This is a genomic window from Erythrobacter crassostreae (assembly GCF_019204045.1).
GTDB lineage: Bacteria > Pseudomonadota > Alphaproteobacteria > Sphingomonadales > Sphingomonadaceae > Erythrobacter > Erythrobacter crassostreae.
On the sequence record NZ_JAGSPC010000002.1, the window covers coordinates 1 to 57671 of the forward strand.

General features: G+C 57.0%; 57 protein-coding genes (1 of these 57 running past the window's edge). 19 read left to right on the forward strand and 38 right to left on the reverse strand.

The features are described from left to right. Positions 1–23 precede the first annotated feature (23 nt). The 3 genes from KCG46_RS10675 to KCG46_RS10685 are packed head-to-tail and all read left to right on the forward strand — an operon-like array spanning position 24 to position 1765. Positions 24–290, forward strand: a complete 267-nt coding sequence (locus KCG46_RS10675; protein ID WP_218405548.1) for an acyl carrier protein — start codon at positions 24–26, stop codon at positions 288–290. 9 nt (positions 291–299) lie between these two features. Further along, a complete protein-coding gene (locus KCG46_RS10680; RefSeq protein WP_218405423.1) occupies positions 300–983 on the forward strand; it encodes a hypothetical protein in 684 nt (227 codons plus the stop codon). After that, positions 980–1765 (forward strand): hydrolase 1, exosortase A system-associated, encoded by a 786-nt coding sequence (locus KCG46_RS10685; RefSeq protein WP_218405424.1) that lies wholly within the window; start codon positions 980–982, stop codon positions 1763–1765. The genes KCG46_RS10680 and KCG46_RS10685 overlap by 4 nt, the downstream gene beginning before the upstream one ends. 3 nt (positions 1766–1768) lie before the next feature. Here the strand turns inward: KCG46_RS10685 and KCG46_RS10690 are convergent, their stop codons facing one another. The 8 genes from KCG46_RS10690 to KCG46_RS10725 form a co-directional block, all read right to left on the reverse strand. Continuing rightward, positions 1769–2968: a class I SAM-dependent RNA methyltransferase gene (locus tag KCG46_RS10690; protein ID WP_369410204.1), complete on the reverse strand. Its 1200-nt coding sequence runs from the start codon at positions 2966–2968 to the stop codon at positions 1769–1771. Then, on the reverse strand, positions 2965–4353 hold the full coding sequence (locus KCG46_RS10695; RefSeq protein ID WP_369410205.1) for an NAD(P)H-hydrate dehydratase: 1389 nt from the start codon (positions 4351–4353) through the stop codon (positions 2965–2967). The genes KCG46_RS10690 and KCG46_RS10695 overlap by 4 nt, the downstream gene beginning before the upstream one ends. Next, positions 4350–4718, reverse strand: coding sequence for a hypothetical protein (locus KCG46_RS10700; protein WP_218405426.1), 369 nt, complete (start codon positions 4716–4718; stop codon positions 4350–4352). Before KCG46_RS10700 ends, KCG46_RS10695 begins: the two co-directional genes overlap by 4 nt. Continuing rightward, the gene (gene ilvD, locus KCG46_RS10705) at positions 4690–6405 is read right to left on the reverse strand and encodes a dihydroxy-acid dehydratase (RefSeq protein ID WP_218405427.1); all 1716 of its coding nucleotides are present in this window, start codon (positions 6403–6405) and stop codon (positions 4690–4692) included. Before ilvD ends, KCG46_RS10700 begins: the two co-directional genes overlap by 29 nt. A 41-nt stretch (positions 6406–6446) precedes the next feature. Next, positions 6447–7169 (reverse strand): N-formylglutamate amidohydrolase, encoded by a 723-nt coding sequence (locus tag KCG46_RS10710; protein WP_218405428.1) that lies wholly within the window; start codon positions 7167–7169, stop codon positions 6447–6449. After that, the gene (locus tag KCG46_RS10715; RefSeq protein ID WP_218405429.1) at positions 7166–7978 is read right to left on the reverse strand and encodes a 4-(cytidine 5'-diphospho)-2-C-methyl-D-erythritol kinase; all 813 of its coding nucleotides are present in this window, start codon (positions 7976–7978) and stop codon (positions 7166–7168) included. The genes KCG46_RS10710 and KCG46_RS10715 overlap by 4 nt, the downstream gene beginning before the upstream one ends. Before the next feature lie 15 nt (positions 7979–7993). Then, complete coding sequence (locus KCG46_RS10720) at positions 7994–8368, reverse strand: hypothetical protein (protein WP_218405430.1); 375 nt, start codon at positions 8366–8368, stop codon at positions 7994–7996. Between the two features lie 88 nt (positions 8369–8456). Beyond that, on the reverse strand, positions 8457–10103 hold the full coding sequence (locus tag KCG46_RS10725; protein WP_218405431.1) for an electron transfer flavoprotein-ubiquinone oxidoreductase: 1647 nt from the start codon (positions 10101–10103) through the stop codon (positions 8457–8459). Between the two features lie 104 nt (positions 10104–10207). Here KCG46_RS10725 and KCG46_RS10730 point away from each other — a divergent pair, with 104 nt between their 5' ends. Genes KCG46_RS10730 through KCG46_RS10745 form a run of 4 tightly spaced genes read left to right on the forward strand, consistent with a single transcriptional unit; the run spans position 10208 to position 14427 of the window. Then, on the forward strand, positions 10208–10993 hold the full coding sequence (locus KCG46_RS10730; RefSeq protein ID WP_218405432.1) for a uracil-DNA glycosylase family protein: 786 nt from the start codon (positions 10208–10210) through the stop codon (positions 10991–10993). After that, complete coding sequence (locus tag KCG46_RS10735; RefSeq protein ID WP_255551964.1) at positions 10975–12756, forward strand: lytic transglycosylase domain-containing protein; 1782 nt, start codon at positions 10975–10977, stop codon at positions 12754–12756. Before KCG46_RS10730 ends, KCG46_RS10735 begins: the two co-directional genes overlap by 19 nt. A gap of 12 nt (positions 12757–12768) precedes the next feature. Beyond that, complete coding sequence (moaB, locus tag KCG46_RS10740) at positions 12769–13299, forward strand: molybdenum cofactor biosynthesis protein B (protein ID WP_218405433.1); 531 nt, start codon at positions 12769–12771, stop codon at positions 13297–13299. Between the two features lie 39 nt (positions 13300–13338). Further along, positions 13339–14427, forward strand: coding sequence for a PA0069 family radical SAM protein (locus tag KCG46_RS10745; RefSeq protein ID WP_218405434.1), 1089 nt, complete (start codon positions 13339–13341; stop codon positions 14425–14427). A 5-nt stretch (positions 14428–14432) separates the two neighbouring features. Here the strand turns inward: KCG46_RS10745 and KCG46_RS10750 are convergent, their stop codons facing one another. The 5 genes from KCG46_RS10750 to dnaE form a co-directional block, all read right to left on the reverse strand. Next, positions 14433–15644 (reverse strand): pyrophosphate--fructose-6-phosphate 1-phosphotransferase, encoded by a 1212-nt coding sequence (locus tag KCG46_RS10750; protein WP_218405435.1) that lies wholly within the window; start codon positions 15642–15644, stop codon positions 14433–14435. 430 nt (positions 15645–16074) lie between these two features. Continuing rightward, the gene (locus KCG46_RS10755) at positions 16075–16509 is read right to left on the reverse strand and encodes a DUF1330 domain-containing protein (protein ID WP_218405436.1); all 435 of its coding nucleotides are present in this window, start codon (positions 16507–16509) and stop codon (positions 16075–16077) included. Positions 16510–16512: 3 nt separating this feature from the next. Next, positions 16513–18123: a long-chain fatty acid--CoA ligase gene (locus KCG46_RS10760; RefSeq protein WP_255551965.1), complete on the reverse strand. Its 1611-nt coding sequence runs from the start codon at positions 18121–18123 to the stop codon at positions 16513–16515. 164 nt (positions 18124–18287) lie between these two features. Continuing rightward, the gene (locus KCG46_RS10765; RefSeq protein WP_218405437.1) at positions 18288–19109 is read right to left on the reverse strand and encodes a helix-turn-helix domain-containing protein; all 822 of its coding nucleotides are present in this window, start codon (positions 19107–19109) and stop codon (positions 18288–18290) included. Next, complete coding sequence (gene dnaE / locus KCG46_RS10770) at positions 19109–22597, reverse strand: DNA polymerase III subunit alpha (RefSeq protein WP_218405438.1); 3489 nt, start codon at positions 22595–22597, stop codon at positions 19109–19111. The genes KCG46_RS10765 and dnaE overlap by 1 nt, the downstream gene beginning before the upstream one ends. A gap of 102 nt (positions 22598–22699) precedes the next feature. Here dnaE and KCG46_RS10775 point away from each other — a divergent pair, with 102 nt between their 5' ends. Beyond that, entirely contained in the window at positions 22700–22990 is a 291-nt protein-coding gene (locus KCG46_RS10775; protein ID WP_218405439.1) for a DUF6958 family protein, read from the forward strand. Between the two features lie 9 nt (positions 22991–22999). On the opposite strand, the gene KCG46_RS10780 is transcribed toward KCG46_RS10775, so the two are convergent. The 3 genes from KCG46_RS10780 to KCG46_RS10790 all read right to left on the reverse strand — a co-directional run bounded on the left by KCG46_RS10780 (position 23000) and on the right by KCG46_RS10790 (position 25462). After that, complete coding sequence (locus KCG46_RS10780; protein WP_218405440.1) at positions 23000–23479, reverse strand: glutathione peroxidase; 480 nt, start codon at positions 23477–23479, stop codon at positions 23000–23002. 77 nt (positions 23480–23556) lie between these two features. Beyond that, complete coding sequence (locus tag KCG46_RS10785) at positions 23557–24231, reverse strand: ABC transporter ATP-binding protein (protein ID WP_218405441.1); 675 nt, start codon at positions 24229–24231, stop codon at positions 23557–23559. Beyond that, positions 24224–25462 (reverse strand): lipoprotein-releasing ABC transporter permease subunit, encoded by a 1239-nt coding sequence (locus KCG46_RS10790; protein WP_218405442.1) that lies wholly within the window; start codon positions 25460–25462, stop codon positions 24224–24226. Before KCG46_RS10790 ends, KCG46_RS10785 begins: the two co-directional genes overlap by 8 nt. 231 nt (positions 25463–25693) lie before the next feature. Here KCG46_RS10790 and purF point away from each other — a divergent pair, with 231 nt between their 5' ends. From purF to KCG46_RS10805, 3 genes are all read left to right on the forward strand, one after another. Next, on the forward strand, positions 25694–27181 hold the full coding sequence (gene purF, locus KCG46_RS10795; protein WP_218405552.1) for an amidophosphoribosyltransferase: 1488 nt from the start codon (positions 25694–25696) through the stop codon (positions 27179–27181). 3 nt (positions 27182–27184) lie between these two features. Then, positions 27185–27901: an SDR family NAD(P)-dependent oxidoreductase gene (locus KCG46_RS10800; RefSeq protein WP_218405443.1), complete on the forward strand. Its 717-nt coding sequence runs from the start codon at positions 27185–27187 to the stop codon at positions 27899–27901. A 163-nt stretch (positions 27902–28064) separates the two neighbouring features. Further along, complete coding sequence (locus tag KCG46_RS10805) at positions 28065–28418, forward strand: PilZ domain-containing protein (protein ID WP_255551966.1); 354 nt, start codon at positions 28065–28067, stop codon at positions 28416–28418. Between the two features lie 8 nt (positions 28419–28426). Here KCG46_RS10805 and KCG46_RS10810 read toward each other — a convergent pair whose 3' ends face one another. From KCG46_RS10810 to KCG46_RS10825, 4 genes are read right to left on the reverse strand one after another with little or no spacing between them, the layout of a single operon-like run. Next, the gene (locus KCG46_RS10810; RefSeq protein ID WP_218405444.1) at positions 28427–29656 is read right to left on the reverse strand and encodes a serine hydrolase domain-containing protein; all 1230 of its coding nucleotides are present in this window, start codon (positions 29654–29656) and stop codon (positions 28427–28429) included. A gap of 30 nt (positions 29657–29686) precedes the next feature. Then, a complete protein-coding gene (locus tag KCG46_RS10815; protein ID WP_218405445.1) occupies positions 29687–30922 on the reverse strand; it encodes an SAM-dependent methyltransferase in 1236 nt (411 codons plus the stop codon). 52 nt (positions 30923–30974) lie between these two features. Next, positions 30975–32366, reverse strand: coding sequence for a cryptochrome/photolyase family protein (locus KCG46_RS10820; protein ID WP_218405446.1), 1392 nt, complete (start codon positions 32364–32366; stop codon positions 30975–30977). Between the two features lie 15 nt (positions 32367–32381). Then, a complete protein-coding gene (locus KCG46_RS10825) occupies positions 32382–33335 on the reverse strand; it encodes a metal-dependent hydrolase (protein WP_218405447.1) in 954 nt (317 codons plus the stop codon). A 94-nt stretch (positions 33336–33429) separates the two neighbouring features. Between KCG46_RS10825 and KCG46_RS10830 the strand changes: the two genes are divergently transcribed. Both KCG46_RS10830 and KCG46_RS10835 read left to right on the forward strand, forming a co-directional pair. Next, complete coding sequence (locus tag KCG46_RS10830) at positions 33430–34377, forward strand: alpha/beta hydrolase (protein ID WP_218405448.1); 948 nt, start codon at positions 33430–33432, stop codon at positions 34375–34377. Further along, entirely contained in the window at positions 34378–34875 is a 498-nt protein-coding gene (locus KCG46_RS10835; protein WP_369410206.1) for an RNA pyrophosphohydrolase, read from the forward strand. Here KCG46_RS10835 and KCG46_RS10840 read toward each other — a convergent pair. The 7 genes from KCG46_RS10840 to KCG46_RS10870 form a co-directional block, all read right to left on the reverse strand. Continuing rightward, complete coding sequence (locus KCG46_RS10840; protein ID WP_218405449.1) at positions 34859–35533, reverse strand: glutathione S-transferase family protein; 675 nt, start codon at positions 35531–35533, stop codon at positions 34859–34861. The genes KCG46_RS10835 and KCG46_RS10840 overlap by 17 nt on opposite strands. An 18-nt stretch (positions 35534–35551) precedes the next feature. Then, positions 35552–36097, reverse strand: a complete 546-nt coding sequence (locus KCG46_RS10845) for a tetratricopeptide repeat protein (RefSeq protein ID WP_218405450.1) — start codon at positions 36095–36097, stop codon at positions 35552–35554. A 14-nt stretch (positions 36098–36111) separates the two neighbouring features. After that, positions 36112–37290 carry an RsmB/NOP family class I SAM-dependent RNA methyltransferase gene (locus KCG46_RS10850; RefSeq protein ID WP_218405451.1) on the reverse strand — a complete coding sequence of 393 codons (1179 nt, stop codon included), beginning with the start codon at positions 37288–37290 and terminating at the stop codon, positions 36112–36114. After that, positions 37287–37544: a hypothetical protein gene (locus KCG46_RS10855; RefSeq protein ID WP_218405452.1), complete on the reverse strand. Its 258-nt coding sequence runs from the start codon at positions 37542–37544 to the stop codon at positions 37287–37289. The genes KCG46_RS10850 and KCG46_RS10855 overlap by 4 nt, the downstream gene beginning before the upstream one ends. 9 nt (positions 37545–37553) lie before the next feature. Next, positions 37554–39008 carry an IMP dehydrogenase gene (guaB, locus tag KCG46_RS10860; protein ID WP_218405453.1) on the reverse strand — a complete coding sequence of 485 codons (1455 nt, stop codon included), beginning with the start codon at positions 39006–39008 and terminating at the stop codon, positions 37554–37556. Between the two features lie 132 nt (positions 39009–39140). Next, positions 39141–40631 carry a M28 family metallopeptidase gene (locus KCG46_RS10865; protein ID WP_218405454.1) on the reverse strand — a complete coding sequence of 497 codons (1491 nt, stop codon included), beginning with the start codon at positions 40629–40631 and terminating at the stop codon, positions 39141–39143. Beyond that, positions 40628–41383 carry a 3-hydroxybutyrate dehydrogenase gene (locus tag KCG46_RS10870; RefSeq protein WP_218405455.1) on the reverse strand — a complete coding sequence of 252 codons (756 nt, stop codon included), beginning with the start codon at positions 41381–41383 and terminating at the stop codon, positions 40628–40630. Before KCG46_RS10870 ends, KCG46_RS10865 begins: the two co-directional genes overlap by 4 nt. A 116-nt stretch (positions 41384–41499) precedes the next feature. Between KCG46_RS10870 and ypfJ the strand changes: the two genes are divergently transcribed. Beyond that, positions 41500–42360 (forward strand): KPN_02809 family neutral zinc metallopeptidase, encoded by an 861-nt coding sequence (ypfJ, locus tag KCG46_RS10875; RefSeq protein ID WP_218405456.1) that lies wholly within the window; start codon positions 41500–41502, stop codon positions 42358–42360. A 76-nt stretch (positions 42361–42436) separates the two neighbouring features. Here ypfJ and creD read toward each other — a convergent pair whose 3' ends face one another. The 3 genes from creD to KCG46_RS10890 form a co-directional block, all read right to left on the reverse strand. Then, on the reverse strand, positions 42437–43846 hold the full coding sequence (gene creD / locus KCG46_RS10880; RefSeq protein WP_218405457.1) for a cell envelope integrity protein CreD: 1410 nt from the start codon (positions 43844–43846) through the stop codon (positions 42437–42439). Positions 43847–43990: 144 nt separating this feature from the next. Continuing rightward, positions 43991–45667 carry a M56 family metallopeptidase gene (locus tag KCG46_RS10885; RefSeq protein WP_218405458.1) on the reverse strand — a complete coding sequence of 559 codons (1677 nt, stop codon included), beginning with the start codon at positions 45665–45667 and terminating at the stop codon, positions 43991–43993. Beyond that, the gene (locus KCG46_RS10890; RefSeq protein ID WP_218405459.1) at positions 45664–46053 is read right to left on the reverse strand and encodes a BlaI/MecI/CopY family transcriptional regulator; all 390 of its coding nucleotides are present in this window, start codon (positions 46051–46053) and stop codon (positions 45664–45666) included. Before KCG46_RS10890 ends, KCG46_RS10885 begins: the two co-directional genes overlap by 4 nt. Before the next feature lie 137 nt (positions 46054–46190). Here KCG46_RS10890 and KCG46_RS10895 point away from each other — a divergent pair, with 137 nt between their 5' ends. Further along, positions 46191–47783, forward strand: coding sequence for an esterase-like activity of phytase family protein (locus KCG46_RS10895; RefSeq protein ID WP_218405460.1), 1593 nt, complete (start codon positions 46191–46193; stop codon positions 47781–47783). A gap of 1 nt (position 47784) precedes the next feature. Here KCG46_RS10895 and KCG46_RS10900 read toward each other — a convergent pair whose 3' ends face one another. The 7 genes from KCG46_RS10900 to sdhC form a co-directional block, all read right to left on the reverse strand. Then, positions 47785–48765, reverse strand: coding sequence for a C13 family peptidase (locus tag KCG46_RS10900; protein ID WP_218405461.1), 981 nt, complete (start codon positions 48763–48765; stop codon positions 47785–47787). Positions 48766–48816: 51 nt separating this feature from the next. Beyond that, positions 48817–50055, reverse strand: coding sequence for an adenylate/guanylate cyclase domain-containing protein (locus KCG46_RS10905; RefSeq protein ID WP_218405462.1), 1239 nt, complete (start codon positions 50053–50055; stop codon positions 48817–48819). 121 nt (positions 50056–50176) lie between these two features. After that, positions 50177–50590, reverse strand: coding sequence for a VCBS domain-containing protein (locus KCG46_RS10910; protein ID WP_218405463.1), 414 nt, complete (start codon positions 50588–50590; stop codon positions 50177–50179). Positions 50591–50684: 94 nt separating this feature from the next. Next, the gene (locus tag KCG46_RS10915; protein ID WP_218405464.1) at positions 50685–51182 is read right to left on the reverse strand and encodes an STM3941 family protein; all 498 of its coding nucleotides are present in this window, start codon (positions 51180–51182) and stop codon (positions 50685–50687) included. Positions 51183–51224: 42 nt separating this feature from the next. Next, positions 51225–53075, reverse strand: coding sequence for a succinate dehydrogenase flavoprotein subunit (gene sdhA, locus KCG46_RS10920; protein ID WP_439648836.1), 1851 nt, complete (start codon positions 53073–53075; stop codon positions 51225–51227). After that, positions 53075–53461 (reverse strand): succinate dehydrogenase, hydrophobic membrane anchor protein, encoded by a 387-nt coding sequence (gene sdhD / locus KCG46_RS10925; protein WP_218405465.1) that lies wholly within the window; start codon positions 53459–53461, stop codon positions 53075–53077. Before sdhD ends, sdhA begins: the two co-directional genes overlap by 1 nt. Continuing rightward, complete coding sequence (sdhC, locus tag KCG46_RS10930) at positions 53461–53853, reverse strand: succinate dehydrogenase, cytochrome b556 subunit (protein WP_218405466.1); 393 nt, start codon at positions 53851–53853, stop codon at positions 53461–53463. The genes sdhD and sdhC overlap by 1 nt, the downstream gene beginning before the upstream one ends. A 119-nt stretch (positions 53854–53972) precedes the next feature. Between sdhC and KCG46_RS10935 the strand changes: the two genes are divergently transcribed. The 4 genes from KCG46_RS10935 to KCG46_RS10950 are packed head-to-tail and all read left to right on the forward strand — an operon-like array spanning position 53973 to position 57201. Continuing rightward, the gene (locus tag KCG46_RS10935; RefSeq protein ID WP_218405467.1) at positions 53973–54683 is read left to right on the forward strand and encodes an SDR family NAD(P)-dependent oxidoreductase; all 711 of its coding nucleotides are present in this window, start codon (positions 53973–53975) and stop codon (positions 54681–54683) included. Beyond that, positions 54673–55620, forward strand: a complete 948-nt coding sequence (gene bla, locus KCG46_RS10940) for a subclass B3 metallo-beta-lactamase (protein WP_218405468.1) — start codon at positions 54673–54675, stop codon at positions 55618–55620. Before KCG46_RS10935 ends, bla begins: the two co-directional genes overlap by 11 nt. Further along, a complete protein-coding gene (locus tag KCG46_RS10945; protein WP_218405469.1) occupies positions 55617–56525 on the forward strand; it encodes a 50S ribosomal protein L11 methyltransferase in 909 nt (302 codons plus the stop codon). The genes bla and KCG46_RS10945 overlap by 4 nt, the downstream gene beginning before the upstream one ends. Beyond that, the gene (locus KCG46_RS10950) at positions 56515–57201 is read left to right on the forward strand and encodes a TIGR02117 family protein (RefSeq protein WP_369410207.1); all 687 of its coding nucleotides are present in this window, start codon (positions 56515–56517) and stop codon (positions 57199–57201) included. Before KCG46_RS10945 ends, KCG46_RS10950 begins: the two co-directional genes overlap by 11 nt. Here KCG46_RS10950 and KCG46_RS10955 read toward each other — a convergent pair. Next, positions 57187–57671, reverse strand: the 3' end of a protein-coding gene (locus KCG46_RS10955; RefSeq protein ID WP_218405470.1) for an RNA polymerase sigma factor. It continues 709 nt past the right edge of the window; only the last 485 of its 1194 coding nucleotides appear in the window; the start codon falls outside the window, past its right edge; it ends in the stop codon at positions 57187–57189. The two genes, KCG46_RS10950 and KCG46_RS10955, sit on opposite strands and share 15 nt — an antisense overlap.

Consider the following 57671-nt stretch of genomic DNA (forward strand, 5'->3'; position numbering starts at 1 on the left):
CCTCCGACACCGATGCTCTCGGTATAAGCCGTTCGGCTATCGACACCCAGCTTAAAGACATCCTCGTTGCCGTCTTGGGTATCGACCCGGAACTTGCTGATGAACTCGATGATGATTCCGGCCTGTTCGGCCACCTTCCCGAGCTCGATTCGATGGCGGTCGCCGGATTGCTGACGGAAATGGAAGACAGGCTCGACATCGTTATCGAAGATGATGACGTCGACGGTGAAATGCTTGAAACCTATGGCGGATTGCTTGCATTTGCTGAAGCGAAGATCATTGCAGGCTGAAACCAGCCAATGATCGCGGATTGGCCTTGCCCCCTGCCCGATGGCGGGGTTGCGGATGAACTGGCGGTCCATATCGGCGATGGAACCAATGGGCGGATTCTAGTAATCCCGCCGTTATTTGACGAACATAACAAGATGCGTCGTCACCTTATTGAAGTGATGCGCAGGCTTGGCGAAGCGGATTTCGCGTGTTTCCTGCCCGATTTACCCGGCTGGAATGAGAGTTCTAGCCCCCTTGAAAAACAGACGCTCGGTCACTGGCAGACATGCATCATCAGCGCAGTGCAGCATTTTGAGATTTCCCATGTCCTCGCCGTTCGAAGTGGCGCTCTCTTGCTTCCCGAAACCGCATCGGGATGGACGTATGCCCCGCAAGCTGGCTCGAAATTGCTGCGAAGCATGCTCCGTGCGCGCACCATTGCGAGCAAAGAGGCTGGAAAGAACGAAACCCTCGATGAACTCGCCGCGCTTGGCCGATCCCAAGGGATTGTTCTGGCTGGTTGGCGGCTCAGCGCCAGTCTGTTTCAACAACTTGAGAATGCCGAGCCGGTCAAAGCGGAGAATGTGACGGCAATTGATCAATCACTTGTGGGTCGTTCGGGCTTATGGCTGCGCGCCGAGCCTGATGAAGACCCTGCACAAGCTGATGCACTGGCCACCGCAATACTCGAAGACTTAGGCAAGCCGGAATGAGCCGGCTCGCGCTCGACTTTGGCTGCGGCAGCCTCAAACTGGCCGGCTCACTGGATACTGCACCAAGCACGACCGGATTGCTCATCGTTAGCGGCGGCAATGAAATTCGCTCCGGCGCATTTTCGGGGCAAGCATGCTTGGCCGCTCGGATCGCGAAGAAGGGATTTCCTGTCTTCCGCTTTGATAGGCGCGGTGTGGGTGACAGCGAAGGCGAGAACCGCGGTTTCAGAAGTTCCGCCGGCGATATCGAAGCTGCGCTAAAAGCATTCCGCGCCATGGCACCGCAAGTCGAGCGCGTGATTGGCTTTGGCAATTGCGATGCGGCCTCGGCTTTAATGCTATCAAACGGCGCAGGCTTTGACGGTTTGATCCTATCCAATCCTTGGACCATCGAAGACGATGATGGCGAAGAAGATGATACGCCCCCAGCAGCAGCCATTCGGGCGCGCTATGCCGAGAAACTGAAGAACCCGCGTGAGCTGATACGGCTCGCAAAAGGCGGCGTGAACCTTGGCAAACTTGTTCAAGGAATCGCCAAATCGTTTAAGGGTGAAGGTTCGCCATCCTCACTTGCCAATGAAATGCGCAGCGGTCTTGAGGCATTTGGCGGGCATGTGAGTATCTTGCTTGCCACCGCAGATCGCACGGCACAGGTTTTCGAAAGCAATTGGCACAAAGACGACCCGCGCATTTCCCGCTGCGAAAGCGGGACCCACGCTTACGTTGAACCAAAGCACCGCGAATGGCTCGACAAACAGATTTTGTCTGCATTGCGCGCCTGATAGCTACCTCTCGAAAAGGCTCACCAGCTCGACATGGGTGGACCAGCGAAACTGTCCAATTGGGCGCAGTTTCGCGAGGCTAAAACCTGCATTTGCCAAAGTCGCAGCATCTCGGGCCCAACTGGATGGATTGCAGCTGACATAGATCACTTTGGAAACAGCACTGTCCGCAAGCTGATCAATCTGGGACTTTGCGCCAGCCCGAGGCGGATCGAGAATGACGGCATCAAACCGATCAATCTCGTCTGGCATTAATGGGCTGCGGAACAGATCACGGTGCACTGGGAAGACCGCCCCGCCCGATCGCGCAGATCCAGCTTTCGAAGCAAGAAACGCCGCCTGATCGGCTTCTGCAGCCAAGACCTTACGCCCGTCTCTAAGCGCGAATGCAAATGTGCCCAACCCCGCAAACAAATCCGCGATCAGTTTGGCATCGCCAAGCCATTCCCGCACGTCTGCGATCATGCGATCTTCTGCATCCCGTGTCGCTTGCAAAAATGCCCCTGTTGGCATCGGTACCGCCGCTCCGGACAGCGTTATCGTCACAGGTTCCGGCTCCCACTGGCTTTCAGGACCATAACCCTGATCCAGCGTCAATCGCGCCAGACCGTGATCACGTGAAAAATCAGTCGCGGCTTCAATTGCTTCGAGGCCTTCAAGTGCGAAGTTTGTCAGGCCAAGGTCAACGCCCTGATCGCACAGCGACATTTGCACATCGATGCCGCCTTTGCGCGGACCATGTTTGCCAATGAATGTCCGCAACGGCGCGATCATTCTGCCCAGTTCAGGCGCAATGACGTGGCATTCCTGCAGGTTCACAATTTTGTGCGAACCTGTTTCTTTGTAGCCGAGCAAGGCACCCTTCTGCGTTCGCATTGCGTGCAGCGTGGCGCGCCGCCGCGCGCGTGGTGGTGAGAGGTGGACTTTGAGCAATTCACCGATGTCCAGCCCCTGACTTGTCGCTGCATTCACGACGCGACCACGGACAAATTCCGCCAGCGCCAATTCATCGGCGTGTTGCAGCAAGCAGCCGCCACAAAGGCCAAAATGCTGGCATGGCGGCGTTACGTGATGCGGCCCTTTAGCTGTAATCCCACTTTCATCCACTTCATCACCGGGCAAGCCGCCCGCGACGTGGTGACCCGCTGCAGTCAACCCGTCACCTTTGGCTGCTATTCGAATTATGGTTCTATCTGTACTCACAGGCACGCCCGATAGGCGCTTCCTACGCGGTTGGCGAGGCCTTCTGCCGTAAACATTGCGCCGCATTGCCGCGCTGCTTCACCATGCAGCCAAACGGCCTCACAAGCGGCCCCGAACGCGTCCGAGCCAGTAGCCATCCGGCTTGCGGCAATCCCGGCAAGAACATCGCCAGTGCCCGCGACGGAAAGCCAGCTTGGCGCGGGCGCTGCCAAAGCAATTCTCCCATCAGGTGCGGCAATGATCGTGTCTGGACCCTTGGCACAGATGACCATATCGCTCACGGCAGCAACCGCCTTGGCCCGAGCCATTCGCCCCTCTGTAATGACCGAGAAACTCTTGCAGAGATGCTCAAGCTCCCCATCATGCGGCGTCGCCAGAATTTGAGTACCTTTGCTCAGCATGTATGGTTGGAGCAGGACGAGTGCATCAGCATCCAGAACCAGATTGTGACCCTGGGAAAGCGCCGTTTCAAGCGCCTTTCCCGCGCCTTCATGGCGGGCAAGGCCCGGCCCGATCAGCATGGACCGGATACGATGATCCTCGCCTGCGACCTTAAGCGGAGATGGATCGACCACCAATCCCGCAGGCGCATCTGCGCATTCGTGCCTGATCAGTTTTACATACCCCGCCCCTGCCCGCATTGCAGCCTGAGAGGCCAAGAGAGCGGCACCCGGCATATCCCCGCCGACAACCGCACAAAGACCGCGAGTGTATTTGTGCGCGTTCTCAGCCGGCGTTTCCAAGGATGGCCTCTCAACAAGCCGGGCTGCACCGTCCACACTGCTCGCGCCAATCGGAACGAGGCGCTTTGTGCCCGTCGCTGCGCGCGCAGGAAGACACCAATGCGCGAATTTCCAAGCGCCCAGTGCTAGAGTCACATCGTAGTGCGGCAATTGATCGTTGAGCTGGGCGCCCGTGTCACTATCCACACCGGACGGCACATCAATAGCGATCCGGCACGCATGCCGCCCGGCTAAATCGCGGAGGAGTAAGACATGCTCCGCTGTTAGAGGCCGCGACAGTCCAGAGCCAAACAGGCAATCGACAAGCACTTCTCCAATGACATCGCCGCCTGAGGTGGCGGGTTTTCCACTCCAAGCCTCGCAGGCTTTGACGGCAGCTTCGGTCTTCGGCGGTACGGGAGCGACGACTCGCACCGAGTTGCCAAACTCACGCATTTTGCGCGCGATCACATAACCGTCACCGCCATTATTGCCGGGCCCGCAAAGCACCGTGACAGAACGACCTGCAGCAATCCTGCGGATCCATTCCGCCGCACCGCCAGCGGCGATCTCCATCAACTCCTCAACCGAGCTGCCTCTGTCCATAATCGCCTGCTCGGCGGCCAGCATTTGGGCAACGGTGAGGATTTGCGCATCACTCACTGCGCAGGCGATCTCAGCATGTTCGAAGGGATACGGTAGCGATCATCGCCAATCGCGAACTCTGCGATTTCATCTGTGCTTGCACCGCTTACTTTCAGAGGATCGGCACCGTCGCCAACGCCAATTTGATCAGTTTCTGCATCATATTCGACCCGGCGAAACCCGCCATCAGGGTGATGGATCAGGAAAGACACCGTTCCGGTATCGGCTGACCGTTCCAACGTGCAAACTGGCGCGAAATCCGATCCAGCACCAATTGCACAATCGATATCGGTCCCTTGCGGCTCAGGGCTTTCCGGCCCGCATGACGCGAGCAGAATCGCAGCGAGTCCGGCGCTAAATGTCCGCAAAAACATGGGTTTCATTCTTTGCTCCGGGATGGGTCAATGCGCCTTCGCGCGCGGCTCCCACTGTTTGGGAATAGCGCCACAAGGCGCCTGACTGGTAATCATTCGTTCGCGGCTGCCAGCTTTTATGGCGCTCTTCCAAAACGGTCGGATCGACATCTAGATCAATCGTTCCGGCTTCGGCATCGATACTGATCATATCGCCATCTTCAACGAGGGCGATTGGCCCGCCTTCCGCGGCTTCCGGCCCGACATGGCCGATGCAGAAACCCCGTGTCGCGCCTGAGAACCGGCCATCGGTGATCAGCGCGACCTTCTCACCCATGCCCTGCCCGTAAAGCGCAGCCGTGGTGGAAAGCATTTCGCGCATGCCGGGGCCGCCTTTTGGACCTTCGTAACGGATGATGATCACACAGCCTTCGGCGATATCGCGCTTTTCAACCGCGGCGAAGGCGTCTTCCTCGCAATCAAACACCCGTGCAGGGCCGGTGAATTGCAAGCGGTCCATGCCCGCGACCTTCACGATGGCTCCGTCTGGCGCCAGCGAGCCTTTCAGGCCCACCACGCCGCCAGTGGGAGTGATCGGCAATCTGACATCGTAGAACACCTTTTGATCGGGGTTCCACGTAATCTCTTCGATATTCTCACCCAGCGTTTTCCCAGTCACCGTCATCGGGCTTGGGTCGAGAAAACCGCCATCAAGCAGCGTCTTCATGCCCATGTAGACGCCGCCGGCCTCGTGCATGTCCTTCGCAACATATTTTCCGCCCGGCTTCAGATCGGCGATGTAGGGTGTCGATTTGAAGATCTCCGCAACATCGAACAGGTCAAAATCAATGCCCGCCTCGCTTGCCATCGCCGGCAAATGGAGCGCCGCATTCGTTGATCCGCCGGTCGCCGCAACGACGCGCGCCGCGTTTTCAAACGCCGCGAGGGTGCAAATATCGCGAGGGCGCAGATTTAACTCGAGCAGCTTCATCACTTGCCGTCCCGCACCCCGCGCGATCTCCTCACGCGATTTATACGGTGCCGGTGACATGTTGCTGTTTGGAAGCGACAATCCGATTGCCTCACCCACACATGCCATCGTGTTCGCCGTGAACTGACCGCCACATGCGCCGTGGCCGGGGCAAGCAACTTTTTCGAGCGCGATCAGTTCTTGCAGCGGACAGTTTCCGGCGGCGTGCTGGCCGACTTTCTCGAATACGTCGACGACCGTTACGTCTTCGCCTTTGTAAGTGCCCGGCAGTATCGATCCGCCATAAACGAAGATCGAGGGCACATTCAGGCGCAGCATCGACATCATCATTCCGGGCAGGCTTTTGTCGCAGCCCGCAAAGCCGACCAGCGCATCGTAGCAATGACCGCGAACCGAAACCTCAACAGAATCAGCGATAATCTCGCGGCTGATCAGGGAGCTTTTCATGCCCTGATGCCCCATCGCGATGCCATCAGTCACCGTGATCGTATTGAAACGGCGCGGAGTTCCCCCGCCCTCGATCACACCTTCGCGGCAAATGTTCGCTTGGGGATCGAGCGTCGTATTGCACGGTGCGCTGTCATTGCCTGCGCTCGCCACAGCCACGAATGGACGCGCGATCTCTTCCTCTGTCATGCCCATCGCATAGTAGTAGGAACGGTGCGGCGCGCGCTCCGGTCCGACGGAGACGTGGCGGCTAGGCAATTTCGATTTATCGAACGACATTTTGTTTCCCGTAAGGCTCTATCTGGGAAACAGCACTGCCGTTAGTCGAGCGCTAGCGCAACCCTTCCGCATACGTCTGCGATCATTGCTGCGAAACGCGCTTGCTCTGCGCGGGTCGCAATCAAGTCCTGACGCACCTCGATTGCGCAATAATAGCGACCCTTTGCCTCCGCGTGCCGGTTCATCGTCGCGTTGAGCTGCGTGCCAGAATATGGCTCATTATCGCCGACATTCAGGCCGAGTTCTCCGAACAGACGGATCGCGTGGCGGGCGGCGCGGTCATCTGTGTTGTAAAGCAGCGCGATTTCCCACGGGCGTTGTTCGTTGCTCGTCTCCAGCTTCGGCGTGAAGCTGTGCAGCGAAATAATGAGTTCTGGCGCGGCTTCATCCAGCCATTTTTCCAACGCGGCGTGATAGGGGCGGTAATAGGACTTAAGCCGCCCTTCGACATCCGCACCGATATTGCCAGGGATCAGGTGCCCATCGCTTGTCGTCGGCACGACGGCCGCATGATCTTCCTCGCGGTGGAGATCGACGACCAGACGGCTGACCAGCGCCAGATGCGCCGGAATGCCGTGTCGCCGCGCCATGCGCTCTGCGACGCCGTTTACGCCAATATCGACGGCGATATGGCTGTCGATCAGACCTTTGGCGAGGCCTAACGAGACATCTTCCGGCACAAAATTGGACGCGTGATCAGCTACACAGACAAGTCCCCCGCGCTTTGTTTCGCCGACTTGTTTGTACGGTAGGCCATCAATCATCTAAGTTTCCCTGTCATGTGCCACCAATCCGGATGCGCCCCCGCAATCCGGCGCGCGGCTTCATCGCGCGCTGTGGTTTGTTCATACAACGCAAAACAGGTGGCACCTGATCCCGACATTTCAAATTTCCATGGATGGTCGGTTTTAAGTTCGGCAAGCACATCGGCGATTTGCGGACATATTGCGATGGCTGGCTCGCGCAGGTCATTGCGGCCTGTTTGCGCAATTGCGCGGGCGTTTCCTTGCGGTAGAGCGCCGCGATCCTGCCCGTCCCATGCCTTGAACACCGGCCCGGTTGAAACAGGCACGCGCGGATTGACGAGCAACACGGCCATCCCGCCCAGATCGCTCTCAATCGGTTCAAGCTGTGTGCCCGTGCCCCGCCCGACAACGGTTTCGCTGCGCACACAGCACGGCACATCCGCGCCCAGCTTTGCCGCGCGTTCCTGCCAATCATCGGGAAGGCCATAGGTTTGTTCGACCATGCGGAACAGCGCGCCAGCATCGGCTGACCCGCCGCCAAGACCAGCGGCAACAGGAAGCTTCTTTTCGAGTGTGATGTCGAGACCGCCCGAACGAGGCAGCAGGCCAAGCGCCTTTGAGACCAGATTATCGAACGGATTGTCGAGCCCGCCCGCAAATTCGCCGAGTGTGGTCACGCGGTCCTCGTTAGCAGGTTTGGCGACCAGCGTATCGCCAGCATCGACAAAAGCGAACAGCGTCTCAAGCTCATGGTAGCCATCATCCCGCCGTCTGCGGACGTGCAGCGCGAGGTTGATCTTGGCATAGGCGGTTTGGGTGATGGTCAAGGCCTGGTCATCCAATTAATCAGGTCGCTGTACTGCTTCATAGAGCCGACCAAAATGGCTCTCAGGGCCGATACTGTCCTCGTTTTTCCAGTCAGATTCCCGGGAGATAATCGACGGCGAAAGCAACATTTGGCCTTCGCCAAAAATTATACGCCCCTGAACCCGAAAATCGGCTACGACCATGTAACCATCGAACGGGTCACCGTCCGTAAAGAGCTGTCCAACTTTGTCCTTATCGATCCCGATCATGTTTCCGCAGTCATATTCTGAAAATGCGACAAACCCTCCGTGGTGTCCGGACTCGACTTCAATGATTTGGCTCTGCCAATCGACAACTTTACCCTGCCAAAACTGACGGTTTTCCGGCAGGTCACAAATGGACGAAGACACGCTTCCGCAAGATGGAAGGCAGGCCAAGGCTAAAAGCAGGAAGCGCTTCCTTCCAGTCCAACCGTGTGCAGCTTTCAAATCTTGTGCCTCACATATTCGGATAGTTAGGTCCGCCGCCACCTTCTGGGGTTACCCAGTTGATGTTCTGGTTCGGGTCTTTGATATCGCATGTCTTGCAATGGACGCAGTTTTGCGAGTTGATCACGAATTTCGGCTCTGCGCCCTCTTCCTGAACCCACTCGTAAACGCCCGCCGGGCAATACCGCGCTGATGGGCCGCCAAAGACTTCGAGTTCGCTGTTTTCCTGAAGGCCGATATCCTGCACCTGCAAGTGGACCGGTTGGTCCTCTGCATGGTTGGTGTAGCTGAACGCGACGTTCGTCAGACGATCAAAGCTGATCTCGCCATCGGGTTTCGGATAATCGATCTTTGGATACAGATCAGCGCGGCCTGTCATGGTGTAGTCCGCGTGGTGCTTCATCGAGATTGGCAGGCCAATCTTGAGCGTGCGCATCCACATATCGACACCCGCCAGCATTGTGCCGATGTCACCGCCATATTTCGCAACCGCAGGCTCCGCATTCTGAACCAGTTTAAGCTCGTCCGCGATCCAGCTCGAGCGTACGGCTGTATCGTAATCGGAAATCTCGGTTTTCTCATGACCCGCCGCGACCGCCGCCGCGATGCTTTCGGCCGCCAGCATTCCGCTCTTCATAGCGGTGTGGCTGCCTTTGATGCGCGGGACGTTTACGAAACCGGCTGCGCAGCCGATCAGCGCGCCGCCCGGGAACGCGAGCTTCGGCACGGACTGCCACCCGCCTTCGTTGATCGCGCGTGCGCCATACGCGACGCGCTTACCGCCTTCGAGATATTCGCGGATCGCGGGGTGCTGCTTCCAACGCTGGAATTCCTGATAGGGCGAAACCCACGGGTTTTTGTAATCAAGCGCCGTGACAAAGCCCAATGCAACTTGTCCGTTTGCCTGATGGTAGAGGAAGCCCCCGCCCCAGCTATCGCTTTCGGTCAGCGGCCAGCCCTGCGTGTGGATCACCCGGCCCGGGACATGCTTGGATGGATCAATATCCCAAAGCTCTTTGATGCCGAGGCCGTAAACCTGAGGCTCGCAATTCGCCTCAAGGTCGAACTTGGCCTTCATTTCTTTGGTCAGTGAACCGCGCGCGCCCTCGGCGAACAACGTGTATTTCGCTTCGATTTCCATACCAGGCTGAAAGTCAGGCTTTTGCGAGCCATCCGCCGCGATGCCCATGTCCTGCGTGATAACGCCGCGAACATTGCCATCGTCATCGAACATAACCTCATTCGCCGGGAAGCCCGGGAACACCATCACGCCCAGCCCTTCGGCTTGTTCACCCAGCCAACGGGTCATGCTGCCCAGCGATCCGGTGTAGCAGCCATCATTGCTCATGAGAGGCGGCATAATGATGTGGGGAATCGAACTTTTGCCGCCCTTAGACAGGTTCCAATGCCAGTTATCGGTCACCGGCGTTTCCGCCATCGGGCAATCCATATCGCGCCATTCGGGGAACAGCTCGTCCATGGCTTTCGGATCGACGACCGCACCTGAAAGAATATGCGCCCCGATTTCGGAGCCTTTTTCAAGGACTACGACTTCAAGCTCTTCATTGATTTGTTTCAACCGGATCGCCGCAGAAAGGCCAGCTGGGCCGCCGCCGACGATAACGACATCACAAGGCATTGATTCACGTTCGGACATACGCTCTCATATTCCCACAGTTCGGGCGCAAAGCCTGCGCCGTTTTATCTCTACGTTCCACTTGCTAACTGGGGTTTGCGCAGTCAAGACCTGCCTTTGATCCGATGAACGCCTTAACAACCCCCAATGCCCTCGATTTGGCCGCTGCGATGGAATGGTGGCGCGATGCGGGCGTGGATATGGATTTCACCGATGACGCTACGGTTTGGTTGAGCGATGAAGACGCTGCTGCGCCTCCTGCTAATGCGCCAACTGGCCACGCGAACGGTTCGGACAGCAAACCAACACAGCATTCGGAAAAAGCGCCGGAACAGATACCGGACGTGGCGCGAGTTGACCTGATTGGCGATTCGCCGCCGGCCACTCTGGCAGAATTTCATACGTTCTGGCTCGAAGCATCAGGTCTTGATGCAATTGGACCAAGAGGTCGAATCGCTCCGCGTGGCACGGCGGGAGCAGAAACGATGGTTCTGGTTTGCGATCCTGAAGAGCGCGACCGCGATACGCTTTTGAGCGGCCAGCAGGGCGAATTGTTGGGCCGTATGTTCGCCGCGATGGGTATCGCCGAGGATACGGCCTATTTCGCTTCTGCCCTGCCGCGCCACACGCCCATGGCCGACACGGCTGCAATAGCCAAAGGCGGCATGGATGCAGTCACCGCTCTGCACATTCAGCTCGTCGCGCCCAAGCGCGTGATCGCACTTGGCACAAACATCTTGCCGTTTCTTGGCCACGATCGAACGCAAGATTTTACTTCTTTACGTGAAATCAACCATAGGTCCGTAAACACGCCGCTTCTGATAAGCGAAGGCTTGGATGCCATGATGTCCATGCCCCGCCTTAAAGCCAGATTTTGGCGGAGATGGATTGAATGGTCGGCCGGGAAATGACGATGAAAATGCTGCGATCGGGAATGATCGCAATTGGACTGGCCTCTGCCACCCTTACCAGCGGAACAGCATTAGCGCAGAGCCAAAGCATGGCTGCGCATTACGGCGATGGTGCGCGCCATAGCGATTCCATTCCTCAAGTTCTTTCGAACAATGAGCGCAAGCACTTCGTCGCCCTTTTCGCAGCGCTAGACCGTCAGGATTGGAATGAAGTTCGCGAGCGTCTCCGCAAAAACCGCGACTCGGTTCTATATCAGACTGCGCTCGCTGAATTCTATGTCCACGCAAGCAGTCCGGCCGTAACCGCCGATCAGATCGCTGATTGGTTTGAGCTCGGCATTCACCTGCCGCAGGCACAGCAACTTGGCCGCTTGGGCGCCAAACGCGGTTTGTCTAACCTGCCGCAGTTTCCCCGTGCGCAAAGCTTTAGACGTCAGCCATACGCGCCTAAGCGTATTCGCCCCCGCTCGATAGTCGATGGTTCGATGCCTAGCTCGACCCGTTCGGCTATTCTTGGCGCGATTAAGAACGATGATCCAGCGGGCGCTCATGCGATCTTGATGGAGATTGATGACCGCCTTAGCTCGGCATCGCGCGCAGAATGGCGGCAAAAAGTAGCCTGGAGCTACTACATCGAGAACAACGACACCGCCGCCTTGCAACTCGCCGAAACCGTCAGCCAAGGCAGCGGCGCGTGGGTTGCAGAGGGCGAATGGGTTGCAGGCCTTGCCGCTTGGCGTTTGGGCTATTGCTCACTCGCCGGAGAGGCCTTCGCCCGCGCGGCTGTGCGATCCACGAATGTTGAGCTAACGTCGGCCGCACACTATTGGGCGCATCGCTCACTGGTGCGCTGCCGCGAGCCAGGCCAAGCGCAAGGGCATCTGGAAGCAGCGGCCGGTTTTGATGAGACGCTTTACGGCATGCTCGCCTCGGACCAGCTGGGCATTGAGTTCAAACAATCGGCAACACCGCAGCCATTCACCCAGAACGACTGGGATGCTCTGGAAAGCACATTCAACGTGCAGGTTGCAGCGGCGCTGGTAGAAATCGGACGCCCTGCACTGGCCGACGAGGTTCTTCGTCATCAGGCACGCGTCGGCGATCCGAGTGACTTTGAAGCGCTTTCAAAGTTTGCGCGCGAACTAGGGATGCCATCAACGCAGCTTTTTATGGCGCACAACGCCCCGCGCGGTCAGCGTAGCGATGGCGCATTGCGCTTTCCTGTTGCGCGCTGGCAGCCTCGCAATGGTTGGCGTGTCGACCCGTCACTCGCCTTCGCTCACGCGCTTCAGGAATCAAACTTCCGCGCTGGCGCTGTGAGCCCCGCGAACGCACGCGGCCTGATGCAGATCATGCCAGGCACAGCGCGCGACCATAATCGCAACCTGAACCTTGGAGCGAGCTATGCGGACCTCAATGATCCCGAAGTGAACCTTGCATATGGCCAACAGCACCTTGAAATGCTGCGCGATAGTTCGGCGACTGGAGGAAAACTGCCCAAGATCATGGCTGCCTATAATGCTGGCCTGACCCCGATCACGCGCTGGAACACAGAGATAAACGATCAGAACGATCCGCTGCTCTGGATGGAATCGATCCCCTATTGGGAAACACGCGGTTATGTTGCCATCGTGATGCGCAACTACTGGATGTATGAGCGCGCCGCAGGCGTGCCGAGCCCGAGCCGCCGCGCTCTTGCCCAAGGCCAGTGGCCAAGCTTTCCGCAACCGGTTAGGACGCGATCAGCCTATCTCGACCGGTAAAGGAAAGCGCACATGGCGATCGACGAGACCAAGACATTCACGCCGATCAATATTGCAGTCCTGACCGTTTCGGACACGCGTACAGCAGAAGACGACACGTCCGGCGATATTCTCGCCGCGCGGATCACTGGCGCAGGGCATAGTGTAGCGGCGCGTATGATCGTGAAAGACGATGCGACGCTGCTGGCAAAGCAGATTGAGACGTGGGTGGACGATCCGCAAATCGACGCAATTATCAGCACTGGCGGCACAGGCCTGACAGGCCGCGATGTAACGCCGGAGGCGCTGTCTCGCATGGAAGACGCTCGCGACATTCCCGGCTTTGGTGAGCTGTTCCGCTGGCTAAGCTTCAAAACCATCGGCACCAGCACCATCCAGTCGCGCGCCTGCGCCATTGTTGCGCGCGGCACCTATATCTTCGCCCTGCCCGGATCGAATGGCGCGGTTAAGGATGGATGGGACGGAATCCTTGCTGAGCAACTCGACAGCCGTAACCGGCCTTGTAACTTTATCGAGCTCATGCCGAGACTTCGCGAGAAATAGAGCTTCTCAAAAAACGTTGTTCTATATATGTTCTTCCTCATGGCGAACAAGGAACATCCCGATTTTGTAAGCGGACGCGGTGCGGCTTCTGCCAATGTCTGCACCCGATTTGGATTGGCGACGCGCGAGGCAGATGGCGACTGGCGTGATCATGTCGAAACCCTCGATGGGCCGTCGGTCAAATTGCGCACGACCGTTACCGAAGAACTCCCGCGGACAATTCTGAGTTTCAACCAGTCGCCAGATATCCCGTTTGACCGTAGCATCAACGCCTATCGCGGGTGCGAGCATGGCTGCGTCTATTGCTTTGCCCGCCCTACCCATGCCTATCACGACCTGTCACCCGGTCTCGACTTTGAGACAAAATTGTTCGCGAAGCCAAACGCGGCGCAATTGCTGCGCGAAACGCTGGCTAAACCGAAATACCGCCCTCGCCCGATTGCAATGGGCACGAACACCGATCCGTATCAGCCAATAGAGCGCGATTACACGATCACGCGCCAGCTGTTGAAAGTCTGTCTTGATGCGCGTCATCCCGTGACTATCACGACCAAATCAGACCGCGTGCTCCGCGATATTGATCTGCTTGAGGAAATGGCGAGGCAGAACCTTGTTGCGGTTGCCATTTCCGTCACCAGCATGGACGCTGCGCTATCAGCAAAGCTGGAGCCGCGCTGTGCTGCTCCGGCAAAACGGCTCGCGGCGCTCAGCGAGTTGGTGCGCGCCGGTGTGCCTGTGCATTGCTCGGTGTCCCCAGTCATCCCCGCGATCACGGATGAATTTATGGAAGAGATTGTCGCGCGCGCAGGCAAGATTCGCGTGCAAAGCGCAGGCTGGATCCCGCTGCGCCTACCCCACGAAGTCGCGCCGCTGTTCCGCGAATGGCTAAATATCCATTACCCCGATCGCGCGGGCAAAGTGATGAGCATCGTCCGCTCGATACGCGGAGGGCGTGACAATGACCCGGACTTTTTCACGCGCATGCGCCCAAGAGGCGTTTGGGCTGACCTATTCCGTGCGCGTTTCAATCTTGCTCGGAAGAAAGCGGACATTGGAAATACGAAATTCGAACTGGATTTCTCTCGCTTCAGGCGGCCGGAACTCGGTGGACAGATGCGCCTAATTTAACCGCCTCAGCCCTGCTCCAATTCGGCGAGCAATTCGGTGAACCATGCCACGTTTGGATTAAATGCCTTGCCGCCCTTGATCCGCTCAAACTCGATGGTGCGAAGCACATCGCCGCGCTCCTCGTCCTGACCCGCCACACCGGATTCACCCTTTATTGCGGCATCTACGGCGTGTTCCGTGCATTTCTGGATGAGAGCCTGATCGGCTTCGTTGGCGGGTGCTGAACGCGCAAAGTATCCGCTTTTCTGGACGAGCACTTTTTCCGCGCCAATCTGCGCAGCGAACTGTTTCGCAAACCATTGACCAGGATTGACCTTGTCGAGTTGCACATGGCCAAAGGGGTCGCGCGGAACAGTCTCCCCAGCGGCCTCCATCGCGGCGACAATCTCGCTTAAACCTGCACCTTCCGAAATGAACAAATTTACTCCGTCGTTCTGATCCATGATCTCACGCAGCCGGGATGCTTCCTGTGCGATGTCGAATGATCGTTCCGGAACGTAAACACCGTGCACGTCCCAGCGAGCAGCCGCATTCTCCTCCCATTCCGCAAACTGCGCGTTCTTCACCCATTGGTGATGTTCACGCGCGGTCGCAGCGGTCAGCCATCCGCAATTGCGGCCCATCACCTCATGGACGATCAGCATCCGGGGGTTAGCAGTGTGCTCAGCAATAACGTTGCGCGCGAAAACAGCACCCTGCTCCGCCGCGGTCCATGCACCGAGCGACTGGGTAATCGGGATCACGTCGTTGTCGATGGTTTTAGGCAAGCCGACCACAGTCAGCGGATAACCATTTTCGTCGAGATACTTCGCAAGATCGGCGGCGGCGGTGTTAGTATCATCCCCGCCGATTGTGTGGAGGATATCCACCCCGTCACGCGTCAATTGCTCGGCTGCAACATGGAGCGGGTTTTGCCCTTCCCCAACCAATCCGCGCTTTACGCAATCCTCAACATTGGTCAGCTTTACCCGGCTGTTTCCAATCGGACTTCCGCCAAATGCATGAAGCCGTCCGGCATTGTTACGGACGTGATCCGGAACCTCGGCCCTGTCGCCAGTCAGCAATCCGGCATAGCCATTGCGATAGGCAATGATGCGAATGTCCGGCGCGACTTCAGTGTAGCGCTCGATCAACCCGCCCACGGCAGACGAAAGGCACGGCGCAAGACCGCCGGCGGTGAGCAGTGCGACTGTCTTGGGTTTTTCGTTGGCCATCATCGCATTCTGCCAAGGAGCGGGCGTTTAGGCTAGAGGAATGGCGGGCAGGATACGTATGCCTCACCTGGACAACCGAAACTTTAGACCGTTGAAGCGACTACTTTTGCCTCGCCAATTATCCTGCCATCCCAAAGGTAAAACCTGTCTGCCGCTTGAAATTTTTCGGTAACATCGCTGCCAAAGAGAAAGAAGAACTTGGTCATCGAGGTTTCACCTGGTGCCAGCCAAGGCGATGAAAACACCATACATGCGTCATTCGCCTCGCGCGACGATCGTTCAAGAACGCAGGGACAGCCAAATCCGGATGGCGCTGGTCCGTTGCGTCCCCCAGCATCAGTACGGTATAGCTTCAATTCCGCAATCAAATCAGGTTCTTTTGATGCAAGGTGGATCACCCGTTGCAACGCCCACTTCGGGAGCTCAAGGAGCCTCACCCAAAGCCCCCGCCAGACTCACCCGGCGAAAACCGCATCAAACGGCTGTCCAACAAAGCCGCCGTGCGGTTTACCACCGCCAACTGGTAGTCAGGGTCTTTGATCATCGCGAAAAATGCGCCTGAATTGGGATATTGCGCAACAAAGCCATCGTGCCAGTCTTTGCCATCAGGCCCAGTCACCATTGTCTGAAACGCACCGCGCCACACGATCTCACCGCCGACGCGAGAGAAAATCGGGCCGCTCGTCTTGCCATACTCTTCGTAAGCGCGCCGCCCGCTCCAGCCATTGCCATGATGCTCGTGGCCCTCTGGATACTCAGCCAGCTCGCGGTATTGCAGTAGGTTGAGCATATGGATCGGCTCGTCACGCGGCAGGTCCTTGAACGCCTGAAAATTGGATGCCGAGGGATCGATGTAGAATTGAGCCATGGCTTAAACCTCCAGCTTGTAATCGGCGAAACGATCACGCAGGTCTTTCTTGCTGATCTTGCCCGTTGCCGTGTGAGGAATGTCGTCCACGAACTCCACTGCATCGGGCAACCACCACTTCGCAATCAACGGCTTAAGATGATCGACAATCTCTTCGCCAGTAACCTGCGATCCTTCGGCGCGGACCACGAAAAGCACAGGCCGCTCATCCCATTTTGGGTGATACATGCCCACGCACGCTGCCTCGGCCACTCCGTCATGCCCTACAGCGGCGTTCTCCAGCTCGACCGAACTGATCCACTCGCCGCCAGATTTGATCACGTCTTTCGTGCGGTCGGTCAGCTGAAGAGTGCCATCGGGGTGGATGATGCCGACATCGCCGGTGTCGAACCAGCCATCGGCGTCCACCGCGTCTTCCTTGGCCTTGAAGTAGCGCTTGATGATCCACGGCCCGCGAATTTGCAGCGCGCCCGATGTCTCGCCATCGCGAGGCAGCTCTGTCGCCATATCGTCGAGATCGACCGTGCGCAGTTCCACGCCAAAGATCGGGCGGCCCTGCATTGCTGTCTTATCAACGCGCTGTTCGAATGTGAGTTCTTCCCAGTCCCATGTCGGCCCGCCAACTGTGCCGATGGGCGACGTTTCCGTCATGCCCCATGCGTGCTGAACGCGGGTGCGGTTTTTCATGAGACGCTCGATCATGAAGCGCGGGCAGGCAGAGCCGCCAATAGTCGCGGCTTTAAGCGGCGGCAGGTCGATGCCTTCTTTGTCGCAATATTGGAAATGCGCCAGCCAAACGGTCGGAACGCCTGCGCTGTCGGTCACTTTCTCGCGCAGCATCAATTCGTGCAGTACAGCTGGATCATTGACGCAGGAGAACACGAACTTGATCCCCGCCATCGCGCCTGCATAGGGAAGCCCCCAGCTCGCCGCATGGAACATTGGCACAACGGGCAGCATTACCGAAGCGCTTGAGAAGTTAAACGCCGCCGGTTGAAGACCAGCGATCGCATGCATCAACGTAGAGCGGTGCTCATACTGCACGCCTTTGGGATTGCCCGTTGTACCCGACGTGTAGCAAATCATGCAGGGGTCGGTCTCTTCACCGGTGACCCATTCAAAATCGCCGTTTTGCTCGCCGATCCAGTCCTCGAATGCTGGTGAGCTGTCGCCGCTGTCGTAGCAAATGTAGTGTTCAACCGTGGTCCAACGGTCTTTCATGCGGTCCACAATCGGTTGGAACATCGCGTCGTAACACAGCACCTTATCCTCGGCGTGGTTGACGATATATTCGAGCTGATCATCGAACAGGCGCGGGTTCACGGTGTGCAGCACCCCGCCCATTCCCGCGACGCCGTACCAGCTGACGAGGTGGCGTGAATGGTTCATCGCGAGGCTGGCGACGCGGTCACCCTTTTTGATGCCGAGGGCTTGCAGAGCCTGCGCCATTTTCAGCGCATCGGTGCGAATGCCAGCCCAATCGGTGCGGGTTTCACTGCCATCGGCCCAGCGCGTTACGATTTCGCGGGTTCCAGATTCCCGCGCGGCGTGGTCGATCACGCTGGTGATGCGCATAGTGAATTCTTGCATAGCGCCGAGCTTGCCTGCGATCATGGTCGTCTCTCTCCAAATGACTGATCAAATATGTTGGCACCGTTCATGCCTTTCCGCGCGGAGATTGGCAATCGTATCGAACTGCAACTGGTTCAGCATCGCAAAAAAGGAGGCAATGTAAACCGCCCCCCTCTTGGGATTATGAGTGCGCAGATACGCGCTATTTAGTTGATGAAATATCCCGCGACATCAAAACCGTCGCCGTTTCGGACGGTCACGATTGTTTCCGTCGAGATGATTTCGACCTCGGTGAATTTGGTCTGGTAAATCAAGATTTCGTAGTCACCTTCTGGTGCCCCGGGCAATGTCTCGACTTGCTGAACTGAAACCAATCGGCGTTCAGAAACCGCTCCTAGCGGCTTACGAACTGGTTCAACCAGTTCCGCCCATTCCTCTGCACTTGTCGAAGTCTGGAAGAATTCACCGGCCACGTTCCAGCTCCCTTCCCAATTCAATGCATCGACCGCAGCGATGAAAGTGGTGGCTCGTTTTAGCGCTGCGGGACTTGCCTGTTCCTCGGTCATATCTGACGCTGTCTCGGATTGCGGCGCAGTAGCCTCTGTTGAGGCCACTTCTTCAGTTTTGACGGAAGACTCTTCGCTTCCCGAATAGACGACACCGATGATGGCGGCTGCGATAAGAATAGACATGATTAGCATTCCTCCTGCGAGCCAGATGAGGCCAGATGACCTTTTGGGCTCTGTGTTGTTGAGGGTTGCAGTATCCGCCCCATCGCCCGCATCGGCGATCCCGAAAGATGTGTGCGCAGAATTTTGTGGTGCGGTCTCTTCGGCGACACCCAAAATTCTTGCGGCCTCGCGGCTGCTCGACACATCTAATTTGCGGCGCGCATTGCGCAGCCGATCGTTGACCGTGTGCACCGAAAGATCGAGTTGAGCCGCGCTCGATTTAGCATCATGCCCCGCGAGGAGTAGCCGCAGGGCTTCCTTTTCCTTCTCAGTTAAATCGGCGAGCGTAGCGCTCATCAAGCAACCAATTTCAAGTTGGCGCGGCCGCGAACCGGTGCGAGCTCGACATTCTCGATACCTTCGACATCGGCAATCCGTTCTGCCAACTCACCGTCGAGGACAAAGTTGCGACCAAGGTGCACGAACGCTTCCTCATCGGCGTCTAGGACAAGTCTCAGCAGAACCTCACCAGGCGCTTTTTCGGCCCTAGCCAGTTCAAGCTTGAGATCGTTCAGCGCTTGCACACTCAGGATGTCTGCCCGCAGCATCATTTTTGTGCTGCCGCTGACCGCAGAAAGCGGTTTCGCGCCGCGGACTGTCAGGCGCGGTGGCTCTCCCGGATTAGGCGAATCCAGCTCTACAGTGAGTAGCACGCATTCTGCGTCTTCAGCCCATTTTTGGAAGCTATCGACCAGCGATTCTTCGAAACATGCGGCAGAAAACTGCCCCGACGTGTCAGAGAAATCCGCTCGAATAAACTCGGCGCCGCGTTTGGTACGGCCTTTGTTCACGCTCTCCACCATCGCCGCGACCACTGCGCTGCTGCGCCCGCCAACTGGCGCACCCGCTTCCATCAGGCTTTGATAGGTGCGCGCACCTTGAGCCGAAGCAACATCGCGGAATTGCTGGACCGGATGGGCAGAGAAATAAAACCCGAAATTTTCGCGCTCCTTGGACATTTGTTCGATGCGGGGCCAGTCATCGGCTGGTTGCAGCCGCAGGTCATCCTCCGCTGCGTTTTCGCCGCCAAACAATCCGACTTGCCCGCTTGATCGTTCGCGCATAGCAGCATCTGCCACGGCCAGCAGCATATCAGCATTGGCAAAGAGCAGCCCGCGATTGGGTTCTAGGCCATCAAGCGCCCCGGCGCAGATCAAGCCTTCGAGCTGACGCCGGTTCATGGAGCCTTGCGGCAACCGGTCACACAGGTCCTTAAGCGTTTCGAACGGACCATTGGCCTCACGCTCTGCGACGATGGCCTCCATCGCTTTTTCACCAACATTGCGGATACCTGCGAGGGCATATCGCACGGCATAGCCGTGATCCGTTTGTTGCACGGTAAAGCGCGCTTCTGATGAATTGATGTCCGGCGGAAGAACAGTCACCCCGCCCTCATCATTCGGATAGCGCCGCGCATCATCAACAAAGATGTTGAGCTTCTCCGATTGGTGAAGATCGAAACACATAGATGCGGCATAAAACTCTTCGGGGTAATGCGCTTTGAGCCAAGCGGTTTGATACGCGAGCAAGGCGTAGGCCGCTGCGTGAGATTTGTTGAAACCATAACCTGCGAATTTGTCGATCAAATCGAACAGTTCATTGGCCTGTTTCTTCTCGATGCCAGATACTTCTTTACAACCATCGACAAAGCGGATGCGCTGGACGTCCATTTCGGCTTGAACTTTTTTACCCATGGCGCGGCGCAAAAGGTCAGCATCGCCGAGCGAATATCCGGCAAGGATCTGCGCGGCCTGCATGACCTGTTCCTGATAGACGAAAATGCCGTACGTCTCGGCGAGAATACCCTCAAGTTTTTCATGCGGGTATTCAATCGGCACTTCGCCAGCCTTACGCTGACCAAACAGCGGAATGTTGTCCATAGGGCCGGGACGATACAGCGAAACGAGCGCGATGATATCGCCGAAATTGGACGGCTTCACCGCTTTCAGTGTCCGCCGCATTCCTTCGGATTCCAGCTGGAACACGCCGACCGTGTTACCATCCTGCATAAGGTCGTAGACGGCTTTATCGTCGAGCGGCAGCAGGCCGAGATCGATTGTGATCCCGCGCAGCTCCAGCAGGTCCGTCGCTTTGCGCAGGACCGACAGCGTTTTTAGACCAAGAAAGTCGAACTTGACGAGCCCGCTGCTCTCGACATTTTTCATGTCGTACTGTGTCACCGGCATATCCGAGCGCGGATCGCGGTAAAGCGGGACAAGCTGCGACAGCGGACGATCACCGATCACCACACCGGCAGCGTGGGTGGATGAGTTGCGCGGCAGACCCTCTAACTGCATTGCCAGATCAACGAGGCGCTTTACCTCGTTATCGTTCGTGTATTCCGCCTTGAAATCGGAGGCTCCGTTGAGCGCACGCGGCAAGGTCCACGGGTCTGTCGGATGGTTGGGCACCATCTTCGTAAGCCGGTCCACCTGACCATAACTCATCTGCAAGATACGTCCGCAATCGCGCAGCACGGCGCGCGCTTTCAGCTTACCAAATGTGATGATCTGCGCGACGTGATCCGCGCCGTATTTCTGCTGAACATAGCGGATAACCTCGCCGCGACGCGTCTCGCAGAAATCGATATCGAAGTCGGGCATGGACACACGTTCCGGATTGAGGAAACGTTCAAACAGCAGGCCAAGCTGGATCGGATCGAGATCGGTGATAGTCAGCGCCCACGCAACGATAGAACCCGCACCAGAACCACGACCCGGCCCCACCGGAATACCCTGATCCTTTGCCCATTGGATGAAGTCGGCAACGATCAAGAAATAGCCCGGAAAGCCCATATTGACGATGATGCCAATCTCGTAATCGAGCCGGTCGAAATAGACTTTGCGATCCTCATCCGACATCTCGCCGTAAGGTTCCAACCGCGCTTCGAGGCCGGATTTTGACAGGTCCGCGAGCATCTTCGCCTCGCCCTCCAGATCACCGGCAAGGCTTGGCAGGATAGGGTCGCGATAAGGCGGCGCATAGGCACAGCGCTGGGCCACGATGAGGGTGTTGGCGATGGCTTCGGGCAAGTCTGCGAACAGCTCATCCATCATGCTCGCCGATTTCACGAACGCCGCTGCGTTCGAGCGCGGGCGATCCTCATTTTCGACATAGGTCGAGTTTGCGATGCACAGCATGGCATCGTGCGCCTTGTGCATATGCGGCTCTGCATAATTCGCAGGGTTGGTCGCGACCAGCGGCAAATCGCGGTCATACGCCATCTCGATCAGAGCGTCTTCGGCGCGCTCGCATTCTGGCATACCATTGCGAGCAAGCTCTATATAGAAGCGATCAGGGAACAGTTTTTGCAACCGGTCACACACTGCCTCGGCCGCAGGTGTTTGTTGCTCTGCAAGTAACCGAGTCAACGCGCCCTCGCCCGCGCCAGTTAGCGCGATTAAGCCATCGGTATGACCTTCAAGGTCCGCCATCGAAACATGCGGATCAAGCTCAAGCGGGCGATCCAGGTGCGCTTTGGAAACTAGGTGGCACAGATTGTCATAGCCTGTCTCATCCTGCGCGTAGAGAGGCAGGTAATCGACCTGCTTGCCATCCTCATCACGCGCCACGCCCAGCAATGTCCCGATGATCGGCTGAACACCCTCACCCTTGCATCCACCTGCAAACAGCACCGCACCATACAGTCCGTTCCGGTCACAAATCGCGATTGCGGGAAAGCCGCGTTCCTTGGAAAGTTTGGCAATTGCCTTGGGATCAATCGCCCCTTCAAGCATCGAATAGGACGACAGAACACGCAGCGGAATGAACGGAGCAAAAGGCATCGTTACAGAGTTACGCCTTGACCGCCTGCTTTCAAGTTGGAGGTTGGCGGTGTTGGGGATAAGCTGGGGGGCAAACGGAAACGAAAGGATGGGAACTTTCAAATGGCGGGCAAAATCGAGGTCAAAAACGTCAACACCCCGGGCAAGACTTCTCACGTGGACGCCGCAAAGTATGCGGAAATGCGGGCCGCATTCGAAGCGGCCCTTCCCAAAGCGTCTCCCGGCCTATCTCAGGCGGAAATACGCGAAGCCGTTAGACCCCACCTATCCGATGCCCATTGCCCGAACGGGCAAACGGCTGGATGGTGGGCGAAAACTGTACAACTCGATCTGGAAGCAAAAAGCTTACTCAAGCGTGAGCTGACCAAGCCGCTTCGCTGGCATTGGAATTGAACGCTGCGATCAGAGCAATTTTGCGACATCTTTCGCGATCTGCTTGGGCGTGTCCTGCGGACCGTAACGCTTCACGACATTGCCATCGCGATCGATCAGGAATTTGGTAAAGTTCCATTTGATCGAGGTAGAGCCCATCAGACCCTTCTTTTCCGACTTCATCCAATCGAACAAGGGCGAGGCATCGGGGCCGTTCACGTCGACCTTTTGCATAAGCGGGAATGTCACACCGAAATTGACTTTGCAGAACTCGGCAATCTCGTCTGAATTGCCCGGTTCTTGCCCGCCAAACTGGTTGCACGGAAAACCGAGAACTTCGAAATCCTTCTCTTTGAAATCCTGAAACAGCTTTTCCAGGCCGTCATATTGCGGGGTAAACCCGCATTTGCTGGCAGTGTTGACCACAAGCAGGACTTTCCCCTTCTTTTCTGAAAGGTCGAGCTCTTCACCGCGATTAGTGGTGACGGTGAAATCGGCAATGATTGTCATGATACACTCCTGAATTCTACAACGACTCATGTGGGCGCTCAAAACGCGATGAACAGGGCGGCTAGAAATCGAGTGCGTTAGTTCAGCAGACCATCATGCAAGCGAACGACCCGGTCCATACGGGCCGCAAGGCGTTCATTATGCGTCGCAACCAACGCCGCGCTGCCTTCGCCGCGGACGAGTTCGAGAAATTGTCCCAGCACCGTATCCGCCGTGCTTTCATCAAGATTGCCGGTCGGCTCGTCCGCCAAAACCAGTGTCGGTTGGTTCGCCAAAGCACGGGCCACCGCCACGCGCTGCTGCTCTCCGCCGGAAAGCTGGCTTGGCCTGTGTGTGAGACGATGCCCAAGGCCAAGGCTCGTAAGCAGGCTTTGGGAGCGATCCAGAGCAGCATCACGCGATGTGCCTGCGATCATTTGCGGCATCACGACGTTCTCTGTCGCGTCAAAATCCGGCAGCAAATGGTGGAACTGGTAGACAAAACCCAGATGTTCTCGCCGAAGCCGCGTGCGCCCGTCAGGTGGCAATTTCTCCGCTCGTTCGCCAGCAATCGCAATCGAGCCTTCGAAACCACCTTCGAGCAGGCCAACGGCTTGCAACATGGTTGATTTTCCTGAACCCGACGGTCCAAGCAGCGCGACAATCTCGCCGGGCTGAATATCGAGGTCCACACCGCGCAGAACATCAATGCGCTGGCCGCCCTGTTCAAAGCTGCGCTTCAGAGCGCGCAGCGATACAATCGGACTACTCATAACGCAGCACCTGCACCGGATCGGTATTGGACGCCTTAAACGCAGGATAGAGAGTGGCGAGAAAGCTCAAGACGATGCCGAGAGCGGTAATGCCGATAATTTCTCCGGGGTCGACCCTTACCGGTAACGAAGTCAGGAAGCGCACCGAGGGGTCCCAGATCTCGACGCCTGTCAGATACGCGATCCCGTCTACAATCCCGTTGCGGAAATAGAGCAATACGAAACCCAGTATCAAACCGGTCACAGTTCCCAGCGTCCCGATTGTTGTTCCGGTCGTCACGAAAATCTTGAGCAAGCTGCGACGGGTGGCGCCCATTGTGCGCATAATTGCAATGTCGCGAGTTTTGGCGCGGACCAGCATCACAAGGCTCGAAAGAATATTAAAAGACGCAACCAACACCATGAAGCTGAGAACAAAGAACATCGCCACACGCTCAACTTCCAGCGCTTCGAACAGGGTCGAATTGATCTGTTTCCAATCGGCGATGACAGCGCGGCCAACCAGCGCCTCCTCAACCGGAGCGAGAATTTCACCAACATTATCAGGATCGGTAACAGTAACTTCGATCAGGCCAACAGTATCGCCGAGCAGCAAGAGCGTTTGTGCGTCCTGCATCGGCATAATCACAAAAGTCTCGTCGAAATCATAAATACCGATCTCGAAGATCGCGCCGACTTCATACCCAACCTGACGGATAGACGTACCAAAGGGCGTCGTGCGCCCCTGCGGGTTGATAATGGTGATTGTGTCACCGACGCGCGCGCCGATGTTGGAAGCGAGCCGGGAACCGATGGCGACCTTCCCGGAATCGGGGATCAAGGTTTCAATCTCCCCAAGCAAAACCTTTTCGCCCAGATCAGCAATGTCCTCAGCCGTGTTTCCGCGAACGAAAATCGCAACCGCGCGGCCATTAAAACTCGCGAGCAAGGGCTGCTCAATCAACGGAGATGCGTTTACGACGCCTTCAGTCGAACGCACTTGATCGAGAGTGTTTTCCCAGTTCTCCAGCTTACCGCCATAGGCCTGAACCACGGCGTGACCGTTCAATCCGGCGAATTTGTCGAGCATTTCCCCGCGAAAACCGCCCATGACACTCATGACAAGCACCAGCATCGCGACAGAAAGCATCACCACGCCGACCGATATACCAGCGACAAGCGCGATGAAGGCCTCCCCCTTACCGGGCCAGAGATACCTTTTGGCGATCATTCTTTCGAAAGGAGTAAGCATGAAGTTTGCGCGCTGACTTATTACTTGTGAACGCAGGCTGTAGGCGGGCACCTATGCGCACACAATGTATGCGCCCCACACGATTGTGAGTAACCGCCTCTCTTGCACGCATCGGCAGCATGACCAGACGCAAAAATGAGGGCATTAGAGGCCCCACAGCGCTTGTAATTGATCCGTAACATCGCCATTGACCTCACACCCGACGGAGCAGCGCAGCGGACGGATCTGGCGATGTCAATTTCACGCACCAATATCACCCATCCATTTTTGGACGACGATGGCGACAAGCTGCGCGAGGAATGCGGCGTTTTTGGCGCAATCAACGCCGCGGATGCTGCCGCCGCGACAGCATTGGGCCTGCACGCCCTCCAGCATCGCGGACAGGAAGCTGTCGGCATTACGAGTTACGACGGAAAAGAGTTCTTCTCACGCCGCGGACTTGGCCATGTGGCGGAGAACTTCTCATCGTCCGAGGCTATTTCCGAATTGCCCGGCAATATGGCCTCTGGCCATGTGCGTTATTCCACCACCGGCGGCGCGGGCCTGCGCAATGTGCAGCCGCTCTATGCTGAGCTTGCAAGTGGCGGTTTCGCGGTTGCTCACAATGGCAATTTCTCAAACGCTCAGTCCCTTCGCAAGGACCTCGTTAACAAGGGCTCGATTTTCCAATCGACCTCAGACACCGAAGTCATCATCCACCTCGTCGCGACAAGCCGGTATCCCACGATTGCTGACCGTTTGATCGATGCGCTGCGTTTGGTCGAAGGTGCTTATGCTCTGATCGTCACCACACCTGAGGGCATGATCGCGTGCAGAGACCCGCTCGGCATTCGCCCATTGGTGATGGGCCGCATGGGCGAAGCAGTGGTGTTCGCCAGCGAAAGCGTTGCATTCGACGTGATCGGCGCGGAATTGATCCGCGAAGTCGAGCCCGGCGAAATGATTCAGGTCGATTTTGAGGGCGAAATCAAAAGCCTTCATCCGTTCGGCAAGCAGCCTTCACGCCCCTGTATTTTCGAGCACGTCTATTTCAGCCGTCCTGACAGCATCTTTGCCGGACGCAGCGTGTATGAAGCGCGCAAGGCTATTGGTGCGCAGCTCGCGATGGAATCGCCCTGCGAAGTTGATCTCGTCGTGCCTGTTCCGGACAGCGGCGTGCCAGCGGCAATCGGTTATGCTCAGGAGTCCGGTATTCCATTCGAGCTGGGCATTATCCGCTCGCACTATGTTGGCCGCACATTTATCCAACCCTCGGACAGCGCACGCACATCGGGCGTAAAGCGCAAGCACAATGCCAATCGCGGGCTTGTCGAAGGCAAGAAGATCGTTTTGATCGACGATTCCATCGTGCGGGGGACAACCAGTCTTAAGATTGTAGAGATGATGCGTGAAGCAGGCGCCGCGGAGGTTCACTTTCGTGTTGCCAGCCCGCCAACCGCGCATAGCTGTTTCTACGGTGTGGACACCCCTGAACGCAGCAAGTTGCTGGCTGCGCGCATGGATATCGAGCCTATGCGGGAGTTTATTCAGGCCGATAGCCTCGCGTTTATCTCGATTGATGGTCTCTACCGCGCTGTCGGATCGGAAACCCGTGACAAGGCCTGCCCACAGTTCTGCGATGCGTGCTTTACCGGAGAGTATCCGACCACCCTCACAGATTTCAATCAGACCGATCAAAAGTCCGCTGAACTGCCATTTGCCGACCCTAAGGCCGCTTAAACCATGACAAATACGAAACCGCTTGATGGGCAAACTGCCCTTGTCACTGGCGCGAGCCGCGGGATTGGCGCGGCGACTGCGATAGCCCTTGCCGAAGCCGGCGCGCATGTAATTTTGGTCGCGCGCAAGGTCAAAGCGCTTGAATTGATCGAAGACAAAATTCACGAAAAAGGCGGTTCCTCCACGATTGCTCCGGTCGACTTGACCGAACCGGATGCCGTCAGCCGTCTGGCAGGTGCCATTGCAGGCCGCTGGAAAACACTTGATATCCTTTGCCTGTCAGCAGCTTATCTACCCGAATTAACACCAGTTTCACAGATCGACCCGAAGCAATTCAATCAGGCTTTGATGATTAATGTCGTCGCTACACAGGCGATCCTTGCTTCGTTTGATCCCCTAATCCGCCGTGCTGAAAATGGCCGCGTGATTGGCCTGACCAGTTCAGTGGGGGCTGACCCGCGCGCTTTCTGGGCTGCATACGGATCAACCAAGGCAGCATTCGACAATCTTCTGGAAAGCTATGCCTCCGAGAGCGAGAAAATCTCTCCATTGCGCGTGGCGATTGTCGATCCGGGGGCCACTCGCACCGAAATGCGTGCCCGCGCCTATCCCGGCGAAGATCCCGAGACGGTGAAACCGCCAGAAGCCGTCGCTGAACGGATCACTGCGCTCGTGCAGGAAGACTTCAAAACCGGCCACCGCGAGCGGGTCGAAGGCTGAAGCGTTTCGTTCTTGCGGCGAAATTCGTGCAGAAGTTTTAGTGAAGCCCAAATTAACCCTGTTTTGTAATCCGGTCGAAAGGCTGGAGGGCTGAATGCTGTCATTGACCAATGACCGAAGACCAAACGGCGAAGAGACCAAACGCTGCTTGAATAGGGTTTTAATGGCTATGCCGACCGAAAATGACAGATATAGCGTCGCCTCGCAGGAGGATCGCTGCTCACCGCGTACAAAGCTGACAATTCCTGCGACTGTGCGGGCATCGGGCGGCCGCGCGTTTCAAAGCGTGGTTCAGGATTTATCGATATCCGGCTTCTCCGCCGCATCGATCAATCGGATGCATGAAGGTCAGGTTTGCTGGCTCACCCTCCCCGGCCTCGAATCGCTCCAAAGCGAAGTCGTTTGGTGGGATAACTGCATCGTCGGCTGCGCGTTCACCGAGCTTTTGAGCCCGATCGTGCACGACAACATCCTGCAGCGTTACAGCAACACCGGCATATACCGCACAGCGATCTGAACGCGCTGTCAGGGCTGCGTGCTAAGCTTGTACGCAAACCGGAGCCATTTCTCGCCATATTCGCTGCTGGTCGCTGTCGGCCAGTTGCTGACCCGCGCCACGACCAGATCAGCCTCTGGGATCAGCGTGATGGCTTGACCAAAAATGCCCTGCGCGCCGAAATTTCCGCCCGGATAAGTCCACCATTGGTATCCGTAACCAAATCCGTTGCCGCCGAAATCTACTTGTTGGCCGCCCGCTTTGGCAAACCATCCCTCGGGCACGATCGATGTACCGTTGCTTTGCAAACCGCCAGTCCGCACAAACTCACCCATGCGAGCATAATCAGACAGGCGCAGCGACAGGCAGCACCCGCCGATATTGCCGCCGCGTGGGTCAGTCATCCAGAACATGCCGCCCGCAAAACCGGCAGGCTCGACAATCTTGGCTTGGCTGTATTCGGCAAGCGACATGCCGACGGCGTTTTCGACAAGCAAACCAATCAGATTGGTCTCGCCAGTCTTGTATTTGAATTTCTCGCCCGGCTCCGCTTCACGATCAAGGCGCTTCATCTGTTCGACAATCGCATCGGGTCCGTATTCGACGACATATTTGTTTAGCTGAGACACATCGCTTTCAGGATCGGTGTAATCCTCATTCCAAGCGACGCCGCTGGTCATGGTCGCGATCTGCTCAACGGTGACATCGTCATACGCTGATCCAGTTAGCTCCGGAATGTATCGAGTTACCTGGTCGTCCATGCTTTCAATCGACCCATCTTTCACCGCAGCGCCAAGAAGCGTCGAGGTGAAGCTTTTCGCGACGGAGAAACTCGTCCAGCGATCCTGCGCTTCGAGGCCCAAACCATATCCTTCAAAGCGAACTTTGCCGCCCTGAAGCACCATTACGCCCGCTGTGTTCGTTTCTTCGATCAGCGTCTTAATCTCTGCCTGAATATCCGCGCTTAGCGGAGCGCCTGCAGGCAAATCGCGTGTTTCCAGCGCGGCCGGCACTTCGTGGCCTGCAAACCAGTTTTCCATGTCGCGAAAACGCTCAGAACGCTGGGCGTCATTCCAGAACAAGACCTGCAATTCGGAAGGGTCGCGCTCGGGAGGAGCCACAAGCTGGACGGCAATAGCTTGAGTGGTCGCAACAGTAGAGACAGCCTGCGCGTTCTTTTCAGGAGCGCCATAACTGGCACTGCATCCAGCAAGCGCCACGGCGATAATTCCGGCAAGTCCAGCGTTTCGAATTGTCATGTTCTCGTCTCCTCTTGCAGGGACGATAGTCTAAGCTTTGACGAGCGTCACCTGATGAACGTCGATATTTCCGGCGAGGAACCCGCCTTCACAATATGACAGGTAATACCGCCACAATCTGACAAATCGGTCATCGAAGTCCTCAGGCAGACGGCCCTCTGCAACTGCGCGATCGAACATGATGCGCCATTCTTTCAGAGTTGCGGCGTAATCACGTCCGAAATCGAGTTGGTCGCGCCATTCAAGGCCTCTCGCCTCTGCCAAGGCTTTGAACTCCGAAGAGTTGATCAGCATTCCGCCGGGAAAGACATATGCCTGGATGAAATCGGCGCTGTTCGCATATGTCTCGAACAAGTCATCCGCCATGGAGATATACTGGATCGCAGCACGGCCCCCTGGTTTCAGGTTGGAAGCGACGCAATCAAGGAATGTCGGCCAATATTCGCGGCCCAACGCCTCCACCATTTCAACGCTGGCAATTGCATCGAACTGTCCGGAAACATCGCGGTAATCGCATTTTTCAAACGCGATGGACGCGGGCCGGTTTCGGCGGGCATAGGCAAGCTGTTCGTCCGACAGGCTGATCGCGGTCACCTTTGCATCCGATTTCTCGATACGCTCCGCTAACGCGCCCCAACCGCAGCCTATCTCCAGAACGTCCTTGGCATCTCCCAACCGCGCTAAAATTGCATCAAGCTTACGCAATTGCGCCGCTTTAAGGCCGTCATCGCCATATGCCAGCGCACTCGAATAGGTCAGCGTTTCATCAAGCCATGCTCGATAGAAATCATTGCCCAGGTCATAATGCGCGGAAATATTGCGAACCGAACCGGCGCGGTCGTTGCGGTTAAAATAGTGCGCCGCGCGCGCGACCCATTTTGACAAGCCGGAACTGCGCGCAGTATCGCCCAGAGTGCGCGCATTGTCAGACATCAGCGCGAACAGATGCGCGTGGTTGTCAGCCTCCCATTCACCGGCTTCGTACGCCTGATACCAGCCAACAGAGCCGCTGGTCGCAAGCCTTAGCAATGCACGCCAGTCTTTCAGATCAACATGGACATCAAAGCCGGGCGCTCTACCGCCCAGGACGCGGGTTGTGCCGTCGGGAAGCTTCGCGGTTATCGAGCCGCGCTCGAAACCCTTGTCCACGCGGTCTAGCATGGTCTTGAAACCAGGTGCGAACAGGCGCGAAAGCAAGTTCGGGCGCGGCGCAAAACGTGCTCCGCCGCTCAGCAATTCGTCGCCTCTGATCCCCTGCGTCGTCATGCCGTCTGCATAGCCAAGAGGCAGCGATTTGGGCAAGGTGCGGCGAGGAGAGTTATCCGTCTTTCATCGCCTTATACGCATCCATTGCGCGCTCACGCCCCGCTTTGTGTGCGATCATCTTCGGCGGGTAGGCCTTAGGCAGACAGCCATGCTCTTCCGGATCATGGATGTATGGTGCATCCAGATCGGCGAGCTCCGGCACATATTCGCGGATATAGCTGGCCGCGTCGAACTTTTCGGACTGCGTCAGCGGCGCCATGATCCGCACAAACATATTGGAATCGACGCCCGTGCCTGCATTCCACTGCCAATTGACCGAGTTCGATCCGTAATCGGCATCGCACAGGCAATCCCAAAACCACTCCTCACCTTTGCGCCAGTCAATCAGCAAGTGTTTAATCAGGAAACTGGCGGTGATCATACGGACGCGATTGTGCATCCAACCAGTCTGATAAAGCTGCCGCATTCCGGCATCGACGATTGGGTATCCGGTCTTCCCCTCCTGCCATTTCTTGAGGTCGCGCGCGGCTTTCTCATCCGTATCTGGATCGCGCCATTTCAGCTGATCGTAATCCTCGCGGTAATTCTCGCGAGCATAAGCGGGGAATTGGCAGATGACGTTGGCGGCATAGTCGCGCCAGACGAGCTCGCTTTCATAACTTTGCCATCCATCAGAGCGTTTGTGTTTGAGGGCATCCCAGATTTGCACTGGACCGATCTCACCAAAATGCAGGCTTGGCGATAGGCGGGACGATCCGTCTTGGCTGGGCAGATTGCGACGGTCTTCGTAATCGGAGACATCCTCCTCCCATTCCGAGAGCCGCTGATGCGCGGCCTCTTCCCCGACCTGCCAAAAATCCGCGAGCCCGCCGGACCAATCGGGCCTTGTCGGAAGCAGCTCCCAATCTGCAAGATTATCGCTGGCCGGCCACGTCTCTGGCGACGAGAGCGTATCAGGCTCCGGCACCACATCGCGAGGCGGGAATTGCTGGCGCATGGCTTTGTAGAACGGGGTGTAGATCTTGTACTGGCTTCCCGATCCGGTCGTGATGTGACCGGCGGGATAGAGATAGATCCCGTCATAGAGTTGCAGGTCGAGCTTGTCTGAGAGCTTACCCTGCGCCTTGCGCCACCACGGCTCATAATGCCGGTTCGCATGAACGGTTTTGGCTCCGACTTCCTCTGCGACCTTGCAAAGCTCCTCCACCGCATCGCCGCGCCGCAGGATCAGCTTTGCGTTGCGCTTGCCAAGGCTGTTTGAAAGGCTTTCAAGCGAGTGATGCAGCCACCACCGCGAGGCACCGCCATAGGCATGGTGCCCGGCGGCATCATCATCAAGGACATAAACGCACACCACCGGCCCTTGGGACGCAGCGGCAAACAAAGCGGGATTATCGGCCATGCGCAGATCGCGCCGCAGCCAGACGATTTGTGTTTCACTCATAAATGATGAAGCGCGTTACTCGGCAGTGAGTTCCTCACATTTCACATCAGGCAGCGCGATGGAAAACCGATCGCGGGCGCGGGGATCGTAAAAGCGTGCGTCACGCAGGATCACAGAGCCGTCTTCGGCGCGTTCAGCGAACGGAGCGCGGGACCAAAACAGGAAGGCGTCGAGTTGCGAGTTTAACAAACGGTCATCGGACAAGTCTGGGATGACGCATTGAACGGCCTGTGAATGTTTAAAGCCATAGTCGAAATCCGCGCCATTCCACTCGTTCGATATCCACTCGCCATCGTACATCTGGATAATTCTCTCCCGCTCCCAGAAATAGACTGGCACCGGGCTTACAATAACTTGGCTCCCATACGGTTCGTTCGATTTGGCGAGGATGTCCACATACTGCGTAATAGCCCAATTCATCGCGATATACGCCAATGCAGCGGCAATCCCGACCCAAGCAGGCTTCGTCCAATTGCCGCCCTTTTTCTCGGCTCGCAGGGACCACCAGACGCTCACGATCAGCATCGCCCATAGCCATACGTCAATGATGAACAGCGTATCGCCGTAGAACCATTGGGAGGAGAACGGCTCAAAGAAGCGGATGCCGTACACATTCAGCCAGTCGAACAACGGATGCGAGAGCGCGCCGATAAAGCTCAATCCATAGAGCCATCCGAAATGCACCGGACGTCGCCCCTCAGGACGTTTCCCGCGCTTTTCTTGCCAGCGGTCAAAACCCCACAGCAACGCAGCCAAAATCAGAGGCAGGATCACCAATGCAGGCGGACCGTGTGTGATCCCGCGCCGGAAACCGAGATGCTCTGTCCCCTCAAGCCAGAAAAAACACGCCGCATCGACATCGGGCAGGTTCGCACCGATTATCAGCGCCGGCATCGCGAGACCGGTCTTTTTCTTAAGGCCTGCTTGGCCGAGCACCGCGCCGACTAGGCTGTGAGTCAGATTGTCCATTGGCTTCGACTAATCGTCGCGCGCTGTCAAAGCGAGTGGAAATAACCACTAACTCTCCCTATCGCATCAGAAACTTGATGGAGAGACACAAGCGATGAGCGACCACGCACCTTACGTCCGCCCCGATATGAAGGCCTTTTTGGATGCTTTGGCAGCGATGGGCGGTCCGAAAATCGCGGATATGACACTGGAGGAAGCGCGCGGGTCTTATCTGGCTCTCCACGGCATGGCTGACCGGCCCGCCCGCGAACTGGCGGTGATCCGTGATTTGACATGCCCCGGACCAGCGGGCGATATTGCGCTGCGCCTGTATGACGCGCGCGAAAACCGTGAAGCCGGGCCAGTTATCACGTTCTACCACGGCGGCGGCTTTGTGATTGGTGATCTCGACACGCACCATAACCTCTGCACTGAAATTGCCGCTCTGATGGATTTGCCGTTGTTCGCTGTCGATTACCGCTGCGCACCGGAAGCGCCCTTCCCCGCCGCCATCGACGATTGCGAGGCTGCAACGCGCTGGATCGCTTCCAATCCAGCTGAATTGGGCCGTCAGGCAACCGGCATTATCACGATTGGCGACAGCGCTGGCGGCACCGCAACCATCGCGGTTGGCCAATTGCTGAATGATACTCCCGCGGACGCACAAGTCGTTCTGCAAGTCCCGCTGTTCCCGTTGGCGAGCGATGCAATCGGTTCTGCCAGTTTGGAAGAATTCGCAGACGGATTTGTCCTAACAAAAACAGCCATCGAGTTCTTTGACGTAGCGTATCAAGCAGACCGTGGCGATCCTCGCGGTTTTCCCATCATTGGCGATCATTCGAATGCCCCGCCCACCGTGCTCGTCACCGCCAGCCTTGATCCGATCCGCGATTCCGGACGCGATTATGCCAAAGCGTTGGTTGATGCGGGCCGCGATGTCATATTCCTCGAAATGCGCGGGCTGACACACAGCTTCACCAATCTGCGCGGGGCCGTTCCCAGCGCTCAAAGCGATCTGGAGCGGATTGTTGCCGCGATGAAATCCCTGCTTGGAGACGCATAAGTGACGCTCAAACACGATGATCTGCCGTACCGTCCCTGCGCCGGCTTCATGCTGGTTAACGGCGATGGCCACGTCTTTGCCGGTGAGCGCATCAATAAGCGGACGCATGGGTTCTGGCAGATGCCCCAGGGAGGAATTGATCCCGGCGAAGACCCGCAAACCGCGGCCTTGCGAGAATTGGAAGAGGAAACCGGCATCGGTGCTGAACTGGTTGAAATCATTGCGCCTGCATCAAAGCCGCTTGAATATGACCTACCCGCCGATTTGCTTGGTGAGGTCTGGAAAGGCAAATTTCGCGGACAAATCCAGCATTGGTATCTTGGCCGGTTTCTGGGTAGCGACAGCGATATCGATCTGAACGCGCATGATCCGGCAGAATTCCGTGCCCATCGCTGGGTAGAACCTGCTGACCTTCCCGGTCTGATCGTACCGTTCAAACGCGCGGTCTATGAAACGTTAGTCGCCGAATTCACGCCGCTTATCAAAAGCGGAAATTGATCCGCTCACGGCCGTCTTTCGCGCGTGCCGATATGAACGATGGCAGCGATTCAATCCGGTTAAACCAAGCTGATATGCTGGGATATTCGATGTCGAACGTCCCTTTGTCGCGCGCGGCATACATCGGATAGACCAGCGTGATATCCGCAGCGGTCAGATTGTCACCCCCAAAGAAGGGCTGTTTGGCGAGATCGCTTTCCATAAGGTCAAATAGAGCCTCGAGCCGCGGATTGACGAAGACTTTGCGCACCTGACCGAAGACCGCTTTCAAAAGCGGACTGATTGGCCAAGGCGTGCGCGATTCGAGCAAAGTCAGCACCATCGCGATACTCTGGATCGACATAAGTGAACCTTGGGCCGCGTGGAACCAGAACAAATGGCGCGCACGGTCCCTGTCACCAGCGGCGGGGCGCAGATCGCTGTCTGGATGCGAATCGAGGATGTAGTCCATGATCGCATTGCTCTCTGCGAGAACCAAATTGCCATCAGTCACAACCGGAGCCGTGCCGAGCGGAGACAGCGCCTTGTAATCGTCAGGCGCCAGATTGCTTTCCGGATCACGGTCGTACTTCTTCAGCTCGTATGGAGTGCCAAGCGCCTCGAGCAACCAGAGGATGCGAAAACTCTGCGAACATTCAAGGTGGTGGAGCGTCAACATAGCAAATCACTCCAAGTTTCAATTGCTGGTCGGGGCATCCTCTGCCGTGTCAGCAGCAAGCCGCGCGGGTGGGCCAGCGTTGATCTTGGTCTGCAAAGCGAGGGTTTCAGGACAGTTTGAGCCACACAGGCTTTCTAGGCGCGCAAGGTTACGTTTTGCTTTCTCCAAAGCGCCCTTTTCAACCAAAGCCGCACCTTCCCCTGAAATCGCTGCGAAATTTCCTGGTTCGCGGACCAACGCCTCGCGATAATAGCGGATCGCCTTGCCTTGAAGCCCATCCTGACGCGCCGCCCGAGCCAGGTCGAGGAAGATCGGTGTGTAGCCCGGATCGACCGTCAGCGCAGCTTCGTACGCGTCGATCGCACCTTGTGTGTCGCCTGCATTCAAAAGCGCGTCGCCCTGACTTATCAGGACTGCTGCGCGTGGATCTACCTCGGCAATAGTCTGCGCCGTACCAACACTGGCAGTGGTCGCCAGGAACAAAGACAAAGCAGCGGCAGCGGGCGCAAAGCGCATAAGGGGCTCCTTGAGATCAGCAAGCCGGAAAGGCAGAGGCTTAGCCATAGGTCAAAGCGCTATCACGCGCACTGCATGATGGCGACAAAAAACCCGTCCGTACCGTGATGAAACGGATCAAGGCGAACACCGCCGCCGTGTGGAATTCCAAGCGGTACGTCTGGCGTTTTCAGGCTAAAGCCTTCGTTACGCTCAAGGAATTCTGCGATTCGGTCTGCGCCCTCGGCATCCAATAGCGAACAGGTTACAAAGGCAATCCGGCCACCCGGCTTCACCAGCTTTGCCGCGATTTCGAGCAGATCATCCTGCAAGCGGGTGTAGGCGGCAAGCGATTTTGGGGTGAGACGCCATTTACCCTCTGGCTTGCGCCGCCAAGTGCCGGTGCCGGAACACGGCGCATCGACCAACACAAGGTCAGCATTGCCGGTATATTCTTCGAGCGCTTCCAATTCCTCTTTCGGGTTTAGAAGGCGTGTCTGCACCATCGATGCACCCGCGCGATTGGCGCGTGGTACCAACCGTGACAGACGACCCCGATCGGTATCGCACGCGATCAAGTGGCCCGCATTGCCCATGGCTGCGGCCAATGAGAGCGTTTTGCCCCCTGCCCCCGCACAAAGATCGATCACCATCTCACCGGAGCGGGCGCCAGCGGCGATACAGGCGATCTGACTGCCATGGTCCTGCACCTCGATCTTACCGTCGAGATATTCATCCCATTGATCGACATTCGTGCCAGCGGCAATCCGAAGGGCATTTGGGGCTTCAAGCGCTTCTACAGGCTCAGGCAACTCAAGACCTTCGCGCTCGGCTTTAAGGGTGTTCACCCGAATATCGAGCGGTGCTCGGCCCAGCATACCGGCGGCAACATCCCCCTCGACACCAGACTGCGACAGCGCATCGGTAAGCCATTGCGGGGCCACACCGGGGCTAGCCGGTTTTTCATTCTTCCCGATCGCTGGCGGTCCGTGTGTCGAACCATCGAACAGCGGGATCAACTGCGGATCGTCCAGCGCCAGCGCTATCATGCCCACACGGCCGCTCTTTGGAATTTCCCCGCAATACCGGATCACTCGGTAAACCAGATCGCGCACTGCGCGGCGGTCTTTCGATCCGGCATAGCGTCGCTGCTTGAAATAGGCCGAGATCAACCGGTCCGCAGGCGCGCCTTCGCGCTTTGCGGCCTCGATGATTGAATCGAGCAGTTCGATTGCCGCCTGTACGCGGGCTGCGGGCATCATTTCGCAGGTGACCTTTCACCGCCAAAAGCGGCTTCGAATTCTTCAACTGCCGGTATTTCCATACAGCGGTGTTCGTAAGTCGCGCCCGATTGCTCGGCAGCGGCCTGTGTCATGCGCGATGCCATTTTTGAACCTGCGGCCTCACATTCTGCCGGGCTAGCAAAAATCACCTCAACCCTCTGCAGATCGATGTCGCCCGGCTTGTCTGGATGCCATCCCAGAATGAACAGCATCACGGGGACAATTTCGATCATGTAAGGATCCTAACGGGTTGGATAATTTGGTGCTTCGCGGGTGATCGCCACATCATGGACGTGGCTTTCTGAAAGGCCAGCATTGGTAATACGCACAAACTGCGCGCGTTCGCGCAGGTCATCAATGGTGGCCGATCCGGTATAGCCCATCGCCGCTTTCACACCGCCAACAAGCTGATGAATAACATTTGCGGCGGGCCCCTTGAATGGCACCTGACCCTCGATCCCCTCGGGAACGAGCTTCATTGCGGAAACATCCTGCTGGAAATAGCGATCGGCGCTGCCGCGCGCCATTGCACCAACACTGCCCATTCCGCGATACGCTTTATAGCTTCGTCCTTGGTACAAGAATGTCTCACCCGGTGCTTCTGCCGTCCCAGCGAGCATTGAGCCGATCATGACAGAGCTCGCACCGGCGGCGAGAGCCTTGGCCGCATCACCGCTTGTTCGAAGACCGCCATCGGCGATGACCGGTACGCCCGATTTCGCTGCTTCATTGGCGCTATCCATGATCGCAGTCAGCTGCGGAACGCCAACACCCGCGACAACGCGAGTGGTGCAAATCGAACCCGGGCCAATTCCGACTTTCACAGCATCCGCACCAGCATCAATCAATGCGCGCGTTGCCTCTGCGGTCGCGACATTGCCTGCCACGACCTGAACCGAGCTGGAAAGCTTCTTCACCCGTTCAACCGCACGGCTAACATCTTGGTTGTGCCCGTGGGCCGTGTCGATGACGACAACATCGACCTCGGCATCGATCAAAGCCTCTGACCGTTCGAAACCCTTATCGCCAACGGTTGTCGCGGCGGCCGCGCGTAGGCGGCCCGTACCGTCCTTTGTCGCGTTGGGGTAATTGACGGCTTTCTCAATGTCTTTGACCGTAATCAGGCCGATACATTTGTAGTCATCATCAACAACCAGCAGCTTTTCGATCCGCCGCGCATGGAGAAGTCGGCGCGCATCTTCCTGAGACGTGCCGAGCGGGACCGTGGCAAGGTTCTCTGTCGTCATCAATTCGCGGACTGGCTGAGCCGGATTTTCTGCAAAACGGACGTCGCGGTTGGTCACGATCCCAACCAGTTTGCCCGCCTTGTCGGTGACCGGAATACCGCTGATCTTGTGCTGCGCCATCAATGCCTGCGCATCGCCCAGCACCGCATCCGGACCAATCGTAATAGGATTGACGACCATTCCGCTTTCAAAGCGCTTTACAGCGCGAACGGCCGCGCATTGTTCGGGCAGCTCCAGATTGCGGTGAAGCACGCCGATCCCGCCAAGCTGCGCCATGACGATCGCCATATCGGCCTCTGTCACGGTATCCATGGCTGATGAAAGAATGGGGATATTCAGCGCGATATCGCGCGTGAACCGGGTTGAGGTGTCCGCCATGCTCGGCAGAACGCTGCTTTCTGCCGGGCGCAGCAGAACATCATCAAATGTTAGACCGAGAGGGATGTCCATATGCGCCACTTCCTATTGTGCCGACGTCAGATGCGCCGGGAGATTCGTGGCGGCCCATTTAGGCGCGCTTTCACCTAAGCGCTAGGGGCTGAATTCCCTCTATCGACGGTAATCGCCCTATTCGCGGTTACCTCACTGATCGCCGGGCGGAAAATACGTGGCCGTATTGGCCACTCGCCGAACGATTTCCTCATGCAGCAACAGGTCATCAATTGCCCCGCCAAGTTCAATCGTTTCAAGCTCGTCGCCTGCCCGGTGATAGTTACCCGAAAGATAGGGGCTAAGAGTGATTTCTGAGCCGAACGCTGTCGAAAGCATGACCGCAGGCACGCCCTCACCCAGCAATGCCCAACCATCCTGCCTACGCACAAACTGCGTGGCATAGTCGCTATCGCCCAGCTTGCGCCCAGCCTGTTTCATCACGCCAAGGATTAAGGGGTCAAGCGGTGTCTCACCCTCCCCGATAAATCCGACCACGCTGCCCGACGGTGCAATAGCGACCGTGTCGAAGTTGAACGCCCCAACAAGTGTATCGAGCGGAACCGGAGGGTTCTTTGCGAAGGCTATTGCGCCAAGCAGGCCGGATTCTTCGGCAGTTGTGGCCAAGACATAGATATCCCGGTCATGCGGACCTATCGCTTTGAGCCTGCGTGTCAGCTCCAACATCGCTGCAATGCCGCTGGCGTTGTCCACCGCGCCATTGCATATCCGGTCTTCCGCATCCTCCGGCCCGCAATCTTCGCCAAGGTGATCCCAATGACCAAGTAGAAGCACAGAACCGGAGTTCGGAACGGTGCCAGCCAGCTTGCCGATCACGTTGTAGCTGGTGAACTCCACCCTCTCGGACGTCGCTTCGATAGTGGCGGTGCTTTCGAGTTGGACTGGGACGAATTCATCATCATCAGCCGCCTTGACTAGCTTTTTCCAAGCTTTCTCACCAAACACGTCCGACATTGCTGTCTGCGTCGCGAATGATGTCAGGCCGCCATCGGCCTCGCTTTCCAGCATTGTGCGTTCGCGGCCATAAGCCCGGTTCACCCGGCTAATCGCGGCGGCATCTTCAACCACCGTAATGATTGCCGCAGGATTGCTTTCGAACAAAACCGCGCGCCGGCGGGGACTGACACCCGGTTCGCCAAGCATCACAACGATGTTGCCTGTGATGTCATCCGCGGCAACATCTTCGGCCTCTTTACCGACGAAGACGAGCGGAGCCTCTGTGACGAGTTCACGCCTGTTCGTTGTGAAAGCCGCCGCTGTATCCGCGGCCAGTTCGGATTTCTTGTTGCCGCGTTTAATCTCGATCCGGCTTGTAAATGGCTTCGTCCGGACAAGTTGGACCGGCGCACGCCATGCGCTGCCCGGATCATTGGTGCCCGACACCAGCCCAGCCTTTTGCATCTCGTCCGTGATGAAGGCGACAGTTCGCTCTTCGCCCAGAGTTCCCGGTTCACGTCCGGCAAATTCATCGCTCGCAAGGATGCTGATGTCGCGGGTCAGTCGCTGTTCAATCGCATCACGCTCGGCCATTGGCACGCTGGCGATATTCGCACCGCCCGCGCACGCGCCCAGCGCCAGAAACGCCCCGAGTATCAGCCCCTGTTTCGCCCCCAGTTTGATCATCCGGCTGTCCACCCTCCATCAATACTCCAATTCGCACCGGTCACATTGCCAGCTTCTTCCCGGCACAGAAATACCGCGAGCGCCCCGATTTCATCAGGCTGGACGAATTTCTTGGTCGGCTGTTTGGCAAGCAAGACATCATTGATGACCTCATCACGGCTAAGGCCGCGCGCTGCCATTGTATCGGGAATTTGCCCTTCGATCAGCGGCGTCCACACATACCCCGGACTGATGCAGTTCGCGGTCACCCCTGTTTGTGCCAGTTCCAGAGCAATGGTCTTGGTGAAACCGGCAATGCCATGCTTGCTGGCGTTGTAAGCGCTTTTGAAGGGTGATGCTGTAAGCGAATGGGCGCTGGCCGTATTGATGATCCGCCCCCACCCCTTTTCCTTCATCGCAGGAACGGCGAGCCTTGTAGTGTGGAACGGCGCCGACAGATTGAGCGCCATAATCGCATCCCACTTGTCCGTCGGGAAGTCCTCTACCGGCGACACATATTGCATACCCGCATTGTTCACGAGGATATCGATAGCGCCGATTTCGGTCATCATCGTTTCGATCGCAGAGGGATCGAGCAGGTTTGCCCCGTTAAAATCTGCGGCGAGCTCCACCTGAAGCTGCGCGATTTCATCTTCGTTGCCAAGTCCGTTTAGGATCACGGCTGCGCCCTCGGCGTGCAATGCCCTCGCGACCGCGAGGCCAATGCCCGATGTGGAACCAGTTACAAGAGCACGTTTGCCTTTGAGCAGCATCAATCTTATCCGTGAAGTCCAGTGGAGCCTTTCTGTCGCTGTTGATGCACAGACTGTCCAGACAAATCATCGGGTTCGGCATGGGATCGCCGGTCCCGGACAAAAGGAGAAATTGCGTGCGGCTTAAGCGTTTCGATACATCGAAAATCAGAGTGCGTTCCAGCGGCGGCGGCCGCGGACGCAAAGCCGGCGGGATTGGTTGCGGAACACTTGTGATCGCCTTAATCGCCGCCTTGGTCTTCGGCGTTGATCCGATGCAGACCATTGGCGCTATCCAAGGCACGGAGCAAACATCCACACAGTCGCAGGGCGGTGACCTGACTGAAGAACAGATCTGCACCAGTGGCCCATATGCGCAAGAGGCTTGCAACGCGCTCACCAGCCTAAACGAGACCTGGGCGCCCGAATTCGCGCGCGCCGGTGTCAACTTCCAGGAACCGTTCCTCGATTTGTACCGCACAGGCCGTGTCTCAACTCAAGGATGCGGCAATGCATCTTCGGCTGCAGGGCCGTTTTATTGCCCCGCCGATCTGGGGATCTATATCGACACAGGCTTTTATGATCAGCTTGCGCAGATGTCCGGCACGGGCGGTGATTTTGCGCGGCTCTATGTAATTGCGCATGAATATGGACATCACATCCAGAACCTCACCGGCCTTGCGTCTCAAGTCCGCAGCCTTCAGCAACAAGAACCGCGCCGGTCGAACGATCTTCAGGTTCGGATGGAATTGCAGGCGGATTGCTACGCCGGTGTTTGGGCGGGCAAGAACCGTAACCTGATCGAACGCGGTGATATGGAGGAGGGCCTGCGCGCTGCCAGCGCCATCGGCGATGATAATCTACAGCGCCGTGCAGGCCAACGGATCAATCCGGAAAACTTCACACACGGCACCAGCCAACAACGCATGGACGCATTGCGCCGGGGGCTTGAAGGTGCCGATGACAGCGTTTGCGACGTGTATTTCAACATGCGTTAAATACGAGCTGAAGAACACAAAAAGGGCCGGAGCGGCATAGCCGCTCCGGCCCTTTTCTATTGGCGGCAAAGTGAGGTTACGCTGTGGCGCCTTCCTCCTCAGACGCCTCACGAATGCTCACTTTTGACCATTCGATAGCGCGGGTGGCGTACATCACACCGGCCAGCGCCACGAACAGCATCAGCGATCCGATCACAAGCGACCACGCTTCGAGGTTAAGCAGCACATAGAGCACAGCATAAAGACCGATCAGAAGCCCGCCGATCACCCGAGCCCGTTTCCAGCTTCCCAGCACCGCAGCGCTGTATGCACTCAGCAAGCCGATGATCGCACCGCTGGAGACCACATAGGCAAACGCGAAGCCGATCATTTCTGCGAACGCGAGCAGCATCACGAAAAACAGGATCAACCCCGCCCCAGTCAGCAAATACTCCGCAGATGCCACTTTCGCGCCAGCAACGATGTCAAACATCAGGAAGGCAAGGAAGGTGAAACCGATAAACAGAAATCCGTATTTCAGCGCGCGTTCCACCCGTTTGTAGAGATCAACCGGCTCCATCAGACGGATGGTCGCGATGCTGGCTCCGGAAACGTTCTCCCCCGGCGAAATCTCGGCATAGCGATTGTCATATTCGTCAATTACCACTGAGGCGTTTGCCGGCGCGCTGGTGCTGACCAATGATTGACCAAGCGCCAGGTTAGAAATGGACCACTTCGCTTTGAAGCCATCTGGACCGATTTCTTTGTCCGTGTCGCTCGGCAAAACGCCGGTAAAGCTTGGGTGGGGCCAGCTGGAATCGACGGCGAAGTTCGTTTCTTCACCGCGTGGGACCATGCTGAATTCCTGACTGCCGCGAAGGGAGTAGGTGAAATCGAGCGTAAACTCCGCGCCCTCTGCCCAATCGTAAAACGCATGAACGCCCGATCCGGACTGCCGGTTGCCAAGGCCCGGTCTCAGGTCAAGCGCGTTGCCGCCAACAGATAAGTCCGCTGCTGTTTGCAAACCGCTGGGGTCAGAAATCGGCAATTGCAGCAACGCTTCATCAAGCAGCAATTGATCGCTTTCGACGCCAAGTCGATCCAGATCGGCAGGCATTGCAAAACGCGCCGAACCGGTGATCCCTGCATCATACACAACCGATTGATGGATGATCCCGCGTGAGCGAACTTCGGGGTTGATTGTGGTGTCGAGGTTTTGCTCGCTGGGAGAAATATAGAGGTTCTGGCGCGAAGTCGTGGTGCGCTTCACGGTCTTGCCATCTACCTGTTCAGTTACCTCACGCGTGACCATGTATGGCACCACGAGCAACGGGCCGGAAACGGTCTGCGCACCGGCCCACCCTTCTGTGATCGAAGCCTGTGCAACACGCGCCTGATGCTGGCGATCACTTACCAGCAAATAGACCATTAATAGCGGTACAATCAAAGCCGCGCCGACCAATCCGGCAAACAGCAATTTCACTCCGGGGCTTCTTTCAACACTCATCTTTCGTCCTCCTGGGGTTGAGACGAAATGTTCTTTGTGAGCGATGAAATGAATTCTGTGTGAACTGCTCAAAACAAAACGGCAGACCACCTTTGCGGCCTGCCGTCCGTATTCGATTTGCCAGCGTGAACCGGCAGAATTGGCTTAGCCTTTAGCCTGCGCTTTGTTCCATTCGCGGATCTGCTTATCGAGTTCTTTCAAGATATCCTTGCGCATGGCACCGGTTAAATCATCGCTGTCAGCAATCGCATCGCGGGCTTGCTCCAAGCCTTTCAGCGCATGCGCCATCACGCGGCTTTGACACAGGTAGACGCTGCGCACGTCGCCATTTCCCTCATCGACGGTCGCCACTTCATCACTATCACCGCGGCATTCCATCTTTACAACAGTGCGGCCTTTGATGCCTTCTTTTCCATCAAGTTCGATGAAAGCCATTTCGACTTCTTTCATCGCATTTTTGATGTCGATATCGGCCTGGGCAAGGTCCGCGCGCACTTCGGCCATAATGGCCTCACGCTCTTCCTTGCTCAGCTTCTCTCCGTCATTCTTGATTTCAATCTTGCGAACGCGGGTCTTGGTCTTAGTTGAGGTTTTGCCGTCCTGCTTTTCATCAACGGTTCGGTAGATAAATACGTTCTCATCGCCGTCAGCCTCGACCTCAACTGCGACATCGGGATCAACAGTCACGATCGTTGCTGCCGCCAGTGGTGCCGGTGCTGCGGGAGGAACCGGCGGTGCTGGTGGGGCCGGAGGAGCCATACCAACTGATGGCGCCGCCGGAGCAGCCGGTGCAGCGGGTGCAATGCTTTCAGCATAGGTGATCGATGCGGTCAGAGGCAGCGCAATGATTGCGGCCCCCAGCATAAAGCTGCCAGCCAAACGGCGACGGGTTGAAGTCTCAGACATATTCAGGCTCCTCAAACGATGGATTATGGATTTGTCGCCAAGTACGGGGCACGCCATAGGCGCGGCTAATGCCGTATTAGAGGGGGCAACATTGGGACCAGCGGCAAAACTGGCAATAAGGTTGGCGTAGGTGGCGCGTTCTTCGGTCGGCTGGTGCGACATCACGCGGGCGTCGCAGGCTGCCTCTTGATCACGGCGAAGCGCGAGCCAGCCATACCGGCCAAGCGGGTTCCACCAATGCAGGGCAAACAAAGGCTGCACGGCGACATTAATGAGAAGGTCGCGCCCTTTGTGGTGGGCGAGTTCATGCGCCAAAGCGAGATCGCGGGCGGTCCGGTCAGGCTGCGCCATAAATCCTTCAGGCATGGCGACCACGGGGTCAACCACACCAAATGCAAGCGGTGCCTTGGTATCAGGAGTTTCAAGCAGGCGAACTTTGCCTTCGCGCCCTACTTCGCGCGCTTCGGCCAGCAACTCGTCTCGCAGCGCAAAGTAACTGCCGAAACGGTGCCACATAAAAATGGCAGCGCCGATCAACCACACCGCGCATCCAATCTCCACCAAAGGGAGTGACTCAAGAAGTGCCTCTAGATTGGTAAGCGGGGTAGTCGGTGTGACCAGATCGGTCGCTGCCGCTCCGTTTTCAGACGGTAAACCGCTCGCAGCATTTTGTGTCGCAACTGGAGCAATGGAGGTCTGGGTCGGGAGAACGGTAAAGGCTTCATTCGCCGCGGGCTCAGGTTTGAGCCACGCTGGCAATGTTAGCGGGGGCATCAAAAGGCGCAGCATCGGCAGCGCCCACAAAGCATAGGCAAACTGCGGGCCGAACCAGCTTGCAACCGGCCTGCGAAGGACAAGGACAAGCGCTATAAGCGCCGCAGTCCAAATGAGCGTATCAAACAGCCAAGCGGTCATTGTCTGAGCTCCTTTAAAAGAGCTTCAATCTCGGCGACATCGTCATTGGTAAGAGCCTCTGACTCAGCCAGATGAGCGACGAGCGAAGCGGCTTTCCCACCAAACAGGCGATCAACCAGACGGCGGGATTCTCCGCCAACATAGTCCGATCGCTGCATCAGCGGGCTGTAAAGAAAACGGCGACCGTCAGGGCGGGTTTCGATGGCTTGTTTCTGAACCAACCTCGAAAGCAATGTCTTTACCGTTGGAAGGCTCCACCCGCGTTTTTCGCAAACCTCTTCGCAGACTTCAGCTGCGGTTGCGGTTTCGCGGTTCCAGAGCACTTCCATAACGGCATGCTCTGCCTCGCTAATCCTCTCGGGTGCTGTATTTTCGGACTTACTCAAGTTGGCCTCCCACCTGCTGTCTTGAACGCCTTGATTACACCTGTAGTCATAGCGATTACGTCTGTAAACATTAAGCCGTGATGAATAGTGCCTCTCCCCCCCTTGCTCTTCTGCAAACGGTCAATCACAACGGACGAATGACAGTGTTATCGTCCCTTATCGCATCAACCGCTTTGATACTTTCCAGCGCCGGAATGACCTTGGCCGAGGACGTTCAATCCTCAGAATTGGACTGCGGCGATGATTGCGTGCTTGAGGTTCTGACTGATCCTGTGCCGCTGGATGAAACCGACATCAGCAATGATGAAGTCGGCGATCTCAGATACATGGGCGGCATCGCTGTCGAACCCGGCGATGAAAAGATCGGCGGTGTTTCATCGCTCGAATGGGTCGATGGCAAACTCTACGGCGTTACCGACGATGGCCGATGGCTTGCGATCACGACTGATGAGCTGGACGGAAAGCTGCTTGATATCATAAGCATCGAAAGTGGCCCGCTGCGCGATGACAGGGGGAAACGGCTTAGAGGGAAGAGCGATGCGGATTCCGAAGCAATCGCGCGCATGGCCGACGGCAGCTGGCTCGTCGCGTTTGAACGTGACCACCGCATTTTGCAATACGCGACTTTGGATGGCCACGGTCAGCCAACCGAATTGCCTATTGTCGACCTTGTTTTTGATGCCGAAGACAATGGCGGGATGGAGACGCTGGCTGTTTCCCCGTCAGGGCTGCTCGCTTGCGGAGAATGGGCCGGCAGCGATGTGCTCAATTGCATGAGGGAACGTGATGGCGGGCTTGTCAGCTTTGAGGTCAGCCCCCCCGCCCCGATCGATGAACGCGAGGGTGTCCCGACCGATGCCGACTGCTCGAGCGACGGCACCTGCTATATCCTGTTCCGCAGCTACTCGCCTGAAGAAGGCAACACGGCGGCCATTGTTGCGATTAACGGTGCCAATGCAGCAACAACGATTGCGACCTTTATGCCGCCCGTCACGCTCGACAATTTCGAAGGTCTAACCGTTCGTGAGGATTTGGATCGGACGTATCTCTATCTCGCATCGGACGACAACTTCTCAGACCGACAACGCACCTTGCTGATGAAGTTTGAGGTTGTATCAGCGCGAAAGGACATTGCGTTACCCCCTCCGCCTGTGACCGAAGTCGATACCACCGTCTATGAGACGCTACCGGTGATCATCGAGACGTCGATGGGCAGCATCACCGTTGCCCTAGAAACGGAGCGAGCGCCCATCACAACGGCCAATTTCCTGAAATACGCGGACGAAGACCGCTTTGACGGAACAGTGTTCTACCGTGCAATGAAGCTGGACCGGGACCCGCGCCCGAACGGCCTTATCCAAGGCGGCACGCAATGGGATCCGAAACGCATTCTGGACGGTATCCCGCATGAACCAACCAGCATTACCGGCTTAAGCCACACCAGCGGGGCGCTATCCATGGCGATGGGAGAACCCGGCACGGCTACTGGCGATTTCTCGATCATGTTGCAGGACCAAACCGGATTGGATGCCCAGCCCGGTTCCGACGATCCGATCTGGAAGAATGGCTATGCGGTGTTTGGCTATGTTACCGAAGGGATGGACGTGGTCACTGCAATCCACGCGGCGCAGGCAGACCCGAACAAAGGCGAAGGCATGATGCGCGGGCAATTGCTGGCCGATCCAGTGAAAATTATCGATATCCGTCGAGCCGAAACCACACCAGAGTAAGTCAGTTTTCTGCTGAAGACCTACCCACCGGCTGTGTTTCAGTTTGCGGCATGCGGCTTTCCAAGTCGCTCAACCAAACATCGGCATCAGCACCGATAGATGATTGTGGAAGCGAGGCGAGCAAGCGCCGCTTGCTCTCCCATGCCGCTACTGTCCTGCTTGTTGCCATGACTGCCTCCGCCAATGGTTGAGGCTTACGCAATGCCCGATTGATCAGGGCGTCTCCGTAGAACGTCCAGTCATTATCCGGCTCACAGCCAAACGAGGTGCGCTGCGCTGCAGCGGCGGTAAGGATCGCTGTGTCAGCATTGGCAAGCTGAGGAATGAACACACCGGAATAGCACGCGCTGATGATCAGGAGACGGCGCTCAATGCCTAGCTCCTCAAGCACAGATTTCAGGCGCTTCGGGGAAAAAATGCCGTACTCGGTATCCCCGTAGTGATTGACCAAACCGACCTTCGCACCGTGGCTGGTGGTGTAGAGCACCAACACATCTTCTTCGGTATTCATCAATTCAGCCACGCTGGCGAGACTGAGCAGCAAGGAACGGATTGATCCCTTCGCCTGATCATCGTGCCGGCCATCCGGCCCCGCGAGAACCAGCGTGCGCCCTTCCCCTCCGTAACGGCGCGAGAGGACTTTCGCTGCCTCACGGGCCTCTCTGGCGAATACAGGATCGCTGTCGAGCGCAACGGTTACGACATAGGCATCGACAATGCCGGGGCGCTCCGATTTCAGCGCGGCGAGCGAACGATCCAGCCTGCGCTGCTGCTTCAGCATCTCTTTTGCTGGCACCGCACGCTGGAGGTGCGGCGCCTTTTCAAAACTGGTGCGAGCATTTGCCCGGGTCGATCCGATGGCAAGATTAGGAAACGGCTCTGTGTGTTCTGGAGGTTCGTTCGCGCCGCGACTACCGTCTTGCGCCTGCAACGGCGAAACAAGGAAACAGGAAAGTAATGCTGCGACCGCGAATTTGTGCATTTTCAGAAGCTGCCTGTGCAAAGACCGACGGTCAAGCACCTCGATTGCCGATCAGTCCTCGGCAACAATGCGGTAGACCTTCATTTCACCCACGCCTTTCAAAGACATCAGCTCGGGCTCTGTGAACAGAGCGCTGTCGCGCGCGCCAAGATACGTGGCTTCAGACACCGCGATACCGTTGGGCGCCGCGACACCTTCAATTCGGCTCGCAATATTCATCGTGTTGCCCCAATAATCGTAAGCAAGACGCTGAGACCCGACGACACCGCCGACCACATTGCCGGTGTGTATTCCGACACGAACCGCGACTTCGATACCCGATTCTTGGGAGAATTTGATCACACCCGTAATCAAGTCCTGCGCAAAGTTGATTGCATCAACCGGGCCCCGCCGGGCAGAAGAATGCCCACCAACAACTGCAAGATAAGCATCGCCCACAGTCTTTACCTTCTCTACTCCGAACCGGTCTGCACTGGTGTCAGCAAGGCCGAATACGGTGTTGAGCGTTTTGACGAGATGGCCCGGTGAAAGCCGTTTGGACAAGGATGAGAACCCGACAATATCAACAAAGATCACCGACACATCGCCGTAAGCATCGGCAATTGTCTCACCCTGACGAAGCCGCTTCGCCACCTCTTCAGGCAGAACATTGTGTAGCAGTTCTTCGGTCTTCGAGCGTTCCTCTTCGAGCGCCAGCGTCGCGGCAAACGTCTTCCGCGCGCGGCGATCAATGTCCCAACTCACGAAACACGCAAACGTGAAAAATGTCGTGAAATTTGTGAACGAATAGACCTTGTTCACAATGCCTCTATCCGCCTGCAAAAGGAACATGGCGTAGAGCGCCAGCAAGACAATCGCCCATGCCAAAAAGTACCGTGTCGTGGCGACGAAACCGAGGCTGGCAAACACCATCAGAATGCCAAGATTGATCACGGCCATGCTTAGCCGACTGATATTGGTGACATCGGCCTGTGAACCCAGCGCATCGATCAGCATGACCATGACAACGGCCATGGCGGAGAATATCACAAGGTCGATCCACGGCCTATCAACGTAGAAGCGAGTGAAAGTCAGCCCGATAATCCCGCCCAGCACCAGAATAAACGGTCCGGCGGCGAGGTTGTAATCCAGCACGCCCTCAATCGGGAAATGCATCGGATTAAACCCGATATAGGAGATAAGTGTGACAATCCCGATGGCGGCCAGAAACCGCGTGCCGGGAATGCGCGCATCCCGCTCGCTCGCGACATATGCGCGTTCGATTGCTGGATCGTCAAAGCGTGCAAGCAAGTGTAATTCCCCCGTTGATTACTCTTATCGCGGCTACGCATGCCGACGACAAGCACCAACAGCGGCGCAGTCAAAGTTTCCGGATTATTCGATTGTCAGAGCCGAACCGCAAATGCGGTTTCTATCGGTTGAGCGCGACCCGCTGTTTGCCGCCTTTGATCACGAAATCACCGCCGCTCGTTTGCACCGTAATATCGCGCTGCGGTCCCGGTTCATATCTTGCGCGGAAAAACAGTTTCAGCGTCACACTTTGGCCAGCTTCAACCGAACGGGTCTCGCAGCTGTAGCTCCAGTTGCCATCGTCAAATTTGACCGCAAACGCACCAATCTTGGAGCGTTGGTGGTCTCGCATGATCATTTGTGCCTGATCCGGACACGCCTTTATTTCAGACGGCTGGTCGGTGTCATTTGTTAGAACGAGATCAAAACGCTCCCATCTGTTCGGTGTCGTCTGATCAAAATGATACCCGACAAATTCGCCGCTGAAGGCAGGTGTAACCGCGACACTCGCGAGCAAAGCCAAGTCTAGAAACATAACACACCCCTTTTAATCTGTACGAACGATGACCAACGCAAACTGAATTTAGAATGAATTTTGACTTTACATTCAGATGACTAGCTTGATGGCGTCACAAGTATCGCGTGAGCTGCGGTGGTGCGAGTGATAAAACCGCCTCTAGCAATTCGGCATGACTGCGGTTTGTGTTGTTGACGACTATCGAATGCGCGAGCCCCGATGTTGATCGATTGATCTCTGCCGATTTGCGCCTGAACCAGCCAAAATGCTCCATGCGTTCATCGGTTACTTCGAACTGCAGCATGCTGGTGCCCATAATGTTGAGACTGCGCAGCTCTTGCGCGTCCGCCCACGGAATTGTCTCTGCAGAGAAATTCCTTAGGAACATGCCTTGATCCGTTATTCTAACAGCAAGACGCGGGTTCAAGCCTGCCCAAAGATGCACAAAAGTCAGCGGTCCAAAAAAGACAATGCTCAACCATCCGGCAACGGGCGCGACCCATTCCGGAAAGCGCCTGCTCTCCGAAGCGAAATCACCAAATACGCCAATCAACAATAGGCCGATTGCAACGAAACCGGCAGATAAGGCGGCCAGCGCAAACGAGCGCATAGGAGAGATGCGCGCCTCAAATACAGCGCGCCTCTCACCCAATTAATACACCCGCGCTTTTGGTTCGATGTAAGTCGCGTCTTCGGTCAGAGTGTATTCGTGGACCGGGCGATAGTCGATTTTGATATTGCCGGCCTGACCGCCCCAACCTTCGAACCAAGCAACGGTGTGCTTCATCCATTCTTTGTCGTTGCGATCCGGGAAATCTTCGTGCGCGTGGGCGCCTCGGCTTTCCTTGCGGTTCGCAGCCGATGCCATGGTGACGTTGGCCTGAGCCATCAGATTGTCGAGTTCCAGCGTCTCGATCAGATCGCTGTTCCAGATAAGCGACTGGTCGGTCACGTGGATGTCTTCCATCCGCTTATTCTGAACCGCCAGCTTCTCGACACCTTCGTCCATCAGTTTGGTATCGCGGAACACCGCAGCATGGGCCTGCATGGCTTTTTGCATGTCGGCGCGAATCGCCGCAGTTGGCGAGCCGCCCTGAGCGTAACGGAAGTGATCAACGCGGCCCAAAGCAAAGTCCGCGCTGTCTGCGGGCAATTCGGGCTGGCTTGCACCGGCGGTGAGATTGTCTTTGAGGTGCAGACCAGTCGCGCGACCGAATACAACCAAATCTATCAGCGAGTTGGAGCCGAGACGGTTTGCACCGTGAACAGACACACAGGCCGCTTCACCCACGGCATACAGGCCAGGAACCACCGTATCCGGCCCATCCTTGCCAAGGGTCACGACCTGACCGTGGTAGTTACACGGAATACCGCCCATATTATAATGGACGGTCGGGGTCACCGGCAGCGCTTGCTTTGTCAGGTCAACGCCGGCGAAAATCTTGCCGCTTTCGGTGATGCCCGGCAGGCGCTGGGCCAGCACTTCAGGCGCGATATGATCGAGGTGAAGGTGAATATGATCGCCCTCCGGTCCCTGACCGCGCCCTTCGCGCATTTCGAGAGCCATCGAACGCGACACAACATCACGCGATGCGAGATCTTTGGCCGACGGGGCATAGCGTTCCATGAAACGCTCGCCTTCGGAGTTCGTCAGATACCCACCCTCGCCGCGTGCGCCCTCTGTGATGAGAACGCCTGCGCCGTAAATGCCGGTCGGGTGGAATTGCACGAACTCCATGTCCTGCAAAGGCAAACCAGCGCGCAGAACCATGCCGCCGCCGTCGCCGGTGCAGGTGTGTGCGGATGTGGCGGTGAAATAGCAGCGGCCATAGCCGCCGGTTGCCAGAACAACCGATTGCGCGCGGAAACGGTGGATCGTGCCATCATCCAGACACATCGCCATCACGCCGACGCATTTCTTCACGCCGTCGACTTCGCTCATGATCAGATCGAGAGCGAAATACTCGATGAAGAAATCCGCATCGTATTTCAGGCTCTGCTGATACAGCGCGTGAAGCATGGCGTGGCCGGTACGGTCGGCCGCCGCGCAGGTGCGCTGCACTGGCGGTCCGTCACCCATGTTCTGCATGTGGCCGCCAAACGGGCGCTGATAGATCGTCCCGTCTTCGTTGCGCGAGAACGGAACACCAGCGTGTTCAAGCTCATAAACAGCCTGTGGCGCTTCGCGGGCGAGATATTCGATCGCGTCTTGGTCACCGAGCCAATCGGCACCTTTCACGGTGTCATACATATGCCAAGACCAGTGATCCGGCGTGTTGTTGCCCAGCGAAGCCGCAATGCCGCCTTGCGCAGCAACAGTGTGCGAACGGGTTGGGAAAACTTTGGAGATATTGGCCGTGCGAAGACCCGCTTCTGCTGCGCCCATCGTGGCGCGCAAGCCCGATCCGCCTGCACCAACAACGATCACGTCATACATGTGATCGATGATCTGGTAAGAGCCTTTCAGCGAGGCATTGGTAGAACTGTCTGCTGTCGTCGGCATCAGGCCTGACCTCCAAGTGCTAGGCTCGCGACGCTGAAGATAGCAAATGCGCCGCCGCCAATAGCTGCAATGTTAAGCGCGGTCAGAGCCGCAAATTTTGAACCGGAATTCTGAACATAATCCTCGATCAGAACTGTCAGACCCATGCGCGCATGAGCAAACAGGCTGAATATCAGGAGGATCATCGCCACCGCTGTGACCGGCATGGAAACCCATGCGCTCACCGTAGCGTGGCTGAAATCGCTCATCGTGACGAAACTGACGATCAGCCAGCTCATCAACACAAGGTTCGTGATCGCGGTGAAACGGTGCGAAAGCCAGTGATGCGCGCCGTCATGCGAAGAGCCAAGACCGCGGACTTTGCCGATAGAAGTGCCGTTACCCATCAGATCACTCCTTGCTTGGTAAGGATCAGCGCCCAGAAACCGCACGTCAGGACGATCGCAATCAATGGCGAGGCAATGGACCAAAGTTTATTTGTATTCAGCTCGTAACCCGCGCCGATATCCAGCACAAAGTGGCGCAGCCCGCTCATCATGTGGGTAAAGAATGCCCAGCTAAGCCCTACCATGACGACCCAGCCAAGCGGCGAAGTCATCAAGCCGGTGAAGGTTTCATAGGCCGCAGGACCGCTGGCAATGGCACCAAGCCACCAGACCAAAACGGCCAATCCGACCAAGGCCATCCCGTCACCGGTCGCGCGGTGAAGGATCGATACCAGCATATGCGGCCCCCACCGCCATATCTGGAGGTGAGGAGAAAGCGGTCTTTGGCTCATGATTATCCCGTTCAAACGTGCATTCGCGTCGATTTATCGCGCCACACTTAGCGTTCTTGGCGTGTGAGGCAAGCCGTGAACGCTCGACTCTACTTGCAAAGTTTTGGATAGAGGTTGTCATGAGTTTCATTCTAGTCACCGGAACAAGCCGAGGGATCGGCGCATCAGCCAAAGCAATGCTGATCAAACGCGGGGGAAAAGTGATCGGCCACGCCACCAGAGCCGCCGATCCAGACACCGTCGCAGCAGATTTTTCAAACCCCGGATCAGCACAATTGCTGTGGGAAGAGGCGCTTGATCGCTCTGGCGGCGACATCTCCGCAATTGTGAACAATGCCGGACTGTTCGAGGCAAACCGGTTGGACCGGTCCGATATCGAATGGCTTGATGCGTGGGATGACACGTTGCGGATCAATCTGACGGCTGCAGCGCAGCTTAGCCGTTTTGCGATACGTCACTGGCAGTCGGAGAACACGGAAGGGCGATTGATCCATGTTGCCAGCCGCGCAGCCTATCGCGGCGATTCGCCAGCGCACTGGCATTATGCAGCGGCGAAAGGCGGCATGGTCGCCATGCACAAAAGCATCGCCCGCGCTTATGCCAGCGAGGGCATACTGAGCTTTGCGGTCACGCCCGGATTCACCGATACCAGTATGGCTGGCGACTACCTCGACAGCCGTGGCGGCGCAGGCTTGCTTGCCGACATACCACTTGGCCGTGTAGCTGAGCCTGAAGAAATCGCGGCGATCATCGCCTTTTGCGCACTGGACGCCCCGCCGAGCATGACCGGCGCAGTTATAGACGCCAATGGAGCCAGCTTTGTTCGCTAAATTCCTCGCCCTTATCGCAACCGCTGGCTTAGTCTGTTTGGTCAATCCCGCGCGTTTGGCTGCGGATGACACCGCCGCCGAAGTGCCCGCAGATCAACAAGCCTTTCTCGACACCTGCAAACCATGGGACGATTGGGATAAGCCCGCACCTCCTTTCGAGGTTTACCGGGACACGTATTACGTGGGCACTTGCGGTATCGCCTCTATCCTCATCACTGACGATGATGGCCACATTCTTATCGACAGCGGTACGGATGCGGGGGCGGATGTTGTTCTCGATAACATCGCTTCGCTCGGTTTTGAGGCCGAAAATGTGCGCTTTCTGCTCATCAGCCACGAACATTTTGACCATGTTGGGGGTTTGGCGAAAATCCAAGAAGCAACGGGCGGTGTTGTGGTCTCTTCAGAGGCGGCAAAACCCGTGTTGATAACGGGAGAGACCGCAAAAGACGATCCGCAGGCAGGGATGCATGATGCGTTCGCAGGCGTGCGCGTCGATGCGACCGTCGGTAGCGGCGGAATGGTGCGTTCGGGAAGCGCAATTATCAGAGCCATCGAAACCCCAGGGCATTCACCAGGTGCATTGAGCTGGGCCTGGCAGAAATGCCGCGAACGCTGTGAAAACATTGTCTATGCTGACAGTCTTTCTCCGATAAGCCGCGATGATTACCGGTTTGGCGATCACCCAGACTACGTCACTGGGTACCGGGCAGGTCTTGTGGAACTCGGCCGCGAAGGGTGCACCATTTTGCTTACCCCGCACCCCTCCCACAGCCGCATGATCCGGCGGATGGCGGAGCGTAGATTGATCGAAAACGCGCCGGGAGCCCGCCCTTGTAAACAGTACGCGGCCGGCAAACTGCTTGATCTCGAAACGCGCTTAGCCAACGAAGAAATGGCAAAAGAGAAAATGGCAAATGGGCCAACGTCGAAATGAGCACGGCTTGGAAACTCTCTGCGTTCGCTCCCAAACCGGATGTGCAAGCCGCCCTGCTCGCGCATGACGAGATTGAGGAATGGGATTTCGATCTGGCAATATCAGGCCGAGAAATTGACGAGGACCGTCCGCAAGAATGGGTGCTGGAGGGTTGGTATCCGCGCAAACCCGGCAAAGCCCAGACACAGGCATTGGCCAATCTGTTCTCAGGCGAAGCGCCAAAGATCACATCGGAAAAACTGCCCGACGAAGATTGGGTCACTCTAAGTCAGGAAGGCACACCGCCGATCAGCGCAGGCCGTTTCTATGTCCACACGCCTGACTATCCCCCAGCCGATGATGCGGTGAATTTCGCCATTCCTGCGAGCCAAGCATTCGGCACCGGCCAGCACGAAACAACCGCTGGCTGTCTTGAAATGCTGGGCGCAATCAAGAAAACCGGCGCAAGCTTCCTCCGCATCGCCGATATCGGGACGGGGACTGGTCTGCTCGGTTTTGCCGGCATGTCGCTCTGGCCCGCTGCAAAATGCACCGCTTCTGATATTGATCCGATCTGCGCAGGCGTGGTCGAGGATAATGCTGCGATGAACGGGGTGAAAATCGGCGCGCAGCGCGGCGCAATGACGATGGTGATCGCAGACGGTATGGAAAACGCGCTGCTTCAGGCACGCGGCCCATACGATTTGTTGATCGCCAATATCCTCGCCGGGCCGCTGGTCGAGCTCGCGCCGGACTTTGCCAAATCAGTCAGTCCAGGCGGGAGCATCGTCGTGGCTGGATTGCTCGCTGGGGAGCAAGAGCAAGCTGTGCGCCGCGCTTACCGCCTAAATCGCTGCCGCCCTGTCGCGCGGTTGCAACGCGGGGACTGGGCGATCCTCTGGTTCAGGCGACGCCGTGGCAGGTAAGCGGCGCCTAGCCAAGCGTGTTGCGGCAGGTTTGGCGTTTATCCTAATTGGCATACCTGTTCTTTTCTTGCTTTCGGCATGGGCAGGATCATCGATCCCGCGCAATGCGGGCTGGGCAGAAACGCAAGACGGCGTTGAAATCTTCATCGGATCGAACGGCATTCACACTGAAATTGTAATGCCCGTCTACAGCGATGTCATTGATTGGCGCGGGCAATTTGCGCTTGGTGATATCCAGTCGCCTTACCGAAACTACACCCATGTCGCGGTCAGCTGGGGCGAGAAGACGTTCTTTCTGGAAACGCAGAACTGGTCTGACCTGACGCCTTCCGTGGCGGTGAACGCGATGACTGGCGGCAGCGGTATCATGCACGTCGCGTGGTACGTGCGCCCTGCCCCGTCCGAAGATTTCCGCCCTTTGCGGATCAGTCACGCCGAGTATGAGAAGCTTGTAGCGCAGATAAAGGCGCAGATCGCGCCTGAGATTTCCCGTCAGATTTATACGGGATATTCATATTACGACGTCTTCTACGACGCTATTGGAACCTATCACATAGGCAACACCTGCAACCAATGGACCAGTGACCGCCTTTCGGCTGCGGGAATTAAGACAGGTTCGTGGACACCGCTTCCCGGCGGAGTGATGAAATGGGTGCCCAGCTTAGATCAGCGTTAGGGCATCGCGCCATTTCTGGAGGAACAACCGTTCTGCGCGCGGCGGCTCAAACTTCAGTGCACTGTCCAAAGCTTTGATTGCAGCCTCATTTTCACCAGCGCGCTCCAACAATTTAGCACGCGCTACGTAGTAAGGCCGTGCATTTGAAAGGCGGTTTGCATCCACAGCGTCCAGCTCTGCCAAGCCGAGCTCAGCTCCTTTGCATTCCGCAATAGCAAGAGCTCTGTTCACGTGCACTACTGGCCCCGGCCTCACCATCATCAGCGCGTCGTAAAGTGAAGCAATAGCGCGCCAGTCCGTCTCGCCGTGAAAAGCGCGGCGCGCATGGGTAAGCTGGATTGCAGCCATAATCTGGTACGGGCCGGTCTGCTGTTTAATCATCGCCATATCCAACCACGCTCGCGCCTGTTCGATTGCTTGGCGGTTCCAAAGCACGGGGTCTTGTTTGGAAAGCGGAATCATCGCTCCAT

Coding starts and splice junctions, on each gene's coding strand:
- KCG46_RS10800 (WP_218405443.1), top strand. CDS start 27,185: ATGACAAATACGAAACCGCTTGATGGGCAAACTGCCCTTGTCACTGGC.
- purF (WP_218405552.1), top strand. CDS start 25,694: ATGTCAATTTCACGCACCAATATCACCCATCCATTTTTGGACGACGAT.
- KCG46_RS10915 (WP_218405464.1), bottom strand. CDS start 51,182: ATGCGCTCGTTTGCGCTGGCCGCCTTATCTGCCGGTTTCGTTGCAATC.
- sdhD (WP_218405465.1), bottom strand. CDS start 53,461: ATGGGTAACGGCACTTCTATCGGCAAAGTCCGCGGTCTTGGCTCTTCG.
- KCG46_RS10780 (WP_218405440.1), bottom strand. CDS start 23,479: ATGACAATCATTGCCGATTTCACCGTCACCACTAATCGCGGTGAAGAG.
- KCG46_RS10775 (WP_218405439.1), top strand. CDS start 22,700: ATGGCGGGCAAAATCGAGGTCAAAAACGTCAACACCCCGGGCAAGACT.
- KCG46_RS10820 (WP_218405446.1), bottom strand. CDS start 32,366: ATGAGTGAAACACAAATCGTCTGGCTGCGGCGCGATCTGCGCATGGCC.
- KCG46_RS10855 (WP_218405452.1), bottom strand. CDS start 37,544: ATGATCGAAATTGTCCCCGTGATGCTGTTCATTCTGGGATGGCATCCA.
- KCG46_RS10910 (WP_218405463.1), bottom strand. CDS start 50,590: ATGTTTCTAGACTTGGCTTTGCTCGCGAGTGTCGCGGTTACACCTGCC.
- KCG46_RS10840 (WP_218405449.1), bottom strand. CDS start 35,533: ATGTTGACGCTCCACCACCTTGAATGTTCGCAGAGTTTTCGCATCCTC.
- KCG46_RS10735 (WP_255551964.1), top strand. CDS start 10,975: ATGGTCGGCCGGGAAATGACGATGAAAATGCTGCGATCGGGAATGATC.
- KCG46_RS10815 (WP_218405445.1), bottom strand. CDS start 30,922: ATGACGACGCAGGGGATCAGAGGCGACGAATTGCTGAGCGGCGGAGCA.
- KCG46_RS10755 (WP_218405436.1), bottom strand. CDS start 16,509: ATGGCTCAATTCTACATCGATCCCTCGGCATCCAATTTTCAGGCGTTC.
- KCG46_RS10790 (WP_218405442.1), bottom strand. CDS start 25,462: ATGCTTACTCCTTTCGAAAGAATGATCGCCAAAAGGTATCTCTGGCCC.
- ilvD (WP_218405427.1), bottom strand. CDS start 6,405: ATGTCGTTCGATAAATCGAAATTGCCTAGCCGCCACGTCTCCGTCGGA.
- KCG46_RS10830 (WP_218405448.1), top strand. CDS start 33,430: ATGAGCGACCACGCACCTTACGTCCGCCCCGATATGAAGGCCTTTTTG.
- KCG46_RS10845 (WP_218405450.1), bottom strand. CDS start 36,097: ATGGCTAAGCCTCTGCCTTTCCGGCTTGCTGATCTCAAGGAGCCCCTT.
- sdhA (WP_439648836.1), bottom strand. CDS start 53,075: ATGCCGACGACAGCAGACAGTTCTACCAATGCCTCGCTGAAAGGCTCT.
- KCG46_RS10885 (WP_218405458.1), bottom strand. CDS start 45,667: ATGACCGCTTGGCTGTTTGATACGCTCATTTGGACTGCGGCGCTTATA.
- KCG46_RS10760 (WP_255551965.1), bottom strand. CDS start 18,123: ATGATCGCAGGCAAGCTCGGCGCTATGCAAGAATTCACTATGCGCATC.
- KCG46_RS10745 (WP_218405434.1), top strand. CDS start 13,339: ATGGCGAACAAGGAACATCCCGATTTTGTAAGCGGACGCGGTGCGGCT.
- KCG46_RS10805 (WP_255551966.1), top strand. CDS start 28,065: ATGGCTATGCCGACCGAAAATGACAGATATAGCGTCGCCTCGCAGGAG.
- KCG46_RS10785 (WP_218405441.1), bottom strand. CDS start 24,231: ATGAGTAGTCCGATTGTATCGCTGCGCGCTCTGAAGCGCAGCTTTGAA.
- creD (WP_218405457.1), bottom strand. CDS start 43,846: ATGAGTGTTGAAAGAAGCCCCGGAGTGAAATTGCTGTTTGCCGGATTG.
- KCG46_RS10870 (WP_218405455.1), bottom strand. CDS start 41,383: ATGCTGCTCAAAGGCAAACGTGCTCTTGTAACTGGTTCCACATCGGGC.
- KCG46_RS10865 (WP_218405454.1), bottom strand. CDS start 40,631: ATGATCAAACTGGGGGCGAAACAGGGGCTGATACTCGGGGCGTTTCTG.
- guaB (WP_218405453.1), bottom strand. CDS start 39,008: ATGGACATCCCTCTCGGTCTAACATTTGATGATGTTCTGCTGCGCCCG.
- KCG46_RS10895 (WP_218405460.1), top strand. CDS start 46,191: ATGACAGTGTTATCGTCCCTTATCGCATCAACCGCTTTGATACTTTCC.
- KCG46_RS10765 (WP_218405437.1), bottom strand. CDS start 19,109: ATGAGCGCTACGCTCGCCGATTTAACTGAGAAGGAAAAGGAAGCCCTG.
- KCG46_RS10935 (WP_218405467.1), top strand. CDS start 53,973: ATGAGTTTCATTCTAGTCACCGGAACAAGCCGAGGGATCGGCGCATCA.
- KCG46_RS10725 (WP_218405431.1), bottom strand. CDS start 10,103: ATGTCCGAACGTGAATCAATGCCTTGTGATGTCGTTATCGTCGGCGGC.
- KCG46_RS10710 (WP_218405428.1), bottom strand. CDS start 7,169: ATGATTGATGGCCTACCGTACAAACAAGTCGGCGAAACAAAGCGCGGG.
- KCG46_RS10685 (WP_218405424.1), top strand. CDS start 980: ATGAGCCGGCTCGCGCTCGACTTTGGCTGCGGCAGCCTCAAACTGGCC.
- KCG46_RS10810 (WP_218405444.1), bottom strand. CDS start 29,656: ATGACAATTCGAAACGCTGGACTTGCCGGAATTATCGCCGTGGCGCTT.
- KCG46_RS10825 (WP_218405447.1), bottom strand. CDS start 33,335: ATGGACAATCTGACTCACAGCCTAGTCGGCGCGGTGCTCGGCCAAGCA.
- KCG46_RS10945 (WP_218405469.1), top strand. CDS start 55,617: ATGAGCACGGCTTGGAAACTCTCTGCGTTCGCTCCCAAACCGGATGTG.
- sdhC (WP_218405466.1), bottom strand. CDS start 53,853: ATGAGCCAAAGACCGCTTTCTCCTCACCTCCAGATATGGCGGTGGGGG.
- KCG46_RS10700 (WP_218405426.1), bottom strand. CDS start 4,718: ATGAAACCCATGTTTTTGCGGACATTTAGCGCCGGACTCGCTGCGATT.
- KCG46_RS10750 (WP_218405435.1), bottom strand. CDS start 15,644: ATGATGGCCAACGAAAAACCCAAGACAGTCGCACTGCTCACCGCCGGC.
- KCG46_RS10850 (WP_218405451.1), bottom strand. CDS start 37,290: ATGATGCCCGCAGCCCGCGTACAGGCGGCAATCGAACTGCTCGATTCA.
- dnaE (WP_218405438.1), bottom strand. CDS start 22,597: ATGCCTTTTGCTCCGTTCATTCCGCTGCGTGTTCTGTCGTCCTATTCG.
- KCG46_RS10900 (WP_218405461.1), bottom strand. CDS start 48,765: ATGCACAAATTCGCGGTCGCAGCATTACTTTCCTGTTTCCTTGTTTCG.
- KCG46_RS10730 (WP_218405432.1), top strand. CDS start 10,208: ATGAACGCCTTAACAACCCCCAATGCCCTCGATTTGGCCGCTGCGATG.
- moaB (WP_218405433.1), top strand. CDS start 12,769: ATGGCGATCGACGAGACCAAGACATTCACGCCGATCAATATTGCAGTC.
- KCG46_RS10680 (WP_218405423.1), top strand. CDS start 300: ATGATCGCGGATTGGCCTTGCCCCCTGCCCGATGGCGGGGTTGCGGAT.